Here is a 57,671-nt window from a genome sequence, read left to right as displayed (position 1 = left end):
AGACTATGAATGGTCAAAACAGCAAGTTGAGCGCTATAAGCTAAACGAAAAAGTTAGCACCATTTGGTTCTCCCCTGCATTCGCAGTAGAAAAAGGTGCGGTTCGTTTACCTCAACTTGCACGTGATTTAGCACAATGGATTTTAGAAGACCATCTCCCTGTTCGCTTCCAATTGCAATTACATAAATTGCTTTGGAACGATGAAACTGGTCGTTAAGTTTTAAAGAATTATTTGGAGTAATGCATATGCGCCCTCGTGCCATAGTTTTATTGTCTGGCGGCTTAGACTCAACCACTTGTTTAGCTTGGGCTCAAGCACATTATGAATGTATCGCCTTAAGTTTTATGTATGGTCAACGTTCTACAACAGAACTGGATGCTGCTCGTGAGTTAACTAAGCAGGCTGGTGTAGAACATCGTGTCATTAATATCGATTTAGGTAACTTAGGTGGCTCTGCGTTAACTGACCATAGCATTGAAGTTCCTGATCATGAACAAGCCGGTATTCCTGTAACTTATGTACCAGCGCGTAACACGATTTTCTTGTCATATGCTTTAGCTGCGGCGGAAGTTTTTGGTGCAGAAGCGATTGTCATTGGTATTAATGCAGTTGATTACTCAGGCTATCCAGACTGTCGTCCAGAGTTTATCGAAGCATTTGCCAACATGGCTCGCCTTGCAACAAAGGTTGGCGTTGAAGGAAAACCACTTAAATTTGAAACACCTCTGTTACATTTATCCAAAGCAAATATCATTCGCTTAGGTATAGAACATGGCGTAGACTACAGTCAAACGGTGTCTTGCTATCAAGCAGATGACCAAGGTCGTGCTTGCGGTAAATGCGATAGCTGCCGTCTTCGTAAACAAGGTTTCGTTGACGCAGGTGTTGAAGATCCGACACGTTACATACCGAAATAACAAGGTAGGGTTTATGAAAAATTTAAAATCAAACATTATTCTTTCTGCTGCTTTCTCTGCAGCTGCATTGTTTGCTTCAGTTGCACACGCTGACAACGACAAGCTTCAACAAGCATATAAGAGCACTAACGTTAAATCTTCGTTAATTAATGTTTGTAAAGAAGAAACTGGCAAAGGTAAAAAACTAACTGCCGCTGAAGTTAGCAAATACTGTACTTGTGCTGTTGAAGCAGATGGTCGTTTAACCAATGCTCAAAAATGGGAAATCCAAAGCACAATCAACCAGAAGAAAAGCCCTGCAACACTCGCTTTTGTTCAAAAACAAAATAAAGACCTTCAAGCATGTTTCGGTCCTCAGTTAACAGGTAAATTAAAAACTTTAACTGAAGAAGCAATGAAATCTGCTCAAGCGAAAAAATAATTTTTCGTCTCAAAAAAGCCTGCATTTGCAGGCTTTTTTATTGCTTTAAGTTCAAAGTAAATTCTGTATGATGGTCATATTTCACATACTTTGTTTAAGCCCCTTTAGGGATAAGACACGAAAAAGGAAATCTTCATGACTGAAATTAGCTTACCAAATCAAACCTTTCCAACTACCTCAGGTGAAGTTAACCTTGCGGAACTTAACAATGACTGGCTGATTGTTTACTTCTACCCTAAAGATTCAACACCAGGTTGCACAACGCAAGCTATAGGGTTTTCATGCTTAAAAGATCAGTTTGATACGCTTAATACACCTATCTACGGCATTTCTCGTGACTCGGTTAAAGCCCATCAAAACTTCACTGAAAAGCAAAATCTAAGCATTAATTTAATCAGTGATAAAGAAGAAGTGCTATGTCAGCATTTCGATGTGATTAAAGAAAAAAATATGTATGGCAAAAAGGTTATGGGTATCGAACGCTCAACCTTTATTTTCCATCATGGCAAGCTGGTAAAAGAATATCGTAAAGTCAAAGCTGCAGGCCATGCAGAACAAGTCTTAGAAGATTTAAAAGCATTACAAGCAGCATAAAATTAATGATTTGAGCCCGCTCCTATAGGATTGGGCTCAAATTTAATGAGGTCATCTAACTAGAGCAATAATGAAATTGCAATTCCCCACATCACAACGCCAATAATAAAGTCTAAAACTTTCCATGCCTTTGCACTTTGGAAGAGCGGTAATAAATAGCGCGCGCCAAATCCGAGGACAAAGAAGAATACCCATGAGGCTGTGATTGCCCCAATCGCAAAATATACTGCTGTCGATTCAAACTTCGTGGAAATAGAACCAATCAGCACAACCGTATCGAGATACACATGTGGATTCAACCACGTTAAAGCCAAGCAAATCAGTACCAGTTTCAATAATTTTGTTTCATTCTTCTCACTGGGCGCTAAACTGCTCGAAGTTTTAAAGGCTTGCAGAAAATGCTGTGCTCCATAAACTGCTAAAAACGTTGCGCCCAAATATTTCGCTCCACTCACAATTTCCGGATGACTTTCAACCAATTGGGAGAATCCGAGCACTCCTAATAAGATGAGTATCGAATCAGAAGCAGCACAAATAGCGCAGAGCCAAAAGACATACTGCTTTTTTAACCCCTGCTTGAGAATAAACGCATTTTGCGCACCAATCGCGATAATTAGGCTAAATCCAATTGCGAGCCCTTGCATATAACTGTGCAACATTTTTAACTACACTTTCAAAGCTTTAAATGAATCTTGCTATTATCCAAGCTTATTGCTAAAAATAAGTATTTATAAATAAATATCAATATAACTAAGTTTTTCTTAGTTTATAGAATTTCTAATGCTCATAGGTGACTCATGTTACAAAGCAAACATAGTGAAGCATTTCTTGCAGTTGCTGAAACAGGAAGCTTTGAACAAGCAGCACTGCGTTTAAACATTACGGCATCTGCGGTCACGCTCAGGTTACAAACCTTAGAAAAGAAATTAGGTCATGTGCTCATTGTACGTGAACGACCCTGCCGCCCAACGCTTGCGGGCCAATCTTTATTGCATTATCTACAACACAGCAAATTACTAGAACATAATTTTCTGCAAAATCTAACAGGACAAACGGCGAATGCGTTTTATCAAGTCAATATTGCAACCAATGCTGACTCACTTGCGACATGGCTGCTTCCGCTACTCAAAGATCTCTTAATTGAAGAAAAAATCGTGATTCATTTTCAGGTCGATGATCAGTCACAAACACATCATTTATTAGAAGCAGGACTAGTCAATGCCTGTGTTACAACAGAATCAGAAGCCATGAAAGGTTGCGTTGCAGAATATCTGGGTGAAATGCATTATCGCTTTGTAGCAACCCCTGATTTTATCCAAAGATGGTTCGTTCAAGGTGTGACGCGAAATGCGTTAAAGGCTGCGCCTGCACTGATTTTTAATGAGAAAGATGACCTACATACGCAATCGATTCAGAAAAATTTCGGGCTCAATCTTTCACAATATCCGCATCATTTCATTCCCTCTTCAACTGCATTTTTTGATGCCATTACGATGGGCTTGGGCTATGGATGGTTACCCGACTATCAAAGCAAAGACTTATTAGCAGCGGGAAAATTGATAGAGCTTTCAACAGAACTCAGTATTGATTTAGCCTTGTATTGGCATCATTGGAACCAACAATCAATTCAATTACAGAAAATAACTGCTGTTATGCTACAACACGCCAAAGATCATATGTGTTGAAGCCAGCAAAATAGGGTTATTCAATCCGCCATTGGCCTTTGAGTTGTATCAATACTTGCTCCTCTACACCACCAAGTGCTTTACGCATACCAAAATCACTACGTTTAATGGTTGCTAAAGATTGAACATCCAACACTTTTGGATTTTGCGGGCTTGGGGCAAGTGTGGTATCAAAGATCACAGGTTTAGTGATGCCACGAATGGTGAGATCCCCTCGAATCATATACTTGGCATAAGCCACGGGTTCGATTTGTTTACTGAAAAACTTCACGTGCTTAAATTCAGCAGCATCAAAATATTCGCTCCCCAAGATTAATCCTTTCAAGCTTGGGTTACTAAAACTGATGCTATCCACATCTAACACTAAATGCGCTGAACCTTTATGCGGAATTTCAGGATCAAACTTAAGATTCGACTGAACCTTATTAAAGCGTCCTTCAACAATAGATAAGCCCACAGATTTAATGCCAAATGTGACCTGACTATTAGGCGTTAGCGTCCATTCAGCAGCATGTAGGGGAAATACGCAGCATAAAGCGAAGGCTCCCATATATTTTGCTAACGTTCCGTGACGCAAATTCATGTTTTTCTCCTGAATAAAACACAGCCTAAAATCACTGCAATGTTTATTTTTTTACTCCATTGTGGTGGTAGAAATTTAGCGTTTTTTTATAGCAGATTTGTTTTATCCTGAGTCATAAATTTGTGTTGAAGTTGTTTATAAATGTCTGTCTGTTGAAATTTTTGCAAAAAATCAATGGTACCTTTAGGAAAGGCATCTCGTTCAATTTCACCACGAAAATACGCTTCACGTACTGGTGTCGCAGAAATCGCCCCTTCTAGACTATCCAGCTCAACCATTTTCCACTCGGGGAAGAATTTTAAATAATAAGAAGAATCATCTTTAAAATGCCCGATCAAACCGACTTTTGCATTCGTTTCAATTACATCATTCACCAAAGATTTGACTAACTTTTGCCATTTTTCATCGTTATATACATCTATCACATGCACAAACTTGATTCGCTTCTGATCTTGCTCTGAAAAATTCGACAGGATCATCTGCTCACGTTCTGACGCTAAAAATGGATTTTTGATATTACGTTCATTTTGCGCCGAACCAAGCGCCAGAAGCACATATTGACTTTGTTGTAAGGCAATTTTAATGGTTTGCAAATGCGCTAAATGGAACGGCTGAAAACGCCCAATGAAAACCAAATAATCAAATGTATATTTCATATCAAATCAAACTTTTTATGAACTGAGCAGTTGTGCCACAGGCTGAAATATGCGACATAATGTCGAGCATAAAATCAAAACGAAACTTTTACGCAAGGATAGTACGATGACACTGAGCTGTATTCAACAACCCCATGAACATTTGAATGCGAATTTGGACAATGGCGTACTGACCTTAGCCATTAACCGACCTCAGGCGAAGAACGCGCTGTATACAGAATTATATCTTTGGATTGCAAAAGCATTAGATGAAGCTGATCAGGATTCTTCAGTGCGTGTAGTAGTACTCCGTGGTCAAGATGCAGACTTCAGTGCGGGCAATGACATGCAAGATTTTATGAAATCTGCTGCTCAAAAAGGGCAAGCTCCAGCTTCTGAAGGCGCACCGTTCATTTTATTAAAATCTGCTGCTCAATTTTCTAAGCCGCTGATTGCTGCGGTTCGCGGTGTTGCCATTGGGATTGGTGTTACGATTCTGCTTCATTGCGATCTAGTCTACAGCGACAATACTGCCCTATTCCAAATTCCGTTTGTGAGCCTTGGTCTATCGCCTGAAGGTGCATCGAGCAAGCTATTGGTTCAACAAGCCGGCTACCATAAAGCGGCGGAATTACTGTTAACCGCTCAGAAGTTTGACAGTGCGACAGCGCTTTCAGCAAATTTGGTCAATAGCATTGAAGAAGATGCTTATGCGACAGCTGCGAAAAAAGCAGCACAGTTATCTGCACTTCCACTAGCATCTTTGGTTCAATCAAAAGCATTAATGAAACATAATGTAGATGAAATCGTGGCATGGATTGACCATGAAGCTGAAATTTTCATGGATCGAGTAGGCTCTCCAGAAATGATGGAAGCTGTTGCAGCCTTTATGCAAAAACGTAAACCTGACTTCTCTCAGTTCAATTAATGTTTTAATGGAACTAAAAAACCACTCATATTTGGGTGGTTTTTTTCATCTCAGCCCCAATCTATTTTCTAAATTAAAAAACTGGATGTTTCCACATGACTGCAGTATCACAAACTGAAACTAAACCTGAAAAGAAACGCTACTACGAGCCTGCGCCTGAAGGCATCGATATCGAGAATTTTAAAAAAGTTGTACAAAGTCGTCGTTCTGTACGTAAGTTTACCGACAAGGCCATTCCAAACGACGTTTTAGATGAATGCTTAGACCTCGCCTTGCTTGCACCCAATTCATCGAATTTACAACCGTGGACATTCTATGTCGTTCAGAACCCTGCAAAGAAAAAACAATTGGTGAAAGCTTGCTTAGGGCAACTAGCTGCAAAAACTGCTGCTGAATTGATTGTCTGTGTCGCGCGTACCGACCGTGTAGATGAAATGGCAAAACGGAATATTTCGGAATTTCCATTTCCTGAAGCACCTGCAGCGGTACAGAAGTATTACAAGTTTATTCCTTATAACTATAAAACTGGTTACTTCAACGCCCTAGGTAACTTTAAGAAAGTTGCTTTCAAAGTTGCACGTACACTGGATAAACAATTGCCTGTAACAGCTTTTAATGAAGCAGATGCCAAACTTTGGGCGAGCAAAACCACAGCATTGGCTTGTGAAAACTTAGTTTTGGCTTTACGTGCCTATGGTTTTGACAGTTGTATGATGGAAGGTTTTGATGAACCTTTGGTGAAGAAGATTTTAGGATTAAATGCACAGCAATACCCAGTGATGGTGATTGGTGCAGGTGAACGTGCTAAAGATGGTGTGTTCTTCCCGCAGTATCGTTTTAACCGTGATTTATTTATTCAGAAGGTTTAACTTGCTTTCAATAGAATACTCACAACCTCAATTAGCTACGTGACTTTAGTGTATAACGCGTAGGTATTACGTTACTTTGAAGGATCAAAGTAACCAAAATCCCTTGTTAGACAGAAGATTCATCCTTGAATCTCTGTCTAACGGGTGACATCCATGTCACCCTTCGTGTATCTACTTTTTTCTATAACTTAAAAATTTAAAAGCATCATTAAAATTGAATATCCACCATTTGAATAAACTCAAATGCCGGCTCTTCATAAGGATGACTTACTTTTAAAGCCCTTGCGACCTCACTCGCTTTATCTTCAGGCACGATGGTTTCCACTCGCCATTCAGGGATAGACTCCAGCTGATCCAACTCACCAATAAAAGGATTTGCGCCTTTTACAGGTTTAAATTGCCCTGTACCTAACACCTGCCAAGCGCAGTGTTCATAGTTGCCTATACCGCCTGCTCCTGCTTCAAATACGGCCAGTTTAGTCGACTCTAAGTGAGACTCAGGTACATAATAAATCAGTTTTAACATTGGTTATTCCAGACGCTATTGAGCAGTTACATTATTTAAAGCACTGTAAATCATTTTCAATGCAACATTATTCGATGCATTCGGATAGGTTGCATATAAACCTAGTTTCGGTAATTCCACATCTGTTTGAATGACTTTGACCGAATCATTTAAAAATTTGAGTAAATATTCGGGCACAAAACTCAGGCCCATGCCCATATTAATCAAATTTAAATGCTGCATGACATTTGTTACCCACAGCATATGATCATGTTGATGCTGATCAAAAGGAATCAAGGCATTTAAGGTATCGTAAAAAACAGGAGAAGCATTTTGTTCACACATAATAATGGTGTGATTTTTTAACTCTTGAAGTTTTAAGATGCGATCTGATGGATGCAGATGCGCTGCACCGACTAGATAGATCTGCTCACTTAAAACCTGAATATTGGTAAAGTCGTCATGACTTAAGTGATAACGAGTAAAGCTAATATCCAATTCGGTATTTTTGAGTTTTTGAATCTGCTCTGTACACGTCAAGCTATGTAAATGAATTTTTAGATCAGGGATATGTTGTTGTAATTGCGCCAAAATACTCGGCATAATTTTCAATTCTGCGACATTTAAAAAGCCAATATGTATTTGATTATTTTTGGCTTGCGCCACGTGGCGAGCTGCTGCTATAGCTTGTTTGGCATTTTCTAGTGCTTGCTCTGCATATTTCAGAAAAGCCTGCCCTTCATCGGTCAGTAAGACTTTTCGGGCAGAACGTTCAAATAATTGCACCCCAACCTCTTGCTCTAAGTCTTTAATTTGCTGACTGAGTGATGGTTGTGCTGTAAATAGTTTTTCCGCTGCCTTAGTGAAACTCTGTTCTTTCGCCACCGTCACAAAATAACGTAAATGTCGTAATTCCATTCGCTTCACTCCACACACTCACTACATCACCTGTGTCATGCAGTCAAAATACCAATAGATCTATAGTTTATATGAATATCCATTCTACTCGGAAAATCATTTGCCTAGACTGCGGACTATTCCAAGTTTGCGCTTCACATACACATGGAGTTTTGTATGACACAGCAATTCGATACCGATGTTCTCATTATTGGCACAGGGCCTGCAGGTTCTACTTTAGGTTTAGCCTTGGCAAATTACGGTATTCAGGTTCAGCTTTTTACCCAATTTAATTGGTTAGCCAATAGTCCTCGTGCCCATATTACCAACCAACGTGCGATGGAAGTGTTACGTGACTTAGGTATCGAAGAACAAGTTCTCGACATTGCCACACCTTGGGAACAGATGGGTGAAAGCCTGATTACCACGAGCCTTGTCGGTGAAGAAATTGCCCGTATGAGTGCTTGGGGAACGGGCGATGAACGTCATGGCGATTATATTAAAGGCAGTCCTTGTCCATTGGTCGATCTCATTCAGCCGAAAATGGAAGCTTTGTTGGTAAAAAATGCGGCTGAACGTGGTGCAATATATAATTTTAATACTGAATATTTGTCCCATGTGCAAGATGAGCATGGTGTAACAGCAACCTTTTTAAATCGTATTACAAATACTGAATTCAGCTTACGTGCCAAATATTTGGTCGGTATGGATGGTGCGCGTTCTAAAGTCCTTGAACAGCTTGATTTACCCCTTGAAGGGGTGATGTCTCGTGCAGGTACAGTCTATGTAACCTTTAAAGCTGATCTTTCCAAATACGTGCAACACCGCCCTGCTATTTTGCAATGGATTGTTAACCCTGAAGCGAGCTTTGGTGATTTGGGCATGGGCTTACTCCGTGCCATTACACCGTGGAATGAATGGATTATGGGTTGGGGCTTTGATATTTCTAAAGGCGAACCACAAGTCACCGAAGAACAAGTTCGTGCGCGTTTAAATGCCTTTGTGGGTGCTGAAGTTGAAAATGTCGAAATTCAAAAACTGTCTTATTGGTATGTGAACCAAACATGGGCAACCGAATATTCAAAAGGGCGTGTATTCTGCGGCGGTGATGCGGTACATCGTCATCCACCCTCAAGTGGCTTAGGCTCAAATACCTGTATGCAAGATGCTTTTAACCTCGGTTGGAAATTAGCGTATGCCATCAAAGGTTGGGCTGCTCCTACTCTACTTGATTCTTATACATTAGAGCGTGCGCCTGTCGGCAAGCAAATCGTGGCGCGTGCCAATCAATCTCGCTTTGACTATAAACATCTCAAAGAGGTATTTGGTTTTGACCAAGGCATCACAACTCAAGCTCAAATGATGCAAAGAATTTTTGCGGAAGATGAACAAGCTGCAGAAATTCGCCAAAAGCTATATCAAGCCTTAGAAATTAAAAACTTTGAGTTTAATGCCCAAGGTGTAGAGCTGAATCAGCGTTATATATCTAATGCTATGATTGCTGAATCTGAGCCTGAGATCTTTGCCAAAGATCAACAGCTTTACTTGCAAGCAACCACGCGTCCGGGGGCTAAAGTTCCACATACTTGGATTATTGATGCCAAAGGCGATAAGCAATCAACGTTAGATATTACAGGGCATGGTCGTTTCACCCTACTGACAGGTCTTTCAGGCAAAGGTTGGAAATCTGCTGCTGAATCGTTGAATCTACCTTTTTTAGATGTGATTCAAATTGGTTCCCGTGAATACCGTGATGTGTACGGTACGTGGAATGCTAAATCTGAAATTCATGAATCAGGCGCTGTCTTAGTTCGTCCAGATGGTTATGTGGCTTGGCGATACCAAGACAGTACCAATGCTGCTTTTGATTTTGAAAATACGTTGAAGGCTGTGTTAAAGCAGGTTCAGTTAGTGATTTAAATAGAATCATAAAATGACGAGCATCTAATTTAAATTGGATATTTGATCACGGAACCTGAGACATAGATGTCGCCCATTAAATTGTGGAGTTAGATGTTTCATCATTCTAAAAAATATAGATGACTTAGATCCTGCAAAATGAACGCCATCAATAGATGGCGTTTTACTATTACATGTTCAAATGAAATCGTGTCTAATCTGTTCCTACATAGTATTCAGAATTACCTTTACCACCTGAACCCGCTTCAAAAAGGCAATTTTTGTGGATTTAAGGTGAGATACTGGGAACATAATAAATTTGTTTGAGTATAAACTTAAATAAATAAAAGGTTTTTTTTCATACTAAGTTATAATAAATCCATTAAAAATAAACAAAAAATTCACTATGACTGAAACTTTTGAACAACTATGGAATAAATATTTTCCAAATAAAGTACCTATTCCATACGTATTAAAATTTTATTTTTCGGAATATTGGTTTCGTATGCATAGCTTGCCCGAGTCTAAACGTTATGCCGATTCAAAAGAAGAAGAGCTACTTTTATTAGATCGTCAAAATCAGATCATCACAGATTGTTTAGGCTTAGATACCTCGGTTTACCTTGTGACAGGTAATTATGTTACGCCACATTATTCTCAGCCAGATCCAGATCGTTTTCACCCTGAATATGATAGAAGAAAAATCATTTCCTACAATTTAATAGAATCACCTTCTATGAATCTACATCAGATAGATCCTGAATACTTTGATGATGGTGATGAAAATGATATCTGTTTTATACCCTTATACACTCAAATAATATGGGAGCCTAAAAAACATGATGATTTATTATTAAAAATTGCAAATGAAGAAATTCATGCATTTCTCATTTCATTTGAAAAAAAAATTATTGTTGCACCTTATGATGGTGGGATTGATTTTATTATTTGGGATGAGAAGTTTAAAAAGCAATTGAAAGAAAAATATAGTGCTTGGTTACCATCTAACGCGGAAGGCTTATAAAAACCGCCTCACGGCGGTTTCAATTGTTCAAATATTACATCTGTAAAGCATAACCCAAAACTAAAAACACCAACTGCAAACACACGACTGCACCAAAAAGCTTCCAGCCCTTTTTACGCAGCGCAGACTTATCAACTGCCGAATATTCCGCTGTTTTAATCATGTCATCACCTCATCATGAGTGTTGATACTGAACTCGTTTAGTTATCCATCTTTCTTTTATCTTGCTGTCTTTAATCTTGCATAGTTATTGTGCATAAAATACACACTAGCATGTTTCCACAAATATAAAAGCAAAATCTAAACCAAGTTCAGTGGGAGAAATAAAAATTTAAAACCAACAAAAAACCACCCGCAGGTGGTTAAAAATCGAAAGCGATTATATGTGTAAAAACAAGCATTCACAATAATTAATATATCTTTTGGTAAATTTTAACCATAAAAAAGCCACCCGAAGGCGGCTCTTTTCTATGATTCATCTATCTAAGATTAACCAATAAATTTACGTGCATTACGGAACATACGTAACCAAGCACCGTCTTGATCCCAATCTTCTGGTTTCCAAGAATGCTGAATCGCGCGGAAGTTACGTTCAGGGTGCGGCATCATAATTGTTGCACGACCGTCTTTAGACGTTACACCTGAAATCGCTTCTGGTGAACCGTTCGGGTTCATTGGATAATGCTGCGTTGGGTTGCCTTGGCTATCAACATAACGCAAAATCACTTGGTCATTTGCATTTAAAGAAGCCAAGTTTTCTGCCGAAGTCACAACACGGCCTTCACCATGCGCAACTGCGATTGGAAGAATCGAACCTTCCATACCTTCTAACAATACAGAGTTAGATTTTTCAACGCGTACGTTTACAGCACGAGCTTCAAACATCTCTGAAGTATTGCGGTGGAAACGAGGCCAAGCTTCTGCACCCGGAATTAATGGTGCAAGCTGAGACAGCATTTGACAGCCGTTACAAATACCTAGAGAGAAAGTTTCATCACGGTTGAAGAATTTCTCAAATTGGTCACGAAGTTTCGGGTTAAACAATACAGATTTAGCCCAACCGCCGCCTGCACCCAATACGTCACCGTAAGAGAAACCGCCACATGCAACTAAACCTTCAAAGTCATCAAGACTGATACGGCCAGCAAGCAAGTCGCTCATGTGTACGTCTACAGTGTTGAAGCCGACTTTATCGAATGCAGCAGCCATTTCTACATGACCGTTTACACCCTGTTCACGCAGAATCACCATGTTTGGACGGCGTTCATTGATGTACGGTGCTTCGATAGGCTCGTTCAAATCAAATGTTGGTTTTGCAATTAAACCTGCATGTGATTTGTCAGCAATCAGCGCATATTCTTGATCCGCAGTTTCTACGTTGTCACGTAAACGCTGGATTTGATGTGACACTTCGGTCCATGCTTGCTGTAATTCAGCACGGTCTAAGCTCAAACCATTTACAGTTAAAGTATCTGTATCGTTTACAGTACCCACAACTGCAATTGCATCTTTAAGGCTAGACGCTGCAACTTCAGCTTCTAATGCAGCCCAATCCGCTTTGCTGATTTGAAGCACTGCACCAATTTCTTCTGCAAACAAGCTTGCAGTAGATTGATCTTCAAGTGCTACACCTAGGCGTGAAGCAAACATCATTTCTGCAACAGTTGCCAGCAGACCGCCATCACCGATGTCATGGTAAGCCTTGATTAGACCACGGTTGTTCCAATCTTGAACCAACGCAAAGAATGCTTTGAAGTCATCAAAACTGTCTACATCAGGTGTTACAGAACCAATTGCTTTATAAACCTGAGCAAGGATCGAACCGCCAAGGCGGAATTGACCTTTAGAAAGATCGATACGTACAAGTACAGACTCGATATTTTTAAGTTCAGGTGTTAATGTTTTGCGAACATCTGTTACAGGTGCAAATGCTGTGATCACGCCTGTCATAGGAGATGTTACAGATTTATCAACACCGTCATCATTCCAAGTTGTACGCATAGACAATGAGTCTTTACCTACAGGAATTGCGATACCTAAAGCAGGACACATTTCCATACCGATGGCTTTAACGCCTTCAAATAGCGCTTGGTCTTCACCCGGTTGACCTGCTGCAGCCATCCAGTTTGCAGACAATTTAATGTCACTGATCTGGTCGATTTTTGCAGACATGATGTTTGAAATTGATTCTGCTACAGATAAACGTGCAGAAGCAGCAGGATTCAACAACGCAACTGGTGGACGCTCACCCATTGCCATCGCTTCACCTGTATAACCAACAAGGCTAGTCGTTGTTACTGCAGCATCCGCTACAGGCACTTGCCACTTACCGACGAACTGATCACGTGCAACCATACCTGTAATCGAACGGTCACCAATGGTGATGAGGAACGATTTAGATGCAACAGTTGGATTCTTAAGAACGCGGTAAATCGCATCTTTCAAATCTGTTACTGTTTCAGCAGTGAAGTCATCGCCTTTACGTTCAATGGTTTCGTATGAACGGCTCATGCGTGGTGTACCACCAAGCATCACTTGCATTGGCATATCCACAGCTTTGTTTTCAAACAATGGATCTTCAACGGTTAAATGGCGCGCTTCAGTCGCTTCACCCAATACCGCAAACGGACAACGCTCACGTGCACACAGTGATTCAAAGAGTTCTAAAGATGATGGACGGATCGCCAAAACATAACGTTCTTGCGCTTCATTCGACCAGATCTCCATCGGAGACATGCCTTTTTCAAGCGATGGAATTTTACGCAGATCAAGTACCGCCCCTAACTCGTGATCGTTCACAAGTTCAGGCATTGCATTTGAGATACCGCCCGCGCCTACGTCATGTACAGACACGATTGGGTTATGATCTTCCATGCGCCAGCACGCATCAATCACTTCTTGGCAACGGCGTTCCATTTCTGGGTTTTCACGCTGTACAGATGCGAAGTCTAGGTTTTCACCCAACTTACCGCTGTCTACAGAAGACGCTGCACCGCCACCTAAGCCGATGAGCATTGCAGGACCACCCAGTACGATGAGTAAATCGCCTGGTTGAATCGCATCTTTTTCTACATGATCAGGACGGATGTTACCGTAACCACCGGCAATCATAATTGGCTTATGGAAGCCTTTTACATCACCATTTACATTTTGTTCAAATGTACGGAAGTAACCGTTTAACGCAGGACGACCAAATTCGTTGTTAAAGGCTGCACCGCCCAATGGGCCTTCAATCATAATTTGAAGTGGAGATGCCATACGAGATGGTTTGCCGTAGTTTTCTTCCCAAGGCTGTTCAAAGCCTGGAATATTCAAGTTAGATACGGTAAAACCTGTTAAACCAGCTTTTGGCTTACCACCACGACCTGTTGCGCCTTCGTCACGGATTTCACCGCCCGAACCTGTTGCTGCACCAGCAAATGGTGCAATCGCTGTCGGATGGTTATGGGTTTCCACTTTCATAAGAATGTGAGCAGCTTGGCTCTTATACTTATAAACATGGTGACCTGTTTCAGCATCTTGCTTTGGATAGAAGCGTTGTGTGTCAAAACCCACAATTACAGAAGCGTTATCTTTATAAGCCGACAATACATCTGTAGGTGATTCTTTATAGGTGTTTTTAATCATTTGGAACAATGACAATGGTTGAACTTCACCATCAATTGTCCATTCAGAACCGAAGATTTTGTGACGGCAATGCTCTGAGTTCGCTTGAGCAAACATCATCAATTCGATGTCATGCGGGTTGCGACCCATTTTTGTGAATGCATCGGTTAAATAATCGATTTCTTCATCAGAAAGCGCAAAACCAAATTCAGAGTTAGCTTTCACCAACGCTTCTTTACCTTGACCCAAAATATCAATTGAGTTTAAAGGCTTTGGTTCAGTTTCAGAGAAAAGTGCCGCAGCATCTTCAATAGCATTGAAAACGCTTTCTGTCATGCGATCATGTAATGCTAGTTTTACTTCATCAGAAACAGCATTTACACCCTTCAAAGTAAACAAAACACCGCGTTCAAGGCGATGAACCGGTGTATTACAGTTGGCAAAAATGTCTGTTGCCTTAGACGACCACGGAGAGATGGTTCCAACACGTGGCGTCACTAAAATTTGGACTTCGTCACTTGCTGCTTGGTGCAATTCAAAAGATTGACCATCGTTGAGAAGCTGTAAAGCGGATTGCTGTTGTTGCTCGTTGAGCGCTTGGTCAAAAAGGTAAACCCATTGACTTTCAATTGATTGAACAGAACTAATTGACGTTAAACGTGATAATAGTTGAGTTTTCTTAAATGAAGAATGTGCAGGTGCACCGGCAACGATAAACATGCTGATTTTGGCTCCACGGGATGATCGAAAAGACCATGCCACAATGTGACTTGAGAGAGCGCATATTCTACTGTGTATTAGTTAAATCAGCTAGATGTGAAAGTGAAATTGTAGTGCTTATATCGGGAAGTTTAGGCAATAATGCTTTTATTTTTAAATAATAAAATTGAATTTAGTCGCACAGATTAACACAAAATTATCTGATTTTTTCATTTCATCCTAAGAATAATATTCAAACTATAAAAATGTTTTATTTTTCAACAACAACTCACTTTTTAATCAAGCTTTAAAACCATATTTGAAAATGAATTTCAGGTCTAAATGTGTGAGATTTAAACCTGAAATTCATAAAAGACTAAAATCATTTCACATTTGAAATTGAAACATTTTATTTATTCAAATCTGACAATAGATGTTGAATTACATTAAGGGCTAAGTTCAGTGAGTTTACATCTACACCATCAATCGTATCGCAAGCCTTGTGATAGCACGGTGCAAATTCGAGTTCATCACCTTTCATTTGCTCATTAAATAAAATTAGTGAAGTAACGGGAACTTTCCCTAAAAATGGCAAAGTATCGCTTGCTGTTAAAGTCGTTACATCATCTTTAATCTGAATATTATTGGTTTTAAAATATTGACGCATACTTTGTTCTAATGCAGCATCCTGCGGGTGCTTAGGTAATTGGCTGATGCTGTCTAAGATTGGCTGATAATCACTTTGTGCAAGTCCATTGGCTTTAAACTGTGCCGCCATTTCTGCAATTGATGAATGGTCTCCATCGGCAATCATGATATTCGGATTCTTTGTTCCCACCATATCAACATTGATATAGGCTTGAATGCCTTGAAGCTGTTTCTCACTGAGTGATTTCACAAAAACTTGTGAACCTGCAATACCAACCTCTTCCGAATCCCAAAAGGCAAGATATAGTGTGTGTTTAGGTTTTACCTTTTGCTTCGCATAGTCTTGTAATAATGCTAACAATACTGCAACGCCTGAAGCATTATCATTAATCCCAGGCCCCATTTTCACCGAATCATAGTGTGCGCCGACTATCACAGCGGTATCTTTGGATTGTCCTTCAATCTCAATCACAATATTTTGCCCAACGGTCTTTTCTCGATTTTCAAATGGCAACATTTGCGCGTGCAAGCCTGCTTTCTTGGCTTGTTCAAGAATATATTGTGCAGAAGCCAATCCACCTGCTGTACCTACTGCACGATTGCCACCATTTTGTTCTGCAATTTCTTCAAATGTTTGTAAATGATGCATCATGCTATTTTCTAATGCAGCAACATTTTGGTTTGGCTGCACTTTCGTTATATTTTTTTCTGTGTTGAAACTTGTACAACCTGACAAAAAAAATGTCACGCCCAAACTTAGTGCAGTCAACGTAGGAAGAAATTGTTTTCTATACATTTAAATTATTCTCATTAAAAATTAAAAAATGGGATAAAAGGTAAAATTTGCCCATCTATACTAACAGCCCATTTTTAAATTTCTGTTTTGTTTTGCATTTCATTAAGGCAAATCACTCATACATCTTTTAAGACAAGTTGTGTCGCCCCAGACTAGTGCTTTTCTGCTAAGTTTGGCATTATTCAATTCAAGTAATAATTGAATAATGATAAATGACTCAAATGCGTTGGCTTGAACTTCTTTCTACAGTTCGTATTGGTAGCAATAAACACAGTTCTGAACAGGCACGTAGCCCCTTCCACAAAGACTATGACCGCATTATATTTTCGCAGAGTTTTCGACAGCTTAATCGCAAGACCCAAGTCCATCCATTAACCCAACATGATGGCATTCATACTCGCCTGACGCACTCTTTAGAAGTGTCTTGTATTGGACGTTCATTGGGGATGTTGGCTGCGGAAAAAATTAAAGATGAACTCCCGATGTGGATTTCACCTGCCGATGTCGGTGCAATTATTCAAGCTGCGTGCTTGGCACACGATATTGGTAATCCACCTTTTGGCCATGCAGGCGAATATGCCATTCGAGAATGGTTTGATGACGCATCGCATACCAACTTTTTACAGGACTTAAGCCCTGAAGAAGAAGCCGATGTGCGTCAGTTTGAAGGTAATGCACAAGGCTTACGTTTACTGACTAAAATTGACTATCACCCGAATGATGGTGGTATGCGTTTAACCTATGCAACTTTAGGTGCATATTTAAAATACCCGTGGCTTTCAAAAACCATTGCATCACAAGGCAATAAACCTGCAAGCCAACGAGCAAAGTTTGGTTGTTATCAAGCAGAAAAAGAAATCTTGCAGCAAATTGCAGAACAATTGGGTTTAATTCAACTGGGCGAATATCACTACTGTCGTCATCCGTTGACCTATTTGCTTGAAGCCGCAGATGATATTTGTTATGCCCTGATTGATTTGGAAGATGGCATTATTCTCAATATGTTGAGTTATAATGAAGTTGAGCCAATTTTCCTTGACCTGATTGGTGATTATGGTATTCCTGCCGAACTTGCAATGACGGATACCACATGGCAGCAGAAAATTGCCGCTTTGCGTGGCCGTGTGATGAAGCGTTTGGTTGAAGAAGTAACTACAGCTTTTGCACGTCATCATAATGAAATTTTGTCTGGCCAACTTAAAGGCAGTTTATTGCAATATTGCAGTGAAGATATTGAAATCGGGATTAACCGTGCCAAAGAACTGGCTCGTGATAAAATCTTTGAACATCCGCATAAGGCAGGTTTGGAAATTATTGCACACCAAAGTTTGCAAAATATTTTGGATGCCTTTATTCCACTGACCACGCCCAATAAAACTTTGAGCTTTAAAGAGCAACGATTGATGTCTATTTTACATCGTTCAGGAGCACATTTTGGTATGTCGCATTATGACAATATTATGCAAGTACTCGATATCATCTCTAAGTTTTCAGACCATCAAGCCTATAATTTAGCGCAAGAGTTACAAGGGAATAAAGTTGGTTTCTTTTAAACCATTAAAAATATCGAAGGCTAGCAATTCACTATCCTTCACGCTAATCTCACAACAAACTTGAACATGTGGGGAATGCCCACAGTGAACTTAAATATAGTCTGAACTTAAATAAAGTGAATAAATGACATGATCGGATGTTTAATTGGTGAAGTGCTGGCATTGGAAGCACCAACAGTATTACTCAATGTAAATGGTGTGGGCTATGAAATTGACACCCCACTTTCAACATTTTGCCAACTACAGAAAGGTCAAAAAATCACCCTGTGGACACATTTGGCTGTTCGTGAAGATGCACAACTGCTGTATGGATTTAGCAATGCGCAAGAAAAACTGATCTTCCGCACATTATTAAAAGTTAACGGCGTTGGCCCAAAAATGGCACTGGGCATTTTGTCGACCTTAAGCGTTGAAATGCTGATTCACACGGTTGAACATGAAGATGTAAACACTTTAGTCAAAGTTCCGGGTGTAGGTAAAAAAACCGCAGAACGCTTGATGATTGAACTTCGTGACCGTTTTAAAGCGATGTCATCTGGCACAGTACCAAGCAATTCAACTTCGGAGCAAATCCAATTTACTGGTAATTCTGCCGTTGCTGAAGCTGAAGCTGCATTGCAATCACTGGGCTACAAACCAATTGAAGCACAAAAATTAGTGAATGCTGCCAAAGGTGACTTTACTGAAGCCAGCGACATTATCCGTGCTGCATTAAAGTCGATGAATAAATAATTTTTAGTTTCTAATGAGCACTGCATCCTTTGCCTTTTAGGGTTATAGACAGTATGTGAATCACGCAGGCGACAAGGATGTCGCCGTTAAACTGTGCTACAAGGACGTAGCATCAGTTTAACAAATGGGTTTTGTCACTTTTGCCCAGTCAAAAGTGAGAATCGCCTATACAATGGCATTTAAAGTTCAATCGCTTTTTGAGGCTGTGATTCTTCCACAACGATATAGAGATTAGTTAAATAATTATGCAAGACCGTCTTATCAGTGGTTCAGAAAAACCCGAAGACCACTTCGACCGCGCCATTCGCCCAACTTCCCTCGATGACTACATCGGGCAGCCTGTCGTCCGTGAACAAATGGAAATCTTTATTGGTGCTGCACGTGGCCGTGAAGAAGCACTCGATCACACCTTAATTTTTGGCCCACCGGGTTTAGGTAAAACCACACTGGCCAATATTATTGCCCGTGAGATGGGTGGTAACCTAAAATCCACTTCTGGCCCTGTTCTTGAACGTGCAGGTGACTTAGCTGCAATGCTGACCAACCTTGAAGAAGGTGACGTACTGTTTATTGACGAAATTCATCGTCTTTCACCGGTGATTGAAGAAATTTTATATCCAGCCATGGAAGATTATCAGTTGGATATCATGATTGGTGAAGGACCAGCTGCCCGTTCTATCAAACTCGACTTACCTGCATTTACATTAGTTGCAGCAACCACACGTGCGGGACTACTCACCTCACCTTTGCGTGATCGTTTCGGGATTGTGCAACGTTTAGAGTTTTATTCTGTCAAAGACTTAACGCATATTGTGACTCGATCTGCAAACTTGATGGATGTACCCATGACTGCCGAAGGTGCTCAAGAAGTTGCACGCCGTGCACGTGGTACGCCACGTATTGCCAACCGTTTATTACGCCGTGTTCGAGATTATGCCCAAGTCAAAGGTACAGGCGAAGTGACCCAAGAAATGGCTCAACGTGCTTTAGATATGTTGAATGTCGATAAAGATGGTTTAGACACTTTAGACCGTCGTTATCTTTCAATGTTATTAGAACGTTTTGACGGCGGCCCTGCAGGTGTTGAAGCTTTGGCTGCAGCTATGGCAGAAGACTCAGGGACGCTAGAAGATGTGATCGAGCCTTACCTCATTCAGCAAGGTTATGTCATGCGTACTGCACGTGGACGTATTGCCACCAATATGGCTTATTTACAGTTTGGTATGACACCACCAGAGCCGAAAGATAAATAGACGATTATTCACTGAACGACTTCAGGGAGTTAAATTCTCCCTGAATGTTTATTTAAATTTTTAAATAAATTCAATCCACTACAAACAGCAAACTAAAATGATAAATCTTGAGAATAGAATAATTAACAAAATTAATAGCGAATACATTCAAAACCTTCCATTAGACAGTGCCATTGAAAACATTCCCAGAGAACAACCCATCAGTTCATTTAGCCCTAAACAAATGAGTGATTTTGAAAGCTTATTCCACACCGAATACAATTATTTTATCACTGTCGAATGTGAAAACATTCTTAGCAAAGAAACTATAGAAGTAGATGAAGATAACATCTTAACTATTAAGCAATCGCCTTCTGCATATCGTATAAAAAACCTGAGCTTCAACTATACTTCTGCCCTCATTTTTATTGGGACGTACTATCACGACGACGTACAAGTTTTGGTCAAGGAAAACTTTAAGCCAGCAAAAATTAATACTTTGTATTTCAGCTTCTCATTCTTTGCTTTAGCCATACTCGTTTATGTATTTTTCTGGATAGATCTAGCTAATAAACTTTCACTTATGTTAGTTATTGGCCTTGGCTTTTGCTGCTTAACGTATATGTATGAATCTTTGAAGGCATTACTCCCCAAGCAACAGAAAAAGAAAATGGAAGAAACTCACTTTCATATTGCGGGATATTTAGCAGCTCATCTACAGGATTTTGTCGATGCAAAATTTAAATTAGATGAACAAACAAATTAAAAGTAGTCTCTTTTTTTAAACAATAATGACAACTACGAAAGTTAAAGATTTACGTGAGTTGAAACCTTGTGCCATTGGACTGATGACTCACGGTGCTAAACTGCCCGTCATTGAAGCACTTGACGAGTCATTGAATTATCGCCATTTTTAAATGTACTAATTCTTTGCTGAAGTGCAGACCAATATTTTTTCAGATTTTATAAAGACGGAACACTCTCATGGCGAATAAATTCGAATTCAACATTCGTGTATATATTGAAGATACAGATGCAGGTGGCATTGTTTACCACGCAAATCATATTCGCTTTATGGAACGTACCCGCACAGAATGGCTACGCGCTTCAGGTGTAGACCATTATTGGCATCAAAAAGATTACAACTTTGTCGTTCATAAAATTAATGTGAAATATTCACGCCCTATATTAATGGATGACCTGATTACTGTTACAGCAAGTGTAGTTTCGTGTAAGGCTACGTCATTTGTGTTGCAACAAAATATTTATCGTGGTGATATTATGCTGGCATCAGGTGAGGTAGAATTGGCATGTATCAGTGCAGAGATGAAACCCCGTCGCCTTCCTGATGAAATACGTGAACTGATTCTGAAAGAATTGGAACAAGATTAAAAAAATTATTTGGCACATGTAGTAACTATGGCAACTCAACTAGAATCAACACTCAAAGTTTCAGACCTCATCTTACAAGCAAGTCCTGTCGTACAACTGGTAATGCTCCTGCTGCTCTTAGCTTCGTTATTCAGTTGGTATCTGATTGCCAAGTTACACATGAGTTATAAAAAAGCGCAGGCCGATGATGAACATTTCCAAAAAATCTTTTGGTCTGGTGCCGAACTCAACACTTTATACAACAATGCTCAGCTCAACTCGAAACGTGTTGGCCTTGAAGATGTCTTCTATCAAGGTTTAGGCGAGTTTTTCAAACTTAAAAAACGTAATGCCAGCGCAGAACAATCAATTGAAGGTACAGAACGTATTCTTCGTGTGGGTTTAAGCCGTGACCAAGGACATTTAGAAAATGGTTTAGGCGCGCTTGCGAGTATTGGCTCGGTTGCACCCTATGTCGGTTTATTCGGTACCGTTTGGGGCATTATGAACGCCTTTATTGGTTTGGCAGATGTTGACCAAGTCACCCTTGCAACGGTTGCTCCTGGTATTGCAGAAGCATTGATTGCAACGGCCATTGGTCTTTTTGCGGCAATCCCTGCTGTACTTGCATTTAACCATTTCACAGCCAAAGGTGAAGCCATTTATAACGATCGTGCGCTTTTTGCCGAAGAAATGGTTGCGTTATTACAACGCCAGTCTGTAGGTTCAACTCAGGACAATGACTAATGGCTATTCAACGTTCTGGACGCTTTGAGCGCATCAAAAAACCATTAAAAAGTGACATGAACGTCGTGCCTTATATTGATGTCATGTTGGTTTTATTGGTGATTTTCATGGTCACTGCACCTATGATCACCACAGGTGTCAAAGTCGACTTACCACAGGCGAATGGCACGCCTATGCAAGCGGAAGATCGCCCTGCGATTGTTACACTTGAGTCGGATGGTACGATCAAACTCGAAGATAAAGATCATCAGAATGATGTACTCACACTCGATGAACTAAAATCTGTTTTAACGGCTTCGCAAAATGAAGCGAACGAACAGAAAAAGCAAATGAGTGTCCTGATTAACGGCAGTGAATCTCGTCCTTATGGTGAAGTCATGAAACTCATGTCTGCCCTTCAAGATGCAGGTTTAACACAAGTAGGTTTACTGACTGAGCCATTAAAATAATTTATGAAAGATTTCAACAAGCCGCCTTTTAAACAAAAAGCCGTTGCGATTGGTTTTACACTAGGTGTGCATATCGTCGCTGTGGTTGGCTTACTTTATCTTGGCATGAGTAAACCACCTGAGCCCCCTAAAAAAATAACCACTGTGTTGGTAAAACCGGAAGATTTAAAACCTGTAACACGTGAAGTCACTGAGTTTGATGAAACCGCGCATGAAAATGTAGCTGAACAAATCACGCAAACAGCAGAACCTAGCGTTGAACCAGCACCCGAGATTCCAACGGCTGCACCACCTAATCCAGCAGAACCACCTAAGGCAGATCCACAGGTTGCTGCTCAACAGGCACTCGCTGCGGCGAAAGCACAGCAGCTTGCTGAACAAAAAGCTGCGGACAATGCAAAGCGTGCTCAAGAACAAGCTAAAGCGGCTGAAGCTGCAAAACTAAAAGCACAACAAGAAGCCAAAGCGGATGCGGCCAAGGCAAAAGCAGATGCTACGGCGAAAGCCAATGCTGAAGCAGCAAAACGTAAAGCAGATGCTGATGCCAAAGCCAAGGCTGAAAAAATCCGTGCCGATGCTTTAAGAAAAGCAGAAGCTGACAAAGCCAAAGCTGCAGCAACGGCAAAAGCCAAGGCAGATGCAAAAGCCAAGGCCAATGCGGATGCTGCAAAACGTAAAGCAGATGCAGACGCGAAAGCTAAAGCCAATGCGGAAGCTGCAAAACGTAAAGCAGATGCTGATGCCAAAGCCAAGGCCAATGCAGAAGCTGCAAAACGTAAAGCAGATGCTGATGCGAAAGCCAAGGCCAATGCAGAAGCTGCAAAACGTAAAACAGATGCTGATGCAAAAGCTAAGGCCAATGCAGAAGCTGCAAAACGTAAAGCAGACGCCGATGCAAAAGCTAAAGCCAATGCGGAAGCTGCAAAACGTAAAGCAGATGCTGATGCGAAAGCCAAGGCCAATGCAGAAGCTGCAAAACGTAAAGCAGATGCCGATGCAAAAGCCAAGGCAGATGCAAAGGCTAAAGCCGATGCCGAAGCACGCGAACGCGCAGCCGAAGAAGCCAAAGCTTCATCAGCTAAAAAAGCAGCTGAAGAAGCCGCACAGAAAAAGGCTGAAGCGAAGAAGATTGCATCTACTGCAAAGAAAGATTTTGAAAATAAAATCCGTCGTGCATGGGACACACCTTCTGACTCTGCGGGTAAATCGGCAACTGCTCGGGTGACATTATCAGAAAGTGGTTCAGTTCGGTCAGTGATTGTGAACTCTAGTGATCCTGATATGAAAGCCAGTATTGAGGCTGCTGTTCGAGCTGCTGCACCATACCCAATGCCGAGTGACCCAGATGCAAAACGTGAAGCTCAAAGTTTTACGTCCACCTTCAAGTCATCACGTTAATTTTTAAATCCCTGCAAACCTTGTGGGGATTTTTCATTTACTTATATACTGAATTATATAACATGAAAACATTATTATTTTCGACACTATCACTCCTAGGCTCTCAATCATTCGCCGAAAATCGTTCAATTTACATCCCTTCTTCGACCATGCCTGACCATATTCCACCTGAACAATTTAATGCTTTGCTGATGGATCATGCTAAAACAACTCAACCTGAGAAATCAGTACAGGACGTAAAAACGCCTCTTAAAACCATTTCACATGCTCTAAATGAAGAAGATGCAAAGAAAAAAGCGGAAGCCAAGAAAATCGCTTCAACCGCTAAACGTGATTTTGAACATAAAATCAAACGTGCTTGGGATACACCACCTGGCTCTAGCGGTAAAACGGCCATTGCTCGCATGATTTTATCTGAAACAGGTGCTGTCCAAGCAGTCATCGTAAGCTCCAGTGATCCTGATATGAAAGCCAGTATTGAGGCTGCAGTTCGTGCTGCTGCACCTTATCCCATGCCATCTGATCCAGAGGCACGTAAACAAGCGCGCATTTTTATAACAAAATTTATAGCGAAATAACGATACCCATTTAAATTTTTAAATTGATCATTGGACTAATTACAACTTATGGCACATTTGAAATTTTTGTTTCTATTTTCTGTAATGGCAGGCTCATCATCAACCTTAGCCAGCCCTACCAGCATTCAAACGGCTGACAAGATTCAACCTGAGAAAATAGCAGAGCGTTCCTCGAACGCAACAGCGGCTAAGACGAAGTCATATTCTGAACAAGATAAGCTTCAACTAGAACATAAAATTGCTGAAGCGAAACGGCAAGCTGAAGCAGATGCGGCTAAAAAAGCTGAAGCAAAAAAAATTGCCTCTAATACAAAGAAAATAATACAGCAAACTATCCTTAGCAACTGGCAAGCGCCAGCAGAATCAACTGGGCAAAAAGCCAATGCTCGAATTACACTGACATCATTTGGTTCAATTCAATCGATAGTGATTCTTGGTGCGCCAAATCGTGCATTTAAAAAGAGTATTGAAAAAGCCATCCTTAGCTCAGCCCCTTTTGATTTACCAGAAAATCAAGATGCTCGACTTGAATCTCGCATTATCTCTATGCCCTTTCTATCTAAATAAGGTTATCCGTAAAGTGAAAGATTGTATTTTTTAAATAAAATGTCATCATCTTAGAAAAATATTTATTCACTAATTCACAGACGAATAACAGATTAATCATAATGTTGTGCTTTTAATAATTCAAAATCATGCCATTATGTGACACAACCTAATACAGACAATAACTCACATTTTTAGAGTAGTTAGCGAATGATGGAAATGACGCGTAAACATCTTCTTTGCTTAGCCGTATTCACTGCTTTGAGCCCAGTTTTAGTGACTCAAACGCATGCGCAGCTTCACCTCGAAATCACTAAAGCTCCTGAAGAAGCACCTAAAATTGCGATCGTGCCTTTTAGTAATGACTCAAATATTTATCCAGTGGTTGAAAATGACTTGAACCGCTCAGGTAAATTTACCAGTGCTTCTAAAAACTTGCCTGCAACTGCAACAATAAATTCACCTAATGCAGAAGCATGGAAAGCTGCGGGCGTACCCTATGTCGTGACAGGTACATCAAAAACAACGGCAGATGGCTCTTATGAAATTCACTACCAACTGTATGATGTTGAAAAAAAACAATACCTGTTAAATGAACTACTCACTGTACCTGCTTCACGTTACCGTCAAGCAGCGCATATGATCAGTGATGCGATCTATCAAGCTTTAACTGGCATTCCTGGTGACTTCAGCGGACGTATTGCCTATGTATTGCGTAATGCAGCAACTCCAGATCAACGCTATACCCTACAAATTGCCGACACAGATGGGGAACAGCCACGCACCATTTTGACTTCACGTGATCCAATCCTTTCCCCTGCTTGGACACCTGATGCTAAAAAGCTAGCTTATGTTTCTTTTGAAACCAAACGCCCTGCAATTTACATTCAAGACTTAGCAACTGGTAGCCGTGAAAAAGTTGCAAGTTTCCGTGGTTTAAATGGTGCTCCAAGCTTCTCGCCAGATGGTAAAAGCATGTTGTTCACTGCATCTATGCATGGCAACCCTGAAATTTATCAAATGGATTTACAGACTCGCCAATTAAAACGCATGACCAATGACACAGCGATTGATACAGAAGCACGTTATGCCCCTGACGGTAAATCATTTATTTTTACCTCTGACCGTGGTGGCTCTCCACAAATTTATACCTACAACTTAAATGCTGAAAGTGTAAAACGTTTAACTTTCCGTGGCGCTTTCAACGCGCGTGGTACGTTAAGTGCGGACGGTAAAAAATTAGCTTTGGTACATCGTCCTAGCGGTAGTAACTATAAAGTTGCGGTTCAAGACATTGGTTCTGGTGTAACCAATATTTTAACACCAACAAGTTTAGATGAATCCCCAAGCTTCTCTCCAAATGGTCAAATGGTGGTGTATGCAACACGTGAAGCAAACCGTGGTTTGCTCTCGATCATGTCTTTAGATGGTCGTTTCCGCATGAACTTACCAAGTGAACAAGGTGAAGTTCGTGAGCCAGCTTGGGCACCGAAATAAACACTGCATGATTTATTCAATAATAACTTTTTAATGAAACATCATAAATAACCGTCATGGAGATCAATATGAAAGCAATGAAACTGATTGCGCTACCTGTTTTAGCTACAGCACTAGTAATGACTGGTTGTGCCAGCCGTAAACCTGCAGCAGACGTACAAGCAGGACAAAACCCAAATAGCTCAACCACTGTAAACACTTCTGGTTTAAGTGAAGATGCAGCACTCAATGCACAAAACCTAGCGGGTGCATCATCTAAAGGTGTAACTGAAGCGAATAAAGCATTTTTAGCGAAGCGCGTAGTACACTTTGACTACGACAGTACAGAGCTTAGCAATGAAGACTTACAAACCCTTCAAGCTCATGCACAGTTCCTTGTTGCTAATGCAAACTCACGCGTGGCTTTAACAGGTCATACCGATGAACGTGGTACTCGTGAATACAACATGGCGCTTGGTGAGCGTCGTGCCAAAGCTGTTGAAAGCTTCCTGATTACAACAGGCGTAAGTCCAAATCAGCTTGAAGCAGTTAGTTATGGTAAAGAAATGCCAATCAATGCGGGTCATGATGAAAATGCATGGAAAGAAAACCGCCGCGTAGAAATTAACTACGAAGCTGTTCCTCCGCTACTTAAATAAGACTTGAATAAGTCTGAGCTAAAAAAGCACTCATTAATGAGTGCTTTTTTGATTAAACCTGCATCATTTAATTTATATCGTTTCATTTGCACCGTTCTATTCAACGTTCTTTGCTTTAACTCAATTTAGCCCTTAAACTCAGGATAAATTCGATTAGCGGCTTTAGAACTTAAGAAAATATCCAATGAAAATGCAAGTGAACGACTTTAAAAACGAGATCCTTAGCTTTACCAACTAGAAAATTAGCTTAACAATCCAAATCATTACGCTTCTGCTTCTGGATGTTCAGCATTTTCTTTTTCTGTTTGCATCGACTCAATGAGATCATGTTTATTGAACTTTTTATACTCTGCTTTTGCTTCGTAACTGCTCCATGCAGCTTTAACAGTATCCGCAGAAATATCGTCTAAATTCAATCCCTCAGTTGCAGTCGGAGTCGCATCAAATTTTTGTGTGGTCATTGTTGTGCTCCCTGTCTTTCGATTTATACATTAGATTCAACATAGCATGTTATTCAGGACTTGCAAGGGTAAAATCACGACAAATAGTCTAGTTTAATTTTTCTTTTCCTTCGTTCTCATCTAAAATGTTGCACAATCACATTTTTATCATTTTTGATAAATTAATATTTGGAGTTTTCCGGTTATGTCAAATCTCACCCTTTCCCAATTTCTACAACAACAAAGTGGTAATCTTACTCCTGCATTAGCACAAGTTATTGAAACAATTGGTAATACATGCAAAGACATCGACCTTCTTTTACAAAAAGGTGCTTTGGCTGGTGTATTGGGTAGCGCGCAACACGAAAACGTTCAAGGTGAAGAACAAAAGAAACTTGATGTCATTTCAAATGATTACCTCATCGATGCATTAAAAGTTCATCCACATGTCGGTGGTTTGGCATCTGAAGAATTAGATGAATTCACACCAGCTCAAGAAAATGGCGATTATCTTGTTTTGTTCGACCCATTAGATGGTTCAAGCAACATCGATATCAACATGTGTGTTGGCACAATTTTCTCAATTCTTCCTGCAAAAAATGCGGTAACGCAAGCTGAAGATTTCATGCAAGCGGGTGTTAACCAAGCGGCTGCAGGTTATGTACTGTATGGCCCATCAACAATGATGGCTCTAACTGTCGGCGCTGGCGTAGTCTTCTTTACTTTTGATCCAGAAAGCAAAGAATTCTTATTAACTAAAGATGCGATTGCGGTTGCAGCAGACACTAAAGAATATGCAATTAATGCATCGAACCAACGTCACTGGGAAGAACCTGTAAAACGCTATATCGACGAACTTCTTGCAGGTAAAACTGGCCCGCGTGAAAAAGACTTCAATATGCGTTGGGTCGCATGTATGGTGGGTGATATTCATCGTATTCTTTGCCGTAGTGGTATCTTCATGTACCCATACGACTTCAAAGATCCGAAAAAAGCAGGCCGTCTACGTTTAATGTACGAAGCAAACCCAATGAGTATGTTAATGGAACAAGCTGGCGGTGCTTCTACAACAGGCCGTGTCCGCATTCTAGACATCCAACCTACAGAACTTCATCAACGTGTTCCTGTGATTATTGGTTCTAAAAACGAAGTTGACCTAGTTACGTCATACCATAATTAACTTCTTATAACGAAAGTCAGTATTTTTGCTGACTTTCGTGGATATCTCCCTCATGGCTCTGATTTATCTCGAATCAAAAGACAACCCGAAAATTAAGCACCTCCGTGGCTTAATCGAACAAAATGCCTACCGTAAAAAACAAGGTCAAACTGTTTTGGAAGGCACACACTTGGTGTTGTCATGGTTAGACTCAAAACGTCCAATCAAATCGATTTTCACCACTGAACAAGCAATTAACCATGCCGATTTCGACCGCATTGCGGAACAATATCAAGGTGCGGTGTTCATTCTAAGTGAATCTTTATATAAAGATATCAGTACACTTGGAACATCTATTGCTTGCTTAGCAATTGTGGATTTACCAAGTTCAAGTGAAGCGCTTAACTTCAGTGAAGACACCTTAATTTTAGACAATATTCAAGACCCCGGTAATGTAGGCACCCTACTCCGTTCTGCTGCCGCGGCGGGTATTGAGCAAGTTGTTTGTACCAAAGGCTCTGCATCGCTCTGGTCACCGCGTGTATTACGCGCAGGTATGGGCGCACATTTTTCATTAAATACCTTTGAAAATATTGCCCTTGAAGATATTTTGACGAAATTCAAAATTCCAGTGTATGCAACAAGCTCACATCAGTCTGAAAACCTATATAGCAAAAATTTACGCAAACAATGTGTGTGGATTTTAGGCAATGAAGGTCAAGGTGTTTCTGAGTATGCATTACAACATGCGGAAGCCGTTGCGATTCCTCAACCGGGTGGTCAAGAATCGTTAAACGTAGCCATTGCTGGCTCGATCTGTTTTTTTGAAATGGTACGTCAGCGTCAGTAAAATCGTTATTTTATTGTATTTAGCGCTTAAGCCTAAAAAAAATAGACTACACTAGAAAAAATAATAATTCTTTTTGTCAACCTAACCGTTATTTCCATCGTTATTTGTATATGAATATGGAAATAATGGTGGGTATCCGATGACAGGATTTTCCATCTCTATGGATTTAGCACCCAAAAAGTCCGAGACGCAAGACAGCAGTGTTTTAAAAAGCACGGCTGAGTCTCGCCTGAAAAACTTCATGAATGAAGTGACGGGGCGTGCTTTAGTAATGATGGAAAGTGCAACGCACGGTCAACATGGCATTGCCATGGACTTGGTGCAAGAAGCCTTTATTTCCTTACATAAAGCTTATGCTGAAAAGTCCACAGAGGAATGGTATCCCCTGTTTTACACCATTTTAAATAACAAGCTGCAAGACTGGCGTCGAAAAGAAGCACGTCGTTCGCAGCCGTTTTCCTTATTTAGAAAAGTCAGCCTAGATGACGACGATGTCGAGATACAGGATGTGGTAGATGAATCTACACCAAACCCTTTCGACTTTCTGGATCAGGCTGTCACTGCAGAGGAAATACAAGATGCTATCGCAGAACTTCCAGTCCGCCAGCAACAAGCATTTATGTTGCGAGCTTGGGAAGGCTTTGATACGCATACAACTGCAGAAATTATGAATTGTTCCGAAGGCAGTGTGAAAACACATTACCACCGTGCCATTCAGGGTTTACGTACCGCTTTGGCACATTTGAATCCACATATGGGAGGATCATCCGAATGAAACAAGATGATTTCTTAAAGCAAGTAACTTCCAAACTTGATGGACTCGCACAGCACCATAAAGACAAAGCAACTGTCATGAATAACGTGCTTGAAGATATTCATCAGCGCGAAACTTCACGTTATGGTTTCTGGAAAATGTCTGGCTTTGCACTTGCAGCAGCAATTGCAGGTTTTGTCATTTTACCGAATGCGACTGTACTGGATGACAAACCACAAAATCAGGTGATTTCAACCCCTAAGCTCTCCCCTCAAATGGTGGAAGATCTTGAAATGTTGATGGTTCTGGGTGAGGACAAAGTTCCACATGGCAGCTAAAAAATTAGCAATTGCATTCTGTGCTTTTAGTTTTTTGCAAACCAGTTTTGCTGGCTTTGATCGGTTTTGGATATTTTCAAAAGATGCAGATACTCAAGTCAATGAAACTTGGGATTCGCTATCTGAAGCAGAACAACAGGCTTTAATTAAAAAGTATCAGGCTCTCAAAGAGATTCCTGCAGATCAACGTGTCAGCTTGCAACAGCGCATGGATTGGTTCACCCAACTTCCAGACAGTGAAAAGCAGCGTATGCGCGAAACATGGCAAAAAATGAGTACTTTAGAACGTAAAGAACTCGCGACACGTATGCAAAAAGCTAGTCCTGATGAACGACCTGCTATTCGCGATGAGTATATCAATAAATATTTACAGCCTATCGCTGTCGTTCACTAATCAAAAACAACAGTATGTTGTGATAATCAAATCAATTACATTAGTTAAGTTATAAAAAAAGCCTCTTATCGAGGCTTTTTTTATTGTATTACTTGCTCAACCGACGCTGACGATACATACCTAAACCAATCAGTGTCAACAGCCCAAATAATCCCATCGAACCACCGCCGCTAGAAGAAGAATTGGTGTTTTTCGCGGTATTCTTAAGGGTCAAAATTGCATTGTTTGATGCAATGGCGTCACTATCGACAACGCTATATTCAACAGGATAGTCAAACTGACTAAAGCCATTTTTTACAGAGAAGGTAATCTTGCCACCGTAGCAAGTTTCCTTTAAATAACTTGCTGGGCAACTGCCACTATACTCAGCTTCAAAGTTTAAACCTGCTGGGATTTTCGTAAAACGAATTGGGATAATTTGACCTTCTTCATTTTTATGCCATACCGATTTACCCGTTGGCATAGATGTAACTGGACCATCACCATCATCATTAGCATTTTCTAATAAATTATTGACGGTAACAGACAAATTATTTGACGGACTAATCGTATATTGCGCAGCTTTGGCCACTGGGGTCATATTTTTAAATGCCACACGTACTACACCAGAGGATTCCGCCTGACTCCCTGTCTTTTGTTTTAGCGTATATTTACAAAAACCGTATTCGGTAGGCGCTGTTGTTGCCCCACTGGTGCGATAAATAACAATTTGTTTTATTCCCGCATCCCAATCACAGTGTAGGTCATGTGGTGGATTACCAACAATACTTGCTTCGCCTGTACTAGACACCGTAATTTCACTACCAATGCCGATTGGTGAAGTCGTCACGGTGTAGTTGTCAGCATTTAAGGCAATTTGTCGTGTTTCAGCACTTCCATTCACAGACTCTTCTTGAGGTAATGATGCAGGGAATGGATCAAAATAAACTGCACGATATTTAAGGTTATTTTTTAATGCACTTAATACCGCTTCGTACTTTGTTAAATCATCCTGATTGGCAACTTTGTATTCCGCATAATCTGGATCGTCGATATCCTTTTTCAAGGCATCAATTGTATTTTGATACTTATCTTGCAGAGCTGTTAAAGACTCATTGGTAATATCTGCCATATCTGCTGCGGTTAAATTCATTAACTCAACCGAACCAATATCACATGTGTTTCTTTGCGTAGGTGATAACTGTAAAGTACCATCTGTGATCCGCAAAATGCCCCGTTGATCCGCATCACTACAGCCGTCTAAGCCCAGATTGATTAAGTCAAAACCACTGCCGATTGCTTTCGGGTAATACAAAGGTAAATACAAATTATAAGCAGATTTTGTTTGTAGGGCGCTTAATAAAGTCCCCATAGCATAACTACTTACATCATGGTTTTGCAGAAAGCTTTCCGTACTATTCAGCACACTTTCTGGTAAATCACACTGTGCGGCTGCCAGTTCAAATGCATTATTACTTGCCACAAATTTTTGACCATTATCAGGTACTGCATTATTCAGATAACGACAAGATTTTCCACCAGTATTGTAGGCCAATACATTGAAATACCAAGCCTTTGTACCATTGTTATCATAATAATAGGTACTCGCCGCCTTGTTCTCGACTATTGTATTACTGGTTAAAACGAAGCTAGAAAAAGCACTTAAACGTTCCGTTCCCTGAGAAATGGCGCGGATAATACTACCCGTACTTGGATTTGCTTGGTTTTTTGCAATCGTATTTGCTGTCAATTCAACTTTGGCATTTCCACAGAAGTCCATCACACTATTGCTCGTCGATGAACCATTTTGAATAATACTGCTTTGCTGGAACACAATTTCAGGCTGGGTATCCCCCAAGTTCCCGATACAGTCCATAGCGACAACACTACCTTTAGGTGCGACGTTACCCTGAACTAAACTGCTCACCAATAATGTTTTTTTCGACATATTATGCGCAACGGAGTAGATAGCACCGCCAGCAACTTTGGCCTGAGAGTTTTCAATTGCACCATTATTTAAGGTAAATGCTCCCCCTAAATACAAGGCACCACCTCGATCTTCTGCCATCCCGCCAGTAAGGCGAACATTATTGACGATAAAGTTGGCTTCTGAACGTGAAGTATTAAAAATACGAGATTTGCCTTGGGCATTAATCGTCGTTCTAATATCTTCATAGGCAGGAAATTTCTGCGTCAGTAAATTTTTTGAATTATAGTTAAAGCGACTTTTCCCCTCAATCACGATCTGATTGAGCGGAACTAACTCACCTTTGGTCAGAAGATATTCACCTGCTTCAAGTTGAATATAATCGGTCTGCCCATTATTTGGATTACCGACATTACATCCACCAAAAGATTTGTTTTTACGCGCAGTTTCAATCGCTTCACGTAAAGAACATTGATTGAGATTTTCACCATTTTCATCATCAAAGGTCGTAACTTTGATGATGTTACTTGTCGCTGCCATAGATGACATAGCCGCAAGGACCATGACCGCCAGCAATCCTTTTTTATAATTTTTCATGTGCTGTCCTTAATTCTATCCAGACTATTTTTTAAAGCGACGAAATCCAACTAAGCTAAGCAGCGCAAAAATACTCGCCCAGCCTAGAGCACCACCTGAAGTTTTAACGGTTTTACTTTCCATTTCATTGTTTGGTTCTTGGAAAATACGCACTTCTGCAGCTAAATAATTTTTTGCCGAAGTATTAAAACGGGTTGAAGACGTCACCACACGCAATTCAAAAATATCTGCGCCATGCCAATTTCCATTTGGCGTGTATTCAAAATCACCATTCAAATTCAGTGTAAATTTACCTTTAGATTCGGTGCTTTGTACAATTATTGGGCAACCATCTTGCCATGGCTCACCCGTTGGATTTGCCATACCCATCACTTTTGAACATTCTTCTTTTGGAATTAAATCACTGTCACCTAATGCATCTAAAATATTAAACTTGGCCACTTCACCTGTACGAATGTCTTTACCTAATCGAGGCATGCTCACAGGAACCACAATTTCTATAGCCCCACGATCACACCAAACATCATCCAAATTACGATTTTTTCCACGCTGATCAGAAGACTCGCAATACACATGATGCTCATTGCCATCTGCTGTGGTCTTCCCCTTATTTAATATCGGGCTTGAGAAAATCGTTTCGTAATCTAATAAAATACGAGGACGTAAATAACCAATAAATGCGTTATTTGCTGTGGTAAATGGACAGAAAAGTGCATTACGATCTTCTGTTAAGGTTTTACAGCTACCTTCATCTTCACCCGCAATTAAACTCGTCCCAGACCATACATCATTTAAATTTGCAGCAGGCCCAACAGGACAACTCGCAGCCACTAAGTTGTTATAAAAAACAGATTGGTCTGTTCCTGAGTTCACGACTTTACAATCTTGAGCGGTACCACTGAGCGCATTACCAATCACCACACTATTGGCTAAATAAGCATGCTCAGAGGTACTATTTAGTTCGATACCGCCACTGTTCTTCAGTACTGTAATATTATTGAGTGCTAAACCATCACGTAAGTTGACAGCAAAACCTTTGTTTTTGAAAAAAGTACTATTGGCAATGATATTTTGAGGGTTACTGAACACTAACTTGCTGATGTCCGCGAGCCCATTTTGATTGTAAACAATCGCTCGACCAGAAGTGCTTTCATTATTTTTGAACAAAGATGTATAGATTTCATAAGCAGGTGCTTCTGAGTAAATTGCACCACCATCTACCGCTTTGTTGTTTTGAAAAATCGTGGTTCGTATATATAGACGGCTTGCTACAGCTGCGCCATCTTCTGAAAATCCAACATTGTAGATTGCACCACCAAGTCGTGCATAGCCATCTTCAAACTTTACATTTTCAAGTGTGAGTTTTTCATTATTAAAAAGGATGCCGCCTTTATCGGCGCACTGATCTTGCTTACATCCTTTAAATGAAATTTCTTTAAAATTGATCGCAAGTAGTTCTTTTTCGCCATCATTAATATTAAAAATTTGATCCTTACCCGTCATTTCAATGATGGCATTATTGAGACCGAGTACGACATCTTCATTGACGTTACTGTCATACACCGTTTTCAGGTTCAATTCCGCTTTAATATCAATTTTTTTAGTGAGTTTATAAACTTCATTTTTCTTCAGAGAAATTGAGGCATAGGCGTCTTTACCCCCGCAACCATTATATCCGGCTTCTGGCATACCATTATTGATATATTCTATGGCTTCACGAAGTGAACATTCCTTGTCATCCTTTACAACATCTTCAGTAGTTGTAACGGTAATTTCTGCGCTAAATGCATGACCTGCCATGAGAAGCATGCCAATACCTATGCTCTGTTTGAGCATATCCATCTCCTTAAATATTTTTTATCTTTTTATTCTTAAGTTGCACAATCCTTGCAACATTAAAATATTTTTATGTACTTTGTCACAGCTTGAGTAATTACTCAAGAATTTTTATTGCTTACCGATATTCATCAATTAGGGCAAAAATTTGTCTTAAATTGGCATGACTCAATTTGACTTTTTCACCTTTTAACATCTGAATCAGTTGTTCTAAAGATCTAAGTAAAATGGATGCCTGATGCGGGCCATGTGCCAACAAATAATCTACAATTTGTTGATCCATATGGATGCCACGTCGCGCCAAAACAGAGTTTACGAGTGCTTGTCGGTCTGCATATAAACTACCATTTGGTACTTTTACACTGACAGCCTGAGTTAATCGAGACTGTAAATCTGGCAGTTCAAGTTTGAGTTCAATGGGCGCCAGCCGAGATGAAAAGACCAATTGACCACCTTCTTCGTTATTATAATTAATCAGGTGAAAAACAGCTTTTTGCCAATGTGGAACTCCGCTAATCGCTTCAATATCGTCTAAAGCCACCAAGTCATAGCGATCGAGCGAAGTAATCGCTTCAGTGGGAGCATCGAGCAATTCAAGCAATGAAACTTGAATTGCTGATTTACCAATTTCTAAATAGGAGTCACATATTGCAGACAGTAAATGGCTTTTTCCTGTGCCAGCTCCACCATAGATATAGAAACGATTCATTAAACCAGCATGTAACTGACGAACACCATCGATTACATGCCCCCAACTCGGCCCAGAAAAATCACTAATTCGGGCATCGAGTTGTGGTTCTATATCTAGCTGCAATTGACGCATATCTATATTTTGGCCTTATCAATCTTTATGTTCTGATCTTTCAATGTTACTCGAAATTTCAGGATCTTGCAGCGAATTTGCAGACTGATTTTTGAGCTCAATATCGACAGCAACTTGATTGGTTTCTACGTTTAAAGTGCCACTTGCAGCATCATTTACGACAAGTACATCATTTCGGTATAAATTACTTTTCTCGTAATTTTCGCGTGCATGACGTAATAAGACCACAATAATCGCTGCAACGGGTAGTGCAATGAGCATTCCGAGGAGTCCTGCCAATTGCGCGCCTGCAAGGACTGCAAATACCACTGCCACAGGAGACAAACCAATTTTGTCGCCTAATAAGAAAGGCTGTAAAATATAACCTTCTATTGCCTGCCCTACCATGAATACCACCAGTACTAAGGCCAAATGCACCCAATCCAAACCGAATTGGAACAGGCAAGCCACAATTGCCGAAATAATACCTACCGCAAAACCCAAATACGGAATAATACTGGCTAGACCCGCAATCATCCCAATGATGATGCCAACCTCAATACCGACTAATTGAAGTCCAACCGCATAAACAACGCCCAATAAGAACATTACCAAGAATTGGCCTTTTACAAATGCACCTAAAACTTCATGACATTCGCCCACGATTGTGAGCGTGCTTTTTTCATATTTACGTGGAATAAGTCGACGCATGTTTTCTAACATACGCTCCCAATCTAATAAGAAATAGAAAGCTATGATTGGAATTAAGACAATCGTGCCACCAATCTGTATGAAATTCAGACCCGATTGTGCCACTTTTAACAACATGGCTTGGATACTGTCTGCACTATAGTTGGTTTGAATATACTCCATGATCGCTGCTGACATTTGCTCTGTATCAATTTCCATCGGTACAAGATTAAATGTCTCTGATAACCACGGCAGGAATGTATAGTTGACCCAATGAATATTGTTTGGAATATTGTTTTTCGCATACATCAACTGTTCCCATACCAGTGGTACGAGGAACCACATTGCAAAGAATATAGCGACACCAATTCCAATAAAGACCAAACTGATAGATAACCAGCGCGGCAAGCCAATATTATGTAATTTATCGACTAAAGGGCTAAATAAATATGCAATTAGAAATGCGCCGATAAAAGGAACAACTACAGGCTTTAATAAGTATAAAACCCATATGATCAATGCTATCCCAGCAAGAATAAATATTCGGCGCAAGGTGCGATCACCCATATAAAGTCACCTTTTTTCAATGTAATCGTTATAGAAAGGAAAATATTTTAATAAAGATAACATTTTAGTGCGAAATAGCATAAGAGTTTTGCATATTCAGGTTATAATCCCCGCGCGAATGCGGAGACTTCATTATGAGCAACTCAACTTCTACCCCAAACACTGGTTTAAGCTACAAAGATGCAGGTGTCGACATTGAAGCGGGCGACGCGTTAGTCGATCGTATCAAATCTGTCGCGAAACGTACTGCACGTCCTGAAGTAATGGGCGGCCTAGGCGGCTTCGGCGCTCTTTGTAAAATTCCTAAAGGTTATGAAGAACCTGTTCTCGTATCTGGCACAGATGGTGTTGGTACAAAATTGCGTTTAGCATTGAATTTGAACCGTCATGACACAATTGGTCAAGACTTGGTTGCAATGTGCGTAAACGATCTTCTTGTATGTGGTGCTGAACCACTGTTCTTCCTTGACTACTATGCAACTGGCCACCTCAACGTTGACGTTGCAGCAAATGTTGTGACTGGTATCGGTGCGGGTTGTGAACTTGCAGGCTGTGCATTGGTTGGCGGTGAAACTGCTGAAATGCCAGGTATGTATGAAGGCGAAGACTATGACCTTGCAGGTTTCTGCGTAGGTGTAGTTGAGCAAAGTAAAATTATTGATGGCTCTAAAGTTAAAGCGGGTGACGTTTTAGTTGGTGTTGCATCTTCTGGCGCACACTCAAACGGTTACTCACTTCTTCGTAAAATTTTAGATGTGAAAAACGTCGACCTTACTCAAATCGTTGATGGTCGTCCACTTGCAGATACAGCAATGGAACCAACACGTATTTATGTAAAACCAATTCTTCAGTTATTGAAAGAAGTGGATGTACACGCTATGGCGCACATCACAGGCGGCGGTTTACCGGGTAACTTACCTCGCGTACTGCCAAATGGTGCTCAAGCGGTAGTCAATGAAGCATCTTGGGAATGGCCAGAATTATTCAAACTACTTCAAAAAGAAGGTGGTGTTGAACAATTTGAAATGTACCGCACATTTAACTGTGGCGTAGGTATGGTTCTCGTGGTTGATGCAGCCGATGCTGACAAAACAGTTGAATTACTCAATAGCCTTGGCGAAAAAGCATTCACAATGGGTCACATTGCAGATAATGCTGAATCTGTTGAAGGCGCTGACGAAAAAATCCGTGTAGTTTTCGCATAAGCAACGTTCATGATTAAAATTGCTGTACTTGTTTCAGGCAGCGGATCTAACCTGCAAGCCCTGATCGATGCCAATCTATCAGGTCAAATCGTTGGGGTGATTTCCAATAGACCTGACGCTTTTGCACTGCAACGTGCAAGAAAAGCAAATATTGCAACTGCAGTCATTGAACATAAGCAATATCCAAGTCGTGAAGCTTTTGATGATGTGATGCATCAACAACTGCTCGACTGGGATGTTGATTTGGTCATTTTAGCAGGCTTTATGCGCATTTTAAGCGCAAAATTTGTCAAAGCATGGGAAGGGAAAATGATTAACATCCACCCTTCTCTGCTGCCAAATTATAAAGGAATGCATACTCATCAACGTGTTTTAAACACCGGTGATGTCTTCCATGGCTGTACAGTTCACTATGTGACTGCAGAGCTGGATGCTGGTCAAGCGCTTGCTCAAGGCGTACTTAAAGTCAATGTGCATGATCATGCTGAAAGTCTTGCAGATCGGGTTCACGTGCTTGAGCATGTGATTTACCCTCAAGTGGCAGAATGGATTTGTAATGGCACCATTCAACACACTGAAAACGGTGTTTTATATCGTGGCGAGCCTTTGCAACAACCTGTTCAATTCTGTAAGTTCTAAGCAACTGTATAATTTAACAATCAACGCATCTTAGGGTGCGTTTTGTTTTTCAGTGCCAAATAAAACTCTATTTATTACTAAAATCTAAAATCTAAAATCTAAAATCTAAAATCTAAAATCCATTTTTGCAGAATGTTCAACTTTATGATCAATATGTAGTTTTTAGTTAAATTAAAGCTTTTAGCATCATTAAAATAATAAGCTTATATTGCAATTAGTAAACCTTATAAATCTAGAAATATTACATCCTTCAAACAATAGTGGAGAAAATCACATGTTAAAATCCATCACACTGGCGACTTGTGCATGTATAACACTGGGTATGATTGGTTGTGCTACGACATCAAATCCGGCTACTGATCGTAATTTAGATAAATTACAAAACAAAAATTGGGTTGCGAGTGAAATTCAAGGCGTTAAGCTTGAAGCTGACCCTAACAATTCGAACGTACCCACCATCACTTTCGACGATACTCGTGTAAGTGGTTCTGATGGTTGTAATCGATTCATGGGCGGTTACGCTGTGCAAAACACAAAAATCCAATTTTCAAACCTTGCTACAACACAAAGAGCGTGTTTGACTGCGACAAATATTCCTCAACATTTTTCGCAGGCATTGAGCCAAGTTACTCATTATGATGCCTCTAAAAATCATTTGAAATTTTTAGATGCCAACAACAAAGTTGTTTTACAATTTGAAAATGCGAAATAAATCTCAAAAGTAGAATGTTTCATTCATAATAAAAGCACTCTATAGAGTGCTTTTTTTATGTGTTGTCTTTTTTAAGGTTCAATGATGACGCTTAGGCAATTTAAGTAAATCTTTGATCAATTCAACAGTTTCCACAGGATGTTCCAATGGGAACATATGACTCCCCGCAGCAACTTTAAATGGAATCCCAAATTTTTTCTCAACCTTTTGTGGAAAGTGCCGAGCTAAAAATGGTCCCTGCTCTGCAATTAACTGCTGTACAGGTACTTGCGGTTGAGCATGAGATAACCACCACAGTGAAGGATTGGTTCGAAAAATATGAACCTCATCATCACGTGAAATCGTCAATTCCACCCCACCACGCAGTTTATCGTCCATCAAGGCATGATCAATATAAGCTTGATAACAGTCTGGATCGAAATCTTTGTAAAAACCTTTCGGCCTTAAAAGCTCTGCTGCTTGTTCACGGCTGTCCCAATGATCACGACGACGCTTCGACAATCCTGCTGGGGACATTTTATCGACGACCTTGAGTTTGAGGAGTTTTGCGATGTGCAAAGCAAAAGACTCTTTCCCCATGATCATAGGTGGATCAATCATTAACACTTGTTCAAACAATTCTGGGCGTTGTAAAGCAGCCTGAAATGTTAAAACCGAACCTAATGAGTGACCTAATCCAATCACCTTACGACCATTGGCCTGACGTACAATACTGTCAATGACTTGCTGTGTTAAGCTCTTCCAATGGTTATCGATTGGGTAACGCTTATCTGGCCCAAGTAAAGGTACATAGATCACATCATATTCATCACTCAATAAATCAAATAATTTTTGATAAACCCGTGATGGCACGCCATTGGCGTGCGCAAAATGAATTAACGGTTTCATTGTAACTTCGTGCTGTTTTCAGATTGAACCTGTTGTGACAATGCGCTTGCCAAACCTTGACCAAACGAACTTCCCATACGACCTAGTACAGAATCAAACGGACTATTTTCAATGGTGTAGTTCACGGCTTTTTCAGTTTTCAATTCACGTTTCAGGCTATTTAAACTACCTGTACGGTCAGCAATACCTAGCTTCACAGCCTGATCACCCGTCCAAAATAAACCTGAGAAAATAGCTGGATCATTTGATTTTAATTTCTTACCGCGACCTTCCTTCACTGCATTAATGAAATGCGCATGAACATTATCAAGTACACCTTGAACATGTGCTTTTTGTGCTGCATCTACAGGTTGAGTCATGGATAAAATGGCTTTGTTCTCACCCGAAGTCATGGTGCGATCTTCTACACCGAATTTTTGCATCAAACCACTAACACCATAATTTGGCATGATCACGCCAATCGAACCCACTAAACTTGAAGGATTGACAATAATTTCATCTGCCGCAGACGCAATATAGTACGCACCTGAAGCGCCTGTATCACCAATAATGGCATACAGTTTTTTATCGGTATGGGCTTTTTTCAAGTACTGAATTTCTTGCCAAATTTCATCAGACTGAACAGGTGAACCACCTGGTGAATTAATATTTAAAACAATCGCTTTGCTTTGTTTGTTTTCATAGGCTTTTTTCAAAGCTTTGATGGTATTTGCGCTGTTTACACTTTGCTTGTCCGCTGCAATGGTCCCAATGATATCAACCACGGCAATATGTGAACCCGCTGTTGCTGCAGGATCAGATGACGACATGCTGCAACTTTTTGCCATCGCAATGATAATAAATAACAAATAAGCAAAGGTTAAAAATTTAAAAAATATACCCCATCTACGTGCTCTACGTTGTTCTTCAACGGAAGAAAGCACGGCTTTTTCTAATATTTTCCATTCATTTCCAGTTGGCTGCTGAATATTGTTTGAAGAACTTTGCTGTTTTTCTTCAGGTTTTGGTGGCCATTCGGACATAAAAAAACCCATTTGATCGTTAATTTGTAGTCATTATATACACGCTAATCGCTATAACTGTCTAATCAATTCATTTTCCCCTATAATTATTTTAAATTTTCTTTCATTTCTTTCAGACTTAAATAAGATGACCGACCAAAATTCACAGGACACCACATATCACCTGTTAAAATTTATCAGCCGTCAACCTATTCAAATTTCAAGATTAATTGCAAAAGGTTTGGCTGGGTTAGTCAATGTTTTAAAAATCTCTAAAACCTACTCTACGATTCAACGCAATCTCAAAATTGCATTGCCTGAATTATCAGAGTCAGCTCGCATTCAACTCACTAAACAAGCGATTCGAAACGAACTTTGTTCTTATTTTGAATTTTTTAACATTTGGGGTGCAAGTACAGAAAAAAATATTCAACGGATTCATCACGTACATGGCGCTGAATATTTACATGAAGCGCTCGCCCTAAAAAAAGGCGTTGTACTCGTAGTACCACATTTTGGTACTTGGGAAATCATGAATGCATGGGTTGCGCAATACACTCAAATGACCATCATGTACAAGCCGGTAAAAAGCGAATCTGCCAACAATTTTGTCCGTGCTGCTCGAAGCCGTGAGCAAGCAATATTGGTTCCTACGGATGAATCAGGTGTACGTCAGATTTTCAAAGCCTTAAAACAAGGTGGGACGACTGTGATCTTGCCAGATCATACCCCCAATGCCGGCGGCGAAATGATTCCATACTTTGGTATTCCACTAAAAACCAGCAACTTAAGTGCAAAATTAATTCAAAAAACCAAAGCACGTGCGCTCTTACTGTATGCCATTCGTAACGATAATCATGGTTTTGATATGCATATCGAACCTATGGATGAGAATATCTATCAAGGCAATGCAGATGATGGCTCTATAGTTATCTTTAAAGCAGTGGAAGATTTAATTCATCGTTATCCAGAGCATTATCACTGGAGCTATAAACGCTTTAAAGCCAATCCAAAATTGAGAAATCTATACAATATTAGTGATGAAGAAGCCGCTCAACGCATTCGTGATATTCGTGAGGAATATCAACAGCAGCAAACAATGACAGTGGCTGAATAACATCTTCACGCCTTGCCCTTGAGCGAGTTTCTTTATTCGGCTTCTTTTGATAGCCTGCGATATAGATCGAGCCATTTATACTTTGTTCGCTCTTCGATCAACTCGATTTGCTTTTTATTTTGCTTGAAATGAATACTTCCACTTTGTGCAGTTTGCAAGAGTGGAATATCTAATTGTTTGAGTCGTGTTTGGGTCATCTTTGCTGGATGCCCATAACGATTAAACCGACCGGCAGAAGCAATCGCCAACTTGGGCTTAAAATGGTTTAAAAATGCATAGGATGAACTGTGCCGACTACCATGGTGTCCAAGTACCAAGACATCGACTTTTAGGTCTGGATAATCTCGTAATATTTGATATTCCGTCTCCCAACCCGCATCCCCCATCAATAGAAAACGTCGTGGCCCATTGACGCCTTTGACCGTCACATACAGTACACAAGAGCGTTCATTGGCATTCCAATGAGCATCTGTCAGATCTTCAGGCTTTGGCGAGAGTATTTCAAAATAGACTTGCTGATCCCAATTCCACTGCTGACCACGTTGACATAAACGCTGTGGAGCTTGGTTCGGGGTTTGTACCCGTTCATTACTTGAAAGCTGCCCAATATCAAGCTGTTGCTCCAATGAGAAAAAGCCACCACTATGGTCTTGATCTAAATGAGTCAATAACACCCGATCTAGTCGATGGACACCATTCACACTCAAAAATGGCCGGATGATATTCTGCCCGACACTAAATTGACTTTCGTCATAGTTTCCACCGAAGTCCACCATCATGTGATGATCTACAGAACGGATATAGATCGCCTGCCCTTGCCCCACATCTAAAATTGAAAGTTGAAAGTTTGCTGAATTTCTCCATGGGATAAACAGAGCAAAAAAGGCAATGACCGCCCAATATTTTGGCAAGATACCTTCAGGTAAAAATAAGATTACTATAACGAGTAGCAACAGTATGATTTGAGTTGACGTCAATGCGACATCTTGCATTTTTGGTGCAAAGAGTCGATCTAAGCCATAGAGAAATACATGTAACACTTCTAAACACAGATCATTGAATAAAAAAACCAAATGCGCTAAAGGTGTAGAAATATAAGAAAGTGCCCCTCCGATGATATCTAAAGGAACCACCACTGCCCCTAACCACGGGATGGCAAATAAATTACTTAATGGGCTAATCCACGTGACTTGCTTGAAAAAAATCACCATCAATGGAAATAAGGCGATAAAGATTTTCCATTGTGATTCCACCATCAACCACATTGAATGTTTTAACTTTTGCCAAAAACTGGCTTCCGCTTGAGCCAGTAAATGCTTCCTTAAGGTTTGATAAATCCGCAGTAAAATAAAGCATGCGCCATAAGACAACCAAAATGCCGCGGATAAAATACTAAAGGGATCCACAAGCAATAAAATTGCGGCACTAAAAACCAGCAGTTGAAAAGGCTGAATGGTTTGCCGTAACAAAAGTATGCTACTGGCGACTAGGCAGATCGTCAGCGTTCTCAGTGCCGGTATTTCAAAACCGGTAAATGCACAATATAGAAGGACACAAAAGATAAAGGGCACGACCAAAACATACTGTTTGGGCCATTTGAGATAAATTTTGGGACAATATTTTCGAATAGCTAACTGCATCACCCAACAAAGCATGCTGGCAAAAACAAGTACATGTGGACCAGATATCGCCAATAAATGACTCATCCCAAAGCGTTGAAATAATTCACTGGTGCCTTCAGTGAGTAAACTTTTATCGCCTGTAAGCAGTGCTAGCAGCAAGCCATGATTTCGTAGTGGTTGTTGATATATAAACGCTCTTAAATATAAACGTTGTTGTTCGACTTTTATTTTGAACTGATGCAACACACCTTGATGTCGTTGATACTGCTGCCCATAGCCCATCGCAATCACATGTTGAGGTGGTATTAATTCCACCGACTTCACCTTTAAACTGGCATGTATATTTTGCTGTATGCTCCACCGTTCTTGATCAAATGCACCTTCGGTCACATAACTCTGCGTAGGCCGTAACTCACCATACATTCGATAATATTGTCCAGGGACCAACTGGATCGTCTGCTCATGACTTTGCAAAATTGACTTGGGTAAATACGCCATAAAATATTGAATCTGCTGATTCAGATTGAGCACTTCAATTTTTTGCTGAATTGCTTGGTCTTTGAGTTGGCTGATCTGTGGAATATACGCAATAAACTCGCCTTGTCTGCTCTGATGTTCAACCAATGCCAAACGCTGATCGAGTTGAGTATTGGCGAAACTAAAACCGAGAATTGAACCTATGCAAAGATTTGTACTGAGCTGTAAGATTTTCGAAAAGATACTTTTTAGTTTTGGTGAAATGTAGAGCTGTAGCACTAGCCAAATCAGGACAATAAAAAGCAACTGAGCTGTCGAGAGTTGTGGATTCCAAAACATGAACCCCATAAAAGAAATACCTAAAATCCAGCCAATACAAAAACTTTGTAACATGAGTCGTCATTATTTTTATTATGTGCTGGCAATAATAAAGCCCACCGCGGTGAGCTTCAATCAAACAATCTTAATCCACTAATTTTTTACAAAATCAAATTAGCGCTTAGTCATCTACCCATAAACCATCTTGCATATGCAAAATCGCATCAGCAGATTGAGCTAAATATTCATCATGGGTCACAATTAGCATTGCCATGTTAAATTCTTTACGTAATTCAGACAACAACTCAAAAATCCTCACCGCGGTTTTGCGGTCTAAGTTCCCTGTTGGCTCATCAGCCATCATCAACTTAGGTCTTGCTACCAATGCACGAGCCAAAGCCACACGTTGACGTTCACCGCCTGAAAGCTCACCCGGTTTGTGCGTCATGCGGTGGGAAAGTCCAACGCGTTCCAAAAGATATTCAGCTTGCTGCTTCACTTCTTTGAAGTTACTCGACTTACGTAACATCAATGGCATTGCCACATTTTCAAAGGCGGTAAATTCAGGCAGCAAGTGATGGAATTGGTATACAAAACCTAAATGCTCATTACGGATATAACCACGCTCTGCTTCACCTAAAGTGTCAAAGCGTTGACCATTAATCATCACTTGACCCGATGTTGGACGATCTAAGCCACCCAATACATGCAACAACGTACTTTTACCAGAACCACTTGACCCCACAATCGAAACAAACTCACCTGCTTTGACTTGTAATGAAAGTCCACGAATCACATCGACTGTAGACTTCCCATCAGTAAAAGATTTGGTAATGTTTTGGGCATCTAAAACTAAATTACTCATAGCGTAGAGCCTCTGCAGGTTGAACTTTAGCTGCACGTAAAGCCGGATAAATAGTCGCGATAAAGCTAAGACCCAATGATAAGGACACAATCACCACAACATCTTGCCATCTTAAATAAGACGGTAAATAGTTGATGAAGTAAGCATCAAACATATTTAAGCCCAATGTTGTATTCAACCAACCGACTAAATTACTAATACTAGATGCAGCAATAATCCCTAAAATTGCCCCAGACACCGTACCAATCACCCCAATCACTGTACCTTGCACCATAAAGATCCGCGTGATTGTAGCCGGTGAAGCACCTAGAGTACGCAAAATGGCAATATCGGATTTTTTATCAGTGACCACCATCACCAATGAAGACACGATATTAAATGCTGCAACCAATACAATCAGGAACAGCAATAAACTTACCATTGCCTTTTCCATTTGAATCGCACTGAACAGATTACCGTGCGTATAAGTCCAATCTGAAGCATAAAAGTTTGCAGGTAAATCACGCACAATTTCTTGAGACACTTGTGGCGCTGCAAAAATATCATCCAACTTCATACGGATGCCTTGTGCACCATCTGGCAGTCTTAATAAAGTCGACGCATCGTTCAGGGCTACATAGCCCATCATCGAATCAACTTCTGCACCAATACTGAAAATACCCACAATTTTAAATCGTTTAAAACGCGGAACAACGCCAGCCGGAGAAGGTGTTGCTTCGGGAAGCACCAAGGTCACACTGTCATTTAAACCTAAGCCCAAGGCATCTGTCATTTGCTTGCCAAGGACAATACCAAACTCACCTTTTTTCAGGTTATCGATACTGCCTTCCACCATATGGTCTTGGATAATTGATACCTTTTTTTCATACTGCGGTTCAATCCCACTGACCATAATGCCAGACACTTGACCTTGTGCCGTCAACATTCCCTGTAATTGGGTGAATGGTGCGACCCCTTGAACATGCTCATGCTGCTCAATTTTTTTTGCAAGTTCAGGCCAATTTGTTAAAATTTGTGTTGAAGAAACAGTGGCTTGAGGTATCATTCCTAAGACACGAGTTTTCAACTCACGATCGAAACCATTCATCACAGATAAAACTGTAATAAGGACTGCCACACCAAGCGTGAGGCCGATCATGGATACCAAAGCAATAAAAGAAATAAAGTGGTTACTGCGCCGAGCGCGAGTGTATCTCAACCCTATATACAGCGAGATTGGTTTAAACATAACCATCTAGTCCGAGGTAATATATATTATGGAAAACTTACAGCATCAAAGCGTTCAAACTGAACGCCGTGTAATGTCGCGTATCGATGCTGCTTTGCGCATCAACTATCAGATTATCTCTGATGATGTTGCACTGAATGATCCTTACGATCCTAATTTTGTATTGCCGCGCTATTTTCTACTACTTGCTGAATTAGATCAATTTGATCATGCACTCAACTACGAATTAGAACAATTAGCTGAGAAAGATCAACAAATTGCTCGAATCTTATCCTTATTTAACCAAAAGTTAAACCTTATTACGGGTTCTTTATACGACGCAATTGTACAAAGCATGTTACCAGTGCCTGAGCATGTGAATTTTTCCGAGACTGGTTTGAGCTTTTTTAGCGAACGCGCGATTAAAGAAGGTACTTATATCCATGTGACCTTAAGCCACCCTGAAAATTTCTTCCATATTGCGGCAACTGCGCAAGTGGTTTATAGCCGTGAAGAAGAAAGCAACTTATACCGTACGGGTGCCTATTTTATCACACTGCTCCCTCAAGACCGCGTCAAACTTGCAGAGTGTATCGCACTGACCCAAAACAAAGAGTGATTTTTAATCAATGTTTTAATTTGTGGGCGAGCTCTCTGTTCGCCCGAAAATCTTTATAAAAATAAACAAACAAGCCTGATAATAGAATCACAGCACCAAGTAAAACCATCAATGATAATTTTTCATCATTCAGTAAAGCACCAAAGAGCATAGCAAGCATGGGTGTGAGTACCGTTGTTAAAGACAAAGTTGTCGCCTTGATGTTTTGTACCAGTTTGAAATAACAAAACATGGCAATCAATGAAGCCATAATCACTGCATAAAATAAGCCGATGAGCGCTTTAGTTGAAGGCATCTGTGTAGGTGCATACTGCCAAATAAAAGGTAGCATTGCAGCAGAAAATAGGGCTGAGATAAGAATCGAACCTGTGGCTTGAGACATGGGCTGCAATGGCGCATTGACTTTTTTCACCCAAAAAATCGACATACAGTAGACGAATACGCTCATTAACATTAAGACGATGCCAACAGGCTGTACGTGCTGATCACTGCCGCCTAAGCAAATAATGGCTAAACCACAGACGGCAATCAACATCCCAATCCATTGCAAGCGATGCAGATAGGTATGAAAGAAGAAACGACCAATCAGACCCGTCATAATTGGCGCTAAACCAAACATCAGGGCAATAATGCCTGAGCTGAGATAGGCCGTTGCCATATAGGTAAAAATTTGAGAACCAATAAAACTAAACGCCCCTGCCAAATAACTGTGCAGGGAGGTTTTATCCATCGGCAGTTTATGTTTAAAAATAAACAATAATGCGAAAGCCAAGGGTAATGCGATAAAAAAGCGTAATGTCAGTGCCCAAAACGCATTGATATCACTGACACTCCAAACGATGGCAAGTGGCGTGGTCGACCAAATGAACACCAACAACGCATAGGTCGTCGCTAGATTTGTTTTAGATGGCATGGTTTTTACTTCTGCGCCGTTTTACGTTTTTGCTTTTGAATGGTTTGATCTAAGCTACTAGAAAATTCGCGCTTATCACGTTCTGAAATCGGGGCTGGACCACCGGTTTGCACACCTGCGCCCCGTAAAGTATCAATAAAGTCGCGTAAGTGTAGACGTGCTTTGACATTTGCTGTGGTATAAATCTCACCCCGAGGATGTATCGCTATACCGCCCCGCTCAATCACTTCAGCAGCAAGTGGAATATCCTGTGTCATCACGATGTCGTGCTCTTTCATGCGCTGAATAATTTCTTTATCCGCTGCATCTGCCCCACTCATGACTTGAATCGAGTTAATTCGGACCGAAGGCGTTATCCCAACATTTTGATTGGCGACAAAAGTGACTTCTAACTGGTAACGATCAGAAGCACGAATAATTACATCACGTAAAATGCGTGGTAACGCATCTGCATCCACCCATAATTTAAATGGTAGCACTGATTTTCCATTCACTTTTAAACATAACTCATAGTAACAAATCTACATGACAATTTGGGGATCTGCATCCGCTGAATGGATCTACATTTCTCTAATCATGAGAATCGAAAAGCTGCAAAATGAGCCAAAGTTGAGCCTATTTTCCAATGCTTTAACATTTAAATCCTACTGAAAATATTTTTTATGCATGATTTCATGATAAATATGACGTCGGTGACTTGAAAATTTCAAATAACCCTCGATTTATTAATTATGAAACCAACCCAATATCAATTGTGCATATGAAAAAACAAAATAGCCCTGAAATTATCACTATTGAAGATCAAACTTTTGGTAGTCATGTTGAACATTGGAATTTGCTTACAGGCAACCCGACAACGGATGTACCAGTTTGGCTGGGTCAGGCATTGGATGCACCCATTATGCCGATGGGCTTATGTGCACAAGAATCTGATATGGATCAAAGTACATGGCTGATTCAAGGTCCATCTCAAGCGTCTATTCAACTTTGCCAAGTGATTGCTGTAGAAAATAATAAACCTAAAGCCGTTAAAACTGCATTTCCAAGTTTTGATAGCCCATATAAAACCAAAGCCACCATTGAACGTATTATTACCTGTAAATCCAATACGCAAGCTGTGCTTTGCCTCGACTTAGGCGCAAATACCAGTGTGTATGCTTTTGATAGTTTATATAGCGTCAATCACGACCAATATGAAAAAGATGTAACCTACAGTGTGCAACTCAATGCTTGGGCCTATGAACTCGAAGCTGTCGCAGAACATGAACAGCTTGTTGTTGATGATCCTGCATCGATTAAACATCATCGTGCTTTAAACGATATATTGGCAGCAAATAATGGTATTGCCCCTGCAGACTTACACGAACAAATTAAAGCGTGGCAACCAAAGTCTGAAGATGACAAAGCACCAGTCACCGTCGATTTTTCTAAAATGGTTGCATACCTATATGGTGAAAACCTCGGACAAGAAGACGAAGCATGGTTCCAAGGGCATATTGTTGGCAAAACTGCCATGCAATTTAAAGAGCAAGACTATACGCTGTATGATGTGACCTTAATCCACGAAGAAAACCAAGAAGCGGTGATTGTTCGTGTTGCAACAAGAAATCCGGCGCATAAAGATTTCAATGTTGGGCAATATATTCGTGGCAACCTGTGGATACAAGCCAATATTTACGCGAAATCTGCCTAATTTGAATTCAAAAACCCTATTTCAAATAAAAAAAGCCGCCTCAGTGCGGTTTTTTTATTTCTCGCTAATCATGTGTATGCGCTGAATATTTAAATGATTGAATATTTCTTATCCATAAACCAGTCAATATATTCTATTTTTAAATTCAAATTAAAATAACTTATCCACAATATTAAATTCAAAATAATGCTGCTAAATAAATCCATCTACAAAGGATAAAATATAAAAATCTAATATAAATAAATAAGATAGGAAATTTATGAAACTAAATTTATCAATTCAGTTGCTTATTTTTAAATAAACTAAATAGTTTAGTAAGTTTACGGCAGATAGTACTTTATTTAATCAAATAATTATGTTAAAAATGCGTTTAAGAAATAGTAATTAACGATAAATAGATCGGAAAGAATATCTATGAAAGTCGTGCAAGAAGAAAACTTATCGCAAGTTGACCATCACATGGAATCTCGATATCAAATCGAGCCAATGTCCTGCTTATTTTTTATGTTAGGTATGCTGATTTGTGCATACGTTTTACATACTTTTATTTTTTAATCTATTCAATAAAAAAAACCGGCATTTGCCGGTTTTTTTATGCCTTTACAATTATGCGTTGCGTTTTGCAAAGTCATCCATAAAGTTAACCAGTGCTTGAACACCTTCTAGCGGAACAGCATTATAAATACTTGCACGCATACCACCCACTGAACGGTGACCGGCTAAATTAAGCAAGTGGTTTTCTTCAGCTTCTTTCAAGAATTGTTTTTCCAAATCTGGATTCGCCAAAGTGAATGGTACGTTCATTATTGAACGGAATTCTTTTGCAATTGGATTTGCATAAAAATCGCTTGAATCGATATAACCATAAAGCAATTCAGCTTTTGCCATATTCGCTTTATATATTGCGTCTACACCGCCCTGCTCAAGTAACCATTCAAAAACGAGGCCAGATAAGTACCATGCATAAGTTGATGGTGTATTCACCATTGAACCATTTTTCGCTTGAGCTGAATATTTCAAGATACTTGGAATATCTGCTTTCGCTTGATCCAATAAATCATCACGAATAATCACTAAAGTTAAACCAGCCGGACCGATATTTTTCTGAGCGCCTGCATAGATTAAACCGAACTTAGAGACGTCTAATGGTGCAGATAAAATGCTTGATGAAAAATCGGCAACCAATGGCTTGTCTGTTTCAGGAATGTTGGCAAACTGAAGACCTCCAATGGTTTCATTATCTGCATAATGCACATAAGCCGCATCATCAGATAAGTTCCAAGTACTTTGATCAGTAATCGCAAGTTTACCGTCAATGGTGGTACCCGCTTCAACGACATTAATGTCGCCATAACGCTGTGCTTCTTTCAACGCTTTTTCAGACCAAATACCAGTGTGGATATAGTCTGCTTTGCTGTTTTTACCCAATAGGTTTAATGGGATCGCAGAGAATTGAAGTGATGCGCCACCTTGAAGGAATAACACTTTATAGTTGTCTGGAATATTCATCAGCTTACGAAGATCAGCTTCTGCTTTCTCTGCCACAGCAACATAGTCTTTACTACGGTGGCTCATTTCCATGATCGAAAGGCCTTTGCCTTGCCAGTCAAGCATTTCAGCTTGAGCTTTTTCTAAAACGGCAGTGGGTAATGCAGCAGGACCAGCACAGAAGTTGTACGCGCGCATGAGTTTTCCTTTCAAAGTGAAACACAATAAAATGATGGCATTTAACCATATCTGACGCGTGCTTGCAGTAGTTAAAGCTGAAAATATTCCAATGCTGTCTGACATTTGAAGTCAAATTTTCAATAAAGATCAAAATTAATTCTTCTTAATTCAAATTATTAGATTTACTGATATTTTTTATCCCTTGAATTGATGCTAATTTAAGGTCTTGATGTGAGAAAAATGACGTGCGCTGCGAAGATAAAATTCATTTACATATGTATATGAAACAATACAACAACTTAGTGAATTTACCCAACTTCATCACAATGACTATAATGAACCCATCCTAGCTGTGAGTGTGTTTTTATGCCTTTACCTCGAACAGATTATTCTATAAAAATTAAACATACATTTCGTTCAGGTTTACTGCTTGGCCTTGGTTGTTTCAGTGGCTTTTTTAGCCCCACGGTACTTGCGCAAAGTATCAGTTATAGCCAAGCAGAACAAAGTCTACTCACTAGTTCGTATAGTACTCAGGCCAACCAAGCGCTACAACAATCTGCCGAACTTCAAGCTCAGGCCATTAAAGGCCTTGGTTTACCTCGTGTGGATTTAAACGTCCGTGCCTATGCCTTTCATAATGAACTCGATATTCCTCTCGGCGCCTTAAAAAACAACTTAGAACAAACGCTGAGTAATGGCATTAATAATAAAATTGATGAAAGCTTACCGAGTGATTTGGCAGACCCATTAAAAGACAGTCTGCAACAGCCAATCCGTGATGGTGTCGGATTAATTCCAGATTCTTCCCAAGTGGTCTTAGATGATCAAGTGATCCGCCCTACCGTTTCCGTAATGATGCCGCTGTATACCGGTGGGTTAACGTCTAGCGCCAAGGAAATTGCCAATATCCAAGCCAAACGCAGCGCGATAAGCAGTGAACAACAACAAGATGTGCAACGTTTTGAATTAATCCAAGCCTACTTCAATGCTCAATTACAAAAAAAATTAGTCGAAAGCAGCCGCTTCAATTTAAATGCGATGCAACAACACTATGCCAATGCACTCAAAATGGAACAACAGGGTTTCATTAGCAAAGGCCAGCGTATGCAATTTGAAGTGGCGAAGAATAATGCGCTCAGAACTTTTCAAAATACTGAAGCGAATCTCCGCTCTAGCTTATTTAAGTTAAACAACTTAATGCAAAGCAGCCAAATTACTGATCTTTCAACGCCATTATTTATCAATCAGCAACACAATCAAAATATAACCGCCTTACTAAAAAGTTATCAGGATCAGTCTAGTTTGGTGCGTAAAATGCAATTGGACAGTCAATTGGCCGGTGCCAATGTGAAAGCCCAAAGCGCAGCAAAAAAACCCAACGTCTTTGCATTTGGCGAATATAGTCTCGACGATAAACAAAACTGGATCGTTGGTGTTGCCGCTCGCTACAACTTATTTTCAGGTATTGATAAAAACAAATCCGTACAAGCTGCTGAACTTCAACGCTATGCATCTGAGTTAATGACTGAGCGTACCAAACAAGAAATTGAAAGCCTGATTTATAGCTCATTTAATGAAGTCACCAGCGCTCAACAAAGTCACCTGTTGTTGCAGCAAAACCTAAAAGCTGCTCAAGAAAATTTAAGAATTCAACAGCTTTCATTTAAAGAAGATATGGGAACAGCCACACAAGTGATTGATGCACAAAATGCACTGAGCGGGCTACAAAGTGAAATGGCGCTCAATGCTTATAAATACGTGATGTCACTCGCAACACTGCTACAAAGTCACGGGAGCATTGACCAGTTCCAAAGCTATATCAATCAATCACACACCGATTACATCCGTTAAACTTAGACTGGGGAAATGCACATGAATCAGGATTCAACTGATCAACCAAAAGACACCTCAACTGAGGATAAATCATCTGTTACATCAACAAATGATACGGTTGTACCAAAGCCTGTTATGGAAAACAGTAGTACGCAAGACGAAATCGCGATGGATAAAAAGCCGACAGAATCTGTTAATTCAACGTCTCTAGAGCAAGACCACTCTTTCTCCCCAACAAAAGACCAACATAAGAAATCTATACTGATAAAAATTGCAGTTGGCATTATATTGATACTACTTTTAGCATTGATTGCATTTGGCTTATGGAAAAGTTATCAGCCCAAGCAGGTTGAATTACAAGGTCGAGTTGAGGCTGAAACCATCCACATTAGTACCAAAGTACCCAGTCGTATCGAAGAAATATATGTGCATGACGGTGAAAAAGTACAAGCAGGTCAAGCACTGGTTCGTTTAACCAGCCCTGAAGTCGATGCAAAAAAACAACAGGCTTTAGCTGCACTCCAATCTGCGCAAGCACTGCAATCCACAGCTGAACGCGGCTCTCAACAAGAAAATATTGATAGTTTGTATGCCAATTGGCAAAGTCTAAAAGCACAGCAACAATTGGCGCAAACCACCTACCAACGTGGTCAAAACCTCTATAAAGAAGGTGTGATTTCACGACAACGCCGTGATGAAATGCAAGCTGCCGCAGTGTCTGCTGCACAAATGACAGAAGCGTCTTATCAACAATATGCGCGTGCAAAACGTGGCAGTACACCGCAACAACAAAGCTCGGCAGATGCCCAAGTCAAGATTGCGCAAGCCGCATTGGCTGAAGCCAATGCACTTGAGGCTGAAACAAAGTTATTTGCACCCTCTAATGGCACCATTTCAAAAACCTATGGCAAAGTTTCAGAATTAGTTGCGATGGGTGTGCCCGTTGTAAGCCTGATTCAAGATGATAGCTTATGGATTAGCTTAAATGTCCGTGAAGACCAGTATGCTCAAGTGTATCAACTCAAGACCATGCATGGATTTATACCCGCACTGAACAAATCTGCCGATTTTAAAATTGATCACATCGAAGCCGAAGGTGAATTTGCAACGATTAAAACCACGCGGCAAACGGGCGGCTATGACATTCGTAGTTTTAAAGTCCAACTAAAACCCGCTCAACCGATTGCTGACTTAAAAGTGGGTATGAGCGTGTTGTTTAAAATTGAAGAGCGTAAATAATGTTTAGGGGCATTCTGCGTGAGTTTCGCTATTTAATGCAGCACAAATGGGACTTGTGTATGGTCACACTTGCCCCCGCCCTTGTGATTTTGCTCTTTACCAATATGTTTGCTCAAGGCAAACCAGATCATTTACCCATCGCGATCATAGACCAAGATCAAAGTAGTTTAAGTCGCAACATTACCCATTTTGCGCAGCTCAACCATACGTTAAAAGTAGCCACCATTACACCTAGTATGGACGATGCTGAAAAGCTGATAAATCAAACCCACATTTGGGGCTATATTCATATTCCTGCTGGCGCAGAGCAACGACTGGTTCAAGCAAAAGATGCAGAAGTCAGCATTGCCTATAACCAAAGCTATTTTAGTGTCGGCAATAGTATTTCATCAGCCATGTTGCTAAGCACATTTCAAGCCATGGCCGATTTTAGTGGTCATCAGTATTTAGAAAATAGCATCCCCTACCTCGATGCACCGACGCCCAATGTTAAAATTTCACCCTTATATAATCCGGGTTTAAATTATGAGTTCTATTTAGAGCCTTATATGATTCCTGCGATTCTGCATTTATTACTGTGTTGCTGTGTCGCATTTTCGGTTGGTCAAGAAATCAAATATGGCACTGTAAATCAATGGGTGAATCCAAGTTCTGTCTTTCAAGCTTTAATCGCTAAAAATCTCAGTTATGTTTTCATTTTTACCGCTTGGACTTGGGTGTGGATGTTGTGGCTAATCCAGTTTCGAGGATGGTTTGTTCAGGGTTCATTATTGCTAATTTTGCTCGGGCAATTGTTTTTTTATACAGCCTATGCCTTTATCAGCTCTACTGTAGTTTTGGCGACACGTGATCTCACCAAGTCCTTTGGTTTTATTGCTGTATATGGGGGCTCATCACTGAGTTTTGCAGGGGTGACATTGCCGCTGAATAACGCGCCAATGTTTACAAAGTTCTGGGCCAATATTATTCCCTATACGCCTTATGCCAAGTTACAAACAGAACAATGGGTCATTGGTAGCCCAATCTCCATTTCAATCACACCGCTTGTCACCCTGATCATTTACTGTCTGTTCTATTTTGTTCTTGCCAGCTTCTTTCTACGTAAAGTACTAAAGGAGCAAGTCATATGAATGTAATCGCGTCATTTCTATCAAATTTGCTCAGACACTATATTCAAACCTTTAAAGATATTGTGAAGCACAGTTCGATTTTTACCACTTTAGTGCTTTCTGTTTTTCTTTACAGTTTTTTTTATCCCATTGCCTATCAAGCGGAACACGCAGAATCGCTCCCTATAATTGTGGTGGATGAGGAACAAAGCATACTCACTAATACGATTATTGGTGCTGTAGCCAATAGTCCCAATGTAGAAATTCGAGCTGTGACTGGTAATTTTGCTGAAGCTGAAAATATGCTCAGAAGTCAGCAAGCTGACGGGATTTTACTGCTGCCGAGTAATCTTTCAAATAGCATTCGTCGTGGTGAAACCGGTGGAATTGGTTTATATCTCAGTGCTGCAAATTTTCTAAAGACTCAAAAAATTGGCTTAGGTTTAGCCAGCTCTATAGAAAATGCCCTCGTCGAATATGCAGAAAAATTCCAGAACATATCCGATTTTAGCCCCGCTTTGTCGATTCATAAGATTCCATTATTTAATCCACTTTCAGGCTATGGCAGCTATATTTTCCCAGCGGTTGCACCCTTAATTATTCATCAGACGATTTTATTGGGTCTGTGCATGCTGATTGCAACCTATCGACAAAACACCACTTGGGGTCCGAGCTATACACAATTGGCTGGCATCTTCTTGTGTATTTTGACCATTGGAACGTTGGGATGCTTCTATTTATTTGGTTTTACTTTTTGGCTGA

57 protein-coding genes and 1 pseudogene (2 of these 58 cut by a window edge) are annotated in these 57,671 nt (G+C 40.2%); 37 read left to right on the top strand and 21 right to left on the bottom strand.

Annotated features, from left to right (window positions below; all coding sequences use genetic code 11):
• The 4 genes from queE to FTT92_RS02070 form a co-directional block, all read left to right on the top strand.
• Positions 1–217, top strand: partial view of a 7-carboxy-7-deazaguanine synthase QueE gene (gene queE, locus FTT92_RS02085; RefSeq protein WP_180023340.1) — the end only. Its footprint begins 494 nt before the window's first position; the window shows 217 of its 711 coding nt (coding positions 495–711); the start codon falls outside the window, past its left edge; its stop codon occupies positions 215–217.
• A 29-nt stretch (positions 218–246) separates the two neighbouring features.
• On the top strand, positions 247–918 hold the full coding sequence (gene queC / locus FTT92_RS02080; RefSeq protein ID WP_180147455.1) for a 7-cyano-7-deazaguanine synthase QueC: 672 nt from the start codon (positions 247–249) through the stop codon (positions 916–918).
• 13 nt (positions 919–931) lie between these two features.
• Positions 932–1,339: a hypothetical protein gene (locus FTT92_RS02075; RefSeq protein WP_078190350.1), complete on the top strand. Its 408-nt coding sequence runs from the start codon at positions 932–934 to the stop codon at positions 1,337–1,339.
• Between the two features lie 135 nt (positions 1,340–1,474).
• A complete protein-coding gene (locus tag FTT92_RS02070; protein WP_168378136.1) occupies positions 1,475–1,933 on the top strand; it encodes a peroxiredoxin in 459 nt (152 codons plus the stop codon).
• Positions 1,934–1,992: 59 nt separating this feature from the next.
• Here FTT92_RS02070 and FTT92_RS02065 read toward each other — a convergent pair whose 3' ends face one another.
• Positions 1,993–2,592: a LysE/ArgO family amino acid transporter gene (locus FTT92_RS02065; protein WP_180054954.1), complete on the bottom strand. Its 600-nt coding sequence runs from the start codon at positions 2,590–2,592 to the stop codon at positions 1,993–1,995.
• A gap of 138 nt (positions 2,593–2,730) precedes the next feature.
• Between FTT92_RS02065 and FTT92_RS02060 the strand changes: the two genes are divergently transcribed.
• Entirely contained in the window at positions 2,731–3,618 is an 888-nt protein-coding gene (locus FTT92_RS02060; RefSeq protein ID WP_180171303.1) for a LysR family transcriptional regulator ArgP, read from the top strand.
• A gap of 16 nt (positions 3,619–3,634) precedes the next feature.
• Here FTT92_RS02060 and FTT92_RS02055 read toward each other — a convergent pair whose 3' ends face one another.
• Both FTT92_RS02055 and FTT92_RS02050 read right to left on the bottom strand, forming a co-directional pair.
• Positions 3,635–4,201 carry a YceI family protein gene (locus FTT92_RS02055; RefSeq protein ID WP_180171302.1) on the bottom strand — a complete coding sequence of 189 codons (567 nt, stop codon included), beginning with the start codon at positions 4,199–4,201 and terminating at the stop codon, positions 3,635–3,637.
• Positions 4,202–4,287: 86 nt separating this feature from the next.
• Positions 4,288–4,857, bottom strand: coding sequence for a nicotinate-nicotinamide nucleotide adenylyltransferase (locus tag FTT92_RS02050; protein ID WP_180171301.1), 570 nt, complete (start codon positions 4,855–4,857; stop codon positions 4,288–4,290).
• 106 nt (positions 4,858–4,963) lie between these two features.
• Between FTT92_RS02050 and FTT92_RS02045 the strand changes: the two genes are divergently transcribed.
• Positions 4,964–5,764 carry an enoyl-CoA hydratase-related protein gene (locus FTT92_RS02045; RefSeq protein ID WP_180171300.1) on the top strand — a complete coding sequence of 267 codons (801 nt, stop codon included), beginning with the start codon at positions 4,964–4,966 and terminating at the stop codon, positions 5,762–5,764.
• 95 nt (positions 5,765–5,859) lie between these two features.
• The gene (locus FTT92_RS02040) at positions 5,860–6,633 is read left to right on the top strand and encodes a nitroreductase family protein (protein WP_180171299.1); all 774 of its coding nucleotides are present in this window, start codon (positions 5,860–5,862) and stop codon (positions 6,631–6,633) included.
• Positions 6,634–6,841: 208 nt separating this feature from the next.
• On the opposite strand, the gene FTT92_RS02035 is transcribed toward FTT92_RS02040, so the two are convergent.
• Positions 6,842–7,159, bottom strand: coding sequence for an NGG1p interacting factor NIF3 (locus tag FTT92_RS02035; RefSeq protein WP_180171298.1), 318 nt, complete (start codon positions 7,157–7,159; stop codon positions 6,842–6,844).
• 15 nt (positions 7,160–7,174) lie between these two features.
• Positions 7,175–8,056, bottom strand: coding sequence for a LysR family transcriptional regulator (locus FTT92_RS02030; protein ID WP_180171297.1), 882 nt, complete (start codon positions 8,054–8,056; stop codon positions 7,175–7,177).
• 156 nt (positions 8,057–8,212) lie between these two features.
• On the opposite strand from FTT92_RS02030, the gene FTT92_RS02025 reads away from it, so the two are divergent.
• Both FTT92_RS02025 and FTT92_RS02020 read left to right on the top strand, forming a co-directional pair.
• Positions 8,213–9,955 (top strand): FAD-dependent monooxygenase, encoded by a 1,743-nt coding sequence (locus FTT92_RS02025; protein WP_180171296.1) that lies wholly within the window; start codon positions 8,213–8,215, stop codon positions 9,953–9,955.
• A 385-nt stretch (positions 9,956–10,340) separates the two neighbouring features.
• Positions 10,341–10,958 carry a hypothetical protein gene (locus FTT92_RS02020; RefSeq protein WP_180022505.1) on the top strand — a complete coding sequence of 206 codons (618 nt, stop codon included), beginning with the start codon at positions 10,341–10,343 and terminating at the stop codon, positions 10,956–10,958.
• Between the two features lie 34 nt (positions 10,959–10,992).
• On the opposite strand, the gene FTT92_RS16655 is transcribed toward FTT92_RS02020, so the two are convergent.
• From FTT92_RS16655 to FTT92_RS02010, 3 genes are all read right to left on the bottom strand, one after another.
• Positions 10,993–11,121: a KGW motif small protein gene (locus FTT92_RS16655; protein ID WP_257223017.1), complete on the bottom strand. Its 129-nt coding sequence runs from the start codon at positions 11,119–11,121 to the stop codon at positions 10,993–10,995.
• Between the two features lie 326 nt (positions 11,122–11,447).
• A complete protein-coding gene (gene purL / locus FTT92_RS02015; protein ID WP_180171295.1) occupies positions 11,448–15,284 on the bottom strand; it encodes a phosphoribosylformylglycinamidine synthase in 3,837 nt (1,278 codons plus the stop codon).
• A 388-nt stretch (positions 15,285–15,672) separates the two neighbouring features.
• Positions 15,673–16,707 (bottom strand): M20/M25/M40 family metallo-hydrolase, encoded by a 1,035-nt coding sequence (locus FTT92_RS02010; RefSeq protein ID WP_180171294.1) that lies wholly within the window; start codon positions 16,705–16,707, stop codon positions 15,673–15,675.
• A gap of 212 nt (positions 16,708–16,919) precedes the next feature.
• On the opposite strand from FTT92_RS02010, the gene FTT92_RS02005 reads away from it, so the two are divergent.
• The 13 genes and pseudogenes from FTT92_RS02005 (at position 16,920) to pal (ending at position 27,448) form a co-directional block, all read left to right on the top strand.
• Positions 16,920–18,260 carry a deoxyguanosinetriphosphate triphosphohydrolase gene (locus tag FTT92_RS02005; RefSeq protein ID WP_180093667.1) on the top strand — a complete coding sequence of 447 codons (1,341 nt, stop codon included), beginning with the start codon at positions 16,920–16,922 and terminating at the stop codon, positions 18,258–18,260.
• Between the two features lie 129 nt (positions 18,261–18,389).
• Complete coding sequence (ruvA, locus tag FTT92_RS02000; RefSeq protein WP_180023328.1) at positions 18,390–18,992, top strand: Holliday junction branch migration protein RuvA; 603 nt, start codon at positions 18,390–18,392, stop codon at positions 18,990–18,992.
• A 245-nt stretch (positions 18,993–19,237) separates the two neighbouring features.
• The gene (ruvB, locus tag FTT92_RS01995; RefSeq protein ID WP_180034375.1) at positions 19,238–20,245 is read left to right on the top strand and encodes a Holliday junction branch migration DNA helicase RuvB; all 1,008 of its coding nucleotides are present in this window, start codon (positions 19,238–19,240) and stop codon (positions 20,243–20,245) included.
• A gap of 97 nt (positions 20,246–20,342) precedes the next feature.
• Positions 20,343–20,990: a hypothetical protein gene (locus FTT92_RS01990; protein WP_180171293.1), complete on the top strand. Its 648-nt coding sequence runs from the start codon at positions 20,343–20,345 to the stop codon at positions 20,988–20,990.
• A gap of 25 nt (positions 20,991–21,015) precedes the next feature.
• Positions 21,016–21,141, top strand: a complete 126-nt coding sequence (locus tag FTT92_RS16650) for a hypothetical protein (protein ID WP_257223222.1) — start codon at positions 21,016–21,018, stop codon at positions 21,139–21,141.
• Between the two features lie 67 nt (positions 21,142–21,208).
• Positions 21,209–21,616 carry a tol-pal system-associated acyl-CoA thioesterase gene (gene ybgC / locus FTT92_RS01985; RefSeq protein ID WP_078190367.1) on the top strand — a complete coding sequence of 136 codons (408 nt, stop codon included), beginning with the start codon at positions 21,209–21,211 and terminating at the stop codon, positions 21,614–21,616.
• Positions 21,617–21,643: 27 nt separating this feature from the next.
• Positions 21,644–22,342, top strand: a complete 699-nt coding sequence (gene tolQ, locus FTT92_RS01980) for a protein TolQ (RefSeq protein ID WP_180126449.1) — start codon at positions 21,644–21,646, stop codon at positions 22,340–22,342.
• Entirely contained in the window at positions 22,342–22,791 is a 450-nt protein-coding gene (tolR, locus tag FTT92_RS01975) for a protein TolR (RefSeq protein ID WP_180171292.1), read from the top strand. The genes tolQ and tolR overlap by 1 nt, the downstream gene beginning before the upstream one ends.
• A gap of 3 nt (positions 22,792–22,794) precedes the next feature.
• A complete protein-coding gene (gene tolA / locus FTT92_RS01970) occupies positions 22,795–24,189 on the top strand; it encodes a cell envelope integrity protein TolA (protein ID WP_180171291.1) in 1,395 nt (464 codons plus the stop codon).
• 275 nt (positions 24,190–24,464) lie between these two features.
• A pseudogene (locus FTT92_RS01965) lies at positions 24,465–24,767 on the top strand (cell envelope integrity protein TolA); the annotation flags it as partial.
• Positions 24,768–24,815: 48 nt separating this feature from the next.
• A complete protein-coding gene (locus FTT92_RS01960; protein WP_257231549.1) occupies positions 24,816–25,334 on the top strand; it encodes a TonB C-terminal domain-containing protein in 519 nt (172 codons plus the stop codon).
• A 192-nt stretch (positions 25,335–25,526) separates the two neighbouring features.
• Positions 25,527–26,810, top strand: a complete 1,284-nt coding sequence (gene tolB / locus FTT92_RS01955) for a Tol-Pal system beta propeller repeat protein TolB (RefSeq protein ID WP_180171398.1) — start codon at positions 25,527–25,529, stop codon at positions 26,808–26,810.
• Positions 26,811–26,878: 68 nt separating this feature from the next.
• On the top strand, positions 26,879–27,448 hold the full coding sequence (pal, locus tag FTT92_RS01950) for a peptidoglycan-associated lipoprotein Pal (protein WP_180034379.1): 570 nt from the start codon (positions 26,879–26,881) through the stop codon (positions 27,446–27,448).
• Between the two features lie 263 nt (positions 27,449–27,711).
• On the opposite strand, the gene FTT92_RS01945 is transcribed toward pal, so the two are convergent.
• On the bottom strand, positions 27,712–27,909 hold the full coding sequence (locus FTT92_RS01945; protein ID WP_078190373.1) for an NF038105 family protein: 198 nt from the start codon (positions 27,907–27,909) through the stop codon (positions 27,712–27,714).
• 184 nt (positions 27,910–28,093) lie between these two features.
• On the opposite strand from FTT92_RS01945, the gene FTT92_RS01940 reads away from it, so the two are divergent.
• From FTT92_RS01940 to FTT92_RS01920, 5 genes are all read left to right on the top strand, one after another.
• Positions 28,094–29,068 (top strand): class 1 fructose-bisphosphatase, encoded by a 975-nt coding sequence (locus FTT92_RS01940; RefSeq protein ID WP_078192041.1) that lies wholly within the window; start codon positions 28,094–28,096, stop codon positions 29,066–29,068.
• Positions 29,069–29,120: 52 nt separating this feature from the next.
• Positions 29,121–29,897, top strand: a complete 777-nt coding sequence (locus FTT92_RS01935) for an RNA methyltransferase (RefSeq protein ID WP_078192042.1) — start codon at positions 29,121–29,123, stop codon at positions 29,895–29,897.
• A gap of 160 nt (positions 29,898–30,057) precedes the next feature.
• Entirely contained in the window at positions 30,058–30,672 is a 615-nt protein-coding gene (locus tag FTT92_RS01930) for an RNA polymerase sigma factor (protein WP_111883945.1), read from the top strand.
• Positions 30,669–30,989: a hypothetical protein gene (locus FTT92_RS01925; RefSeq protein WP_078190377.1), complete on the top strand. Its 321-nt coding sequence runs from the start codon at positions 30,669–30,671 to the stop codon at positions 30,987–30,989. The genes FTT92_RS01930 and FTT92_RS01925 overlap by 4 nt, the downstream gene beginning before the upstream one ends.
• Positions 30,979–31,383, top strand: a complete 405-nt coding sequence (locus FTT92_RS01920; protein WP_078190378.1) for a DUF3106 domain-containing protein — start codon at positions 30,979–30,981, stop codon at positions 31,381–31,383. The genes FTT92_RS01925 and FTT92_RS01920 overlap by 11 nt, the downstream gene beginning before the upstream one ends.
• An 88-nt stretch (positions 31,384–31,471) precedes the next feature.
• On the opposite strand, the gene FTT92_RS01915 is transcribed toward FTT92_RS01920, so the two are convergent.
• The 4 genes from FTT92_RS01915 to cxpE all read right to left on the bottom strand — a co-directional run bounded on the left by FTT92_RS01915 (position 31,472) and on the right by cxpE (position 37,781).
• On the bottom strand, positions 31,472–33,886 hold the full coding sequence (locus FTT92_RS01915) for a CSLREA domain-containing protein (RefSeq protein ID WP_180171290.1): 2,415 nt from the start codon (positions 33,884–33,886) through the stop codon (positions 31,472–31,474).
• Positions 33,887–33,910: 24 nt separating this feature from the next.
• Positions 33,911–35,722: a rhombotarget A gene (gene rbtA / locus FTT92_RS01910; RefSeq protein WP_180171289.1), complete on the bottom strand. Its 1,812-nt coding sequence runs from the start codon at positions 35,720–35,722 to the stop codon at positions 33,911–33,913.
• Positions 35,723–35,840: 118 nt separating this feature from the next.
• Complete coding sequence (gene hda, locus FTT92_RS01905) at positions 35,841–36,545, bottom strand: DnaA regulatory inactivator Hda (protein ID WP_078190380.1); 705 nt, start codon at positions 36,543–36,545, stop codon at positions 35,841–35,843.
• 18 nt (positions 36,546–36,563) lie between these two features.
• Positions 36,564–37,781, bottom strand: a complete 1,218-nt coding sequence (cxpE, locus tag FTT92_RS01900) for a chloramphenicol efflux transporter CxpE (RefSeq protein ID WP_180171288.1) — start codon at positions 37,779–37,781, stop codon at positions 36,564–36,566.
• A gap of 134 nt (positions 37,782–37,915) precedes the next feature.
• On the opposite strand from cxpE, the gene purM reads away from it, so the two are divergent.
• The 3 genes from purM (at position 37,916) to FTT92_RS01885 (ending at position 40,337) form a co-directional block, all read left to right on the top strand.
• Positions 37,916–38,986, top strand: a complete 1,071-nt coding sequence (gene purM / locus FTT92_RS01895; protein WP_078190382.1) for a phosphoribosylformylglycinamidine cyclo-ligase — start codon at positions 37,916–37,918, stop codon at positions 38,984–38,986.
• Positions 38,987–38,995: 9 nt separating this feature from the next.
• Positions 38,996–39,625 (top strand): phosphoribosylglycinamide formyltransferase, encoded by a 630-nt coding sequence (gene purN, locus FTT92_RS01890; protein ID WP_180102931.1) that lies wholly within the window; start codon positions 38,996–38,998, stop codon positions 39,623–39,625.
• Between the two features lie 274 nt (positions 39,626–39,899).
• Positions 39,900–40,337, top strand: coding sequence for an META domain-containing protein (locus FTT92_RS01885; protein WP_180171287.1), 438 nt, complete (start codon positions 39,900–39,902; stop codon positions 40,335–40,337).
• A 78-nt stretch (positions 40,338–40,415) separates the two neighbouring features.
• Here the strand turns inward: FTT92_RS01885 and FTT92_RS01880 are convergent, their stop codons facing one another.
• Positions 40,416–41,225 carry an alpha/beta fold hydrolase gene (locus FTT92_RS01880; protein ID WP_180171286.1) on the bottom strand — a complete coding sequence of 270 codons (810 nt, stop codon included), beginning with the start codon at positions 41,223–41,225 and terminating at the stop codon, positions 40,416–40,418.
• Entirely contained in the window at positions 41,222–42,247 is a 1,026-nt protein-coding gene (gene sppA / locus FTT92_RS01875) for a signal peptide peptidase SppA (protein ID WP_078192397.1), read from the bottom strand. Before sppA ends, FTT92_RS01880 begins: the two co-directional genes overlap by 4 nt.
• A 127-nt stretch (positions 42,248–42,374) precedes the next feature.
• Here sppA and FTT92_RS01870 point away from each other — a divergent pair, with 127 nt between their 5' ends.
• A complete protein-coding gene (locus tag FTT92_RS01870) occupies positions 42,375–43,343 on the top strand; it encodes a lysophospholipid acyltransferase family protein (protein WP_180171285.1) in 969 nt (322 codons plus the stop codon).
• A gap of 32 nt (positions 43,344–43,375) precedes the next feature.
• Here FTT92_RS01870 and FTT92_RS01865 read toward each other — a convergent pair whose 3' ends face one another.
• The 3 genes from FTT92_RS01865 to FTT92_RS01855 form a co-directional block, all read right to left on the bottom strand.
• Positions 43,376–45,835: a DNA internalization-related competence protein ComEC/Rec2 gene (locus tag FTT92_RS01865; RefSeq protein WP_180171284.1), complete on the bottom strand. Its 2,460-nt coding sequence runs from the start codon at positions 45,833–45,835 to the stop codon at positions 43,376–43,378.
• Positions 45,836–45,941: 106 nt separating this feature from the next.
• On the bottom strand, positions 45,942–46,625 hold the full coding sequence (lolD, locus tag FTT92_RS01860; RefSeq protein WP_168378071.1) for a lipoprotein-releasing ABC transporter ATP-binding protein LolD: 684 nt from the start codon (positions 46,623–46,625) through the stop codon (positions 45,942–45,944).
• Positions 46,618–47,853, bottom strand: a complete 1,236-nt coding sequence (locus FTT92_RS01855) for a lipoprotein-releasing ABC transporter permease subunit (protein ID WP_078190389.1) — start codon at positions 47,851–47,853, stop codon at positions 46,618–46,620. Before FTT92_RS01855 ends, lolD begins: the two co-directional genes overlap by 8 nt.
• Positions 47,854–47,881: 28 nt before the next feature.
• Between FTT92_RS01855 and FTT92_RS01850 the strand changes: the two genes are divergently transcribed.
• Complete coding sequence (locus FTT92_RS01850; protein ID WP_078192054.1) at positions 47,882–48,451, top strand: PilZ domain-containing protein; 570 nt, start codon at positions 47,882–47,884, stop codon at positions 48,449–48,451.
• 7 nt (positions 48,452–48,458) lie between these two features.
• Here the strand turns inward: FTT92_RS01850 and FTT92_RS01845 are convergent, their stop codons facing one another.
• Both FTT92_RS01845 and FTT92_RS01840 read right to left on the bottom strand, forming a co-directional pair.
• The gene (locus FTT92_RS01845) at positions 48,459–49,364 is read right to left on the bottom strand and encodes a DMT family transporter (RefSeq protein WP_180171283.1); all 906 of its coding nucleotides are present in this window, start codon (positions 49,362–49,364) and stop codon (positions 48,459–48,461) included.
• Positions 49,365–49,369: 5 nt separating this feature from the next.
• Entirely contained in the window at positions 49,370–49,858 is a 489-nt protein-coding gene (locus FTT92_RS01840) for a YaiI/YqxD family protein (protein ID WP_373684088.1), read from the bottom strand.
• Positions 49,859–50,124: 266 nt separating this feature from the next.
• Here FTT92_RS01840 and FTT92_RS01835 point away from each other — a divergent pair, with 266 nt between their 5' ends.
• A complete protein-coding gene (locus FTT92_RS01835; protein ID WP_180171282.1) occupies positions 50,125–51,057 on the top strand; it encodes a hypothetical protein in 933 nt (310 codons plus the stop codon).
• Between the two features lie 606 nt (positions 51,058–51,663).
• Here the strand turns inward: FTT92_RS01835 and serC are convergent.
• On the bottom strand, positions 51,664–52,743 hold the full coding sequence (gene serC / locus FTT92_RS01830) for a 3-phosphoserine/phosphohydroxythreonine transaminase (RefSeq protein ID WP_111884024.1): 1,080 nt from the start codon (positions 52,741–52,743) through the stop codon (positions 51,664–51,666).
• A 348-nt stretch (positions 52,744–53,091) separates the two neighbouring features.
• On the opposite strand from serC, the gene FTT92_RS01825 reads away from it, so the two are divergent.
• The 4 genes in view from FTT92_RS01825 to FTT92_RS01810 are tightly spaced (at most 21 nt apart) and all read left to right on the top strand, a layout consistent with a single transcriptional unit that may run on beyond the window.
• Positions 53,092–54,579 carry a TolC family protein gene (locus FTT92_RS01825; protein WP_180008317.1) on the top strand — a complete coding sequence of 496 codons (1,488 nt, stop codon included), beginning with the start codon at positions 53,092–53,094 and terminating at the stop codon, positions 54,577–54,579.
• A gap of 21 nt (positions 54,580–54,600) precedes the next feature.
• The gene (locus FTT92_RS01820; protein ID WP_373684087.1) at positions 54,601–55,800 is read left to right on the top strand and encodes an HlyD family secretion protein; all 1,200 of its coding nucleotides are present in this window, start codon (positions 54,601–54,603) and stop codon (positions 55,798–55,800) included.
• Positions 55,800–56,930 (top strand): ABC transporter permease, encoded by a 1,131-nt coding sequence (locus FTT92_RS01815; protein ID WP_180171280.1) that lies wholly within the window; start codon positions 55,800–55,802, stop codon positions 56,928–56,930. Before FTT92_RS01820 ends, FTT92_RS01815 begins: the two co-directional genes overlap by 1 nt.
• Positions 56,927–57,671: the 5' portion of an ABC transporter permease gene (locus tag FTT92_RS01810; protein ID WP_180171279.1), read on the top strand. Its footprint extends 374 nt past the window's final position; 745 of the gene's 1,119 nt are visible here — the first part of the coding sequence; the start codon lies at positions 56,927–56,929; the stop codon falls past the right edge of the window. The genes FTT92_RS01815 and FTT92_RS01810 overlap by 4 nt, the downstream gene beginning before the upstream one ends.

The sequence above is a fragment of the Acinetobacter sp. YH12023 genome (assembly GCF_013420135.1).
GTDB classification, from domain to species: Bacteria; Pseudomonadota; Gammaproteobacteria; order Pseudomonadales; family Moraxellaceae; genus Acinetobacter; species Acinetobacter amyesii.
This window is presented reverse-complemented; position numbering and strand designations above follow the sequence as displayed.

What these genes read in the sequence shown, in the direction of transcription:
- FTT92_RS02030 (WP_180171297.1), bottom strand. Translation starts at nt 8,056, where the DNA reads ATGGAATTACGACATTTACGTTATTTTGTGACGGTGGCGAAAGAACAG.
- serC (WP_111884024.1), bottom strand. Translation starts at nt 52,743, where the DNA reads ATGCGCGCGTACAACTTCTGTGCTGGTCCTGCTGCATTACCCACTGCC.
- FTT92_RS01820 (WP_373684087.1), top strand. Translation starts at nt 54,601, where the DNA reads ATGAATCAGGATTCAACTGATCAACCAAAAGACACCTCAACTGAGGAT.
- FTT92_RS02010 (WP_180171294.1), bottom strand. Translation starts at nt 16,707, where the DNA reads ATGTATAGAAAACAATTTCTTCCTACGTTGACTGCACTAAGTTTGGGC.
- FTT92_RS02050 (WP_180171301.1), bottom strand. Translation starts at nt 4,857, where the DNA reads ATGAAATATACATTTGATTATTTGGTTTTCATTGGGCGTTTTCAGCCG.
- hda (WP_078190380.1), bottom strand. Translation starts at nt 36,545, where the DNA reads ATGCGTCAATTGCAGCTAGATATAGAACCACAACTCGATGCCCGAATT.
- rbtA (WP_180171289.1), bottom strand. Translation starts at nt 35,722, where the DNA reads ATGCTCAAACAGAGCATAGGTATTGGCATGCTTCTCATGGCAGGTCAT.
- cxpE (WP_180171288.1), bottom strand. Translation starts at nt 37,781, where the DNA reads ATGGGTGATCGCACCTTGCGCCGAATATTTATTCTTGCTGGGATAGCA.
- purM (WP_078190382.1), top strand. Translation starts at nt 37,916, where the DNA reads ATGAGCAACTCAACTTCTACCCCAAACACTGGTTTAAGCTACAAAGAT.
- FTT92_RS01945 (WP_078190373.1), bottom strand. Translation starts at nt 27,909, where the DNA reads ATGACCACACAAAAATTTGATGCGACTCCGACTGCAACTGAGGGATTG.
- purN (WP_180102931.1), top strand. Translation starts at nt 38,996, where the DNA reads ATGATTAAAATTGCTGTACTTGTTTCAGGCAGCGGATCTAACCTGCAA.
- FTT92_RS01940 (WP_078192041.1), top strand. Translation starts at nt 28,094, where the DNA reads ATGTCAAATCTCACCCTTTCCCAATTTCTACAACAACAAAGTGGTAAT.
- FTT92_RS01865 (WP_180171284.1), bottom strand. Translation starts at nt 45,835, where the DNA reads ATGTTACAAAGTTTTTGTATTGGCTGGATTTTAGGTATTTCTTTTATG.
- FTT92_RS01960 (WP_257231549.1), top strand. Translation starts at nt 24,816, where the DNA reads ATGGCACATTTGAAATTTTTGTTTCTATTTTCTGTAATGGCAGGCTCA.
- FTT92_RS16655 (WP_257223017.1), bottom strand. Translation starts at nt 11,121, where the DNA reads ATGATTAAAACAGCGGAATATTCGGCAGTTGATAAGTCTGCGCTGCGT.
- lolD (WP_168378071.1), bottom strand. Translation starts at nt 46,625, where the DNA reads ATGAGTAATTTAGTTTTAGATGCCCAAAACATTACCAAATCTTTTACT.
- FTT92_RS01935 (WP_078192042.1), top strand. Translation starts at nt 29,121, where the DNA reads ATGGCTCTGATTTATCTCGAATCAAAAGACAACCCGAAAATTAAGCAC.
- FTT92_RS01825 (WP_180008317.1), top strand. Translation starts at nt 53,092, where the DNA reads ATGCCTTTACCTCGAACAGATTATTCTATAAAAATTAAACATACATTT.
- FTT92_RS01845 (WP_180171283.1), bottom strand. Translation starts at nt 49,364, where the DNA reads ATGCCATCTAAAACAAATCTAGCGACGACCTATGCGTTGTTGGTGTTC.
- sppA (WP_078192397.1), bottom strand. Translation starts at nt 42,247, where the DNA reads ATGTCCGAATGGCCACCAAAACCTGAAGAAAAACAGCAAAGTTCTTCA.
- tolB (WP_180171398.1), top strand. Translation starts at nt 25,527, where the DNA reads ATGGAAATGACGCGTAAACATCTTCTTTGCTTAGCCGTATTCACTGCT.
- FTT92_RS02005 (WP_180093667.1), top strand. Translation starts at nt 16,920, where the DNA reads ATGACTCAAATGCGTTGGCTTGAACTTCTTTCTACAGTTCGTATTGGT.
- tolA (WP_180171291.1), top strand. Translation starts at nt 22,795, where the DNA reads ATGAAAGATTTCAACAAGCCGCCTTTTAAACAAAAAGCCGTTGCGATT.
- FTT92_RS01880 (WP_180171286.1), bottom strand. Translation starts at nt 41,225, where the DNA reads ATGAAACCGTTAATTCATTTTGCGCACGCCAATGGCGTGCCATCACGG.
- FTT92_RS01885 (WP_180171287.1), top strand. Translation starts at nt 39,900, where the DNA reads ATGTTAAAATCCATCACACTGGCGACTTGTGCATGTATAACACTGGGT.
- FTT92_RS02045 (WP_180171300.1), top strand. Translation starts at nt 4,964, where the DNA reads ATGACACTGAGCTGTATTCAACAACCCCATGAACATTTGAATGCGAAT.
- tolQ (WP_180126449.1), top strand. Translation starts at nt 21,644, where the DNA reads ATGGCAACTCAACTAGAATCAACACTCAAAGTTTCAGACCTCATCTTA.
- FTT92_RS02075 (WP_078190350.1), top strand. Translation starts at nt 932, where the DNA reads ATGAAAAATTTAAAATCAAACATTATTCTTTCTGCTGCTTTCTCTGCA.
- FTT92_RS01855 (WP_078190389.1), bottom strand. Translation starts at nt 47,853, where the DNA reads ATGTTTAAACCAATCTCGCTGTATATAGGGTTGAGATACACTCGCGCT.
- FTT92_RS01835 (WP_180171282.1), top strand. Translation starts at nt 50,125, where the DNA reads ATGAAAAAACAAAATAGCCCTGAAATTATCACTATTGAAGATCAAACT.
- FTT92_RS01915 (WP_180171290.1), bottom strand. Translation starts at nt 33,886, where the DNA reads ATGAAAAATTATAAAAAAGGATTGCTGGCGGTCATGGTCCTTGCGGCT.
- ruvB (WP_180034375.1), top strand. Translation starts at nt 19,238, where the DNA reads ATGCAAGACCGTCTTATCAGTGGTTCAGAAAAACCCGAAGACCACTTC.
- pal (WP_180034379.1), top strand. Translation starts at nt 26,879, where the DNA reads ATGAAAGCAATGAAACTGATTGCGCTACCTGTTTTAGCTACAGCACTA.
- ruvA (WP_180023328.1), top strand. Translation starts at nt 18,390, where the DNA reads ATGATCGGATGTTTAATTGGTGAAGTGCTGGCATTGGAAGCACCAACA.
- FTT92_RS02065 (WP_180054954.1), bottom strand. Translation starts at nt 2,592, where the DNA reads ATGTTGCACAGTTATATGCAAGGGCTCGCAATTGGATTTAGCCTAATT.
- FTT92_RS02070 (WP_168378136.1), top strand. Translation starts at nt 1,475, where the DNA reads ATGACTGAAATTAGCTTACCAAATCAAACCTTTCCAACTACCTCAGGT.
- FTT92_RS01930 (WP_111883945.1), top strand. Translation starts at nt 30,058, where the DNA reads ATGGATTTAGCACCCAAAAAGTCCGAGACGCAAGACAGCAGTGTTTTA.
- FTT92_RS01850 (WP_078192054.1), top strand. Translation starts at nt 47,882, where the DNA reads ATGGAAAACTTACAGCATCAAAGCGTTCAAACTGAACGCCGTGTAATG.
- FTT92_RS01920 (WP_078190378.1), top strand. Translation starts at nt 30,979, where the DNA reads ATGGCAGCTAAAAAATTAGCAATTGCATTCTGTGCTTTTAGTTTTTTG.
- FTT92_RS02055 (WP_180171302.1), bottom strand. Translation starts at nt 4,201, where the DNA reads ATGAATTTGCGTCACGGAACGTTAGCAAAATATATGGGAGCCTTCGCT.
- FTT92_RS01925 (WP_078190377.1), top strand. Translation starts at nt 30,669, where the DNA reads ATGAAACAAGATGATTTCTTAAAGCAAGTAACTTCCAAACTTGATGGA.
- FTT92_RS02060 (WP_180171303.1), top strand. Translation starts at nt 2,731, where the DNA reads ATGTTACAAAGCAAACATAGTGAAGCATTTCTTGCAGTTGCTGAAACA.
- FTT92_RS02040 (WP_180171299.1), top strand. Translation starts at nt 5,860, where the DNA reads ATGACTGCAGTATCACAAACTGAAACTAAACCTGAAAAGAAACGCTAC.
- purL (WP_180171295.1), bottom strand. Translation starts at nt 15,284, where the DNA reads ATGTTTATCGTTGCCGGTGCACCTGCACATTCTTCATTTAAGAAAACT.
- queC (WP_180147455.1), top strand. Translation starts at nt 247, where the DNA reads ATGCGCCCTCGTGCCATAGTTTTATTGTCTGGCGGCTTAGACTCAACC.
- FTT92_RS02035 (WP_180171298.1), bottom strand. Translation starts at nt 7,159, where the DNA reads ATGTTAAAACTGATTTATTATGTACCTGAGTCTCACTTAGAGTCGACT.
- FTT92_RS01870 (WP_180171285.1), top strand. Translation starts at nt 42,375, where the DNA reads ATGACCGACCAAAATTCACAGGACACCACATATCACCTGTTAAAATTT.
- FTT92_RS01815 (WP_180171280.1), top strand. Translation starts at nt 55,800, where the DNA reads ATGTTTAGGGGCATTCTGCGTGAGTTTCGCTATTTAATGCAGCACAAA.
- ybgC (WP_078190367.1), top strand. Translation starts at nt 21,209, where the DNA reads ATGGCGAATAAATTCGAATTCAACATTCGTGTATATATTGAAGATACA.
- FTT92_RS02020 (WP_180022505.1), top strand. Translation starts at nt 10,341, where the DNA reads ATGACTGAAACTTTTGAACAACTATGGAATAAATATTTTCCAAATAAA.
- FTT92_RS01990 (WP_180171293.1), top strand. Translation starts at nt 20,343, where the DNA reads ATGATAAATCTTGAGAATAGAATAATTAACAAAATTAATAGCGAATAC.
- FTT92_RS02025 (WP_180171296.1), top strand. Translation starts at nt 8,213, where the DNA reads ATGACACAGCAATTCGATACCGATGTTCTCATTATTGGCACAGGGCCT.
- tolR (WP_180171292.1), top strand. Translation starts at nt 22,342, where the DNA reads ATGGCTATTCAACGTTCTGGACGCTTTGAGCGCATCAAAAAACCATTA.
- FTT92_RS16650 (WP_257223222.1), top strand. Translation starts at nt 21,016, where the DNA reads ATGACAACTACGAAAGTTAAAGATTTACGTGAGTTGAAACCTTGTGCC.